Below are 56644 nucleotides of genomic sequence, written 5' to 3'. Positions count from 1 at the left end.
CCCGGGCAGGCATCGGCTGGAGCGAGAGCGACGAGAAGACACGGGACAAGCTCTACGAGCAGATCCACTCCACGGTATTGCGCATTCTCAATGAATTTGACGGCGACGTGACGCTGTTCGAGAAACTCGGCGACGAGTTCGACCAGTTCCTGGCACGGGAGAACCGTAAGGCCAGCCTGGTGGAACAGCGCACCCGGGAGTCCGAGCGTGGCCGCATCAAGTCCCAGAAGGCCCAGGAAACCGTCGACCAGCTCCTCAACGAGAAACTGGCCCGCCACCGGGTGCCGGAGTCCATCCGCGACATCCTGTTCAATGGCTGGAGCCGGGTCATGTTCCTGGCCTACCTGCGCAACGACGTGGAGCATCGCTGGAATCAGGCGGTTCGGGTGGTGGACGACCTGATCTGGTGTCTGCATCCGCACCTGGAGGATGAGGAGCGGGATCAGTGGGTGCGGGTGGTTCCGGGCCTGCTCAAGGCCCTGCGGGCCGGGCTGGAGGAGGTTTCCTACAACAGCACCAAGCTGGACGACATGATGTCGGACCTCAAGCACGAGCTGACCGAGGCCTTCCGAGCTCACGCCCTGGCCGAAGCCCGGGATAGCCAGCCGGAGCCCGAGCCGGAGCCCGAGATCCCGACCGTCCAGCAGACCGCCATCGAGCGCCAGCAGGAGCTGGAGGACGCCGCCATCGCCGAGTACGTCACCCAGGTGGACAGCATCGAAATCGGCCACTGGGTCGAGTTCAAGCTGGTCAACGGTACCACCTTCCGCTGCAAGCTCTCCGCGGTCATTGAAGAGGCCGACTGCTTTGTCTTCGTGAACCGCATGGGCCTGAAGGTGATCGAGAAAACCCGCACCGAACTGGCTCACGAGATGCGCCGCGGCCGACTCACCACCCTCGAGCAGGGCGCCCTCATTGACCGGGCCCTGGACGCCGTCATGGGTAGCTTGCGGCGCAAGAGCGCTTAGGCCGGGCGCTATCGATCGCTCCATGGGTCCACCCGCAAAGGCCGGCAGCCACTATGGCCTGCCGGCAGCCTATCGCATCCTGCTGGCGCTCTCGCTGGCACTCTTCCTGCACTCGCTGCTGGGCGCCGCTCTTGCCCTGCACCTGCCTCAGTTGCAGACCCCTGAGCCGGCGCGCGTGGAACTGACCCTGGTGGCGGCCGGCGACCCGCATCCCACGACCAGCACGGCCAGCACCCCGCTCCGCGCTTCACGCCCTTCCGACCCGCCGGAAGCGACACCGTTAGCGCGCAAAGAGCCCGTCGCCGGGGCCGGCCAACCCCTGGCGCCGACGCCCCAGGCGCAGCCTGAAAAAGCACCGCGACGGCAACCGGACCAGCAGCCCGCCCCGAGCCAGTCCGCCAGCGCCGCAAGTGAGCAACGCCAGCAGGGCCGGAGTTCGCCTTTCGATGGGCCGGACACCGCCAGGACCAGCCAACTGGCCACCAAAAGCAGCAAGCAGGAACCCGATTACCGGCAGGCGCTGGCCCGCCGCATTTCGGCACAGATGGGTCAGCAGAGGGTAAGGCTGCCGGGAGCACCAGCGCGTGAGGCGCTCAAGCCGGTGGAGCTGGAACTGGAGCTGATGGGGAACGGCGCCCTGGTGAACGCCCGGGTTATCCGCAGCTCCGGTTTCGTCGACCTGGACCGGTCGGCCTTGCGGGCCGCGCTGCGGGCAAGCCCCTATCCGGAGCCGCCCGCGTCACAGCGATCCGGCGCCTTGCGCTACCGGATCGAATTCCATCTGGAGTCGGCGCCGCCCGGTTGAGGGCGGCGCACCCGCAGTCTGCGATCAGGCCTCGGCCTTGCTGGCCGCGCCCTTCACCAGTTCGGCCAGCTCGCCGGACTCGGACAGCTCCAGGACGATGTCACAGCCGCCAACCAGCTCGCCGTTGACGTAAAGCTGCGGGTAGGTGGGCCAGTTGGAGTAGACCTTCAGACCCTCGCGAAGCTCCTGGTTGTCCAGGATGTTCACGTAGGCGAAACGCTCGCCACAGGCCATCAGGGCCTGCACGGTCTTGGCGGAAAAGCCGCACTGCGGCGCCTGGGGCGATCCCTTCATGTAGATGATCACCGGGTTCTCTTCCAGCTGGCTCTTGATGGTTTCGTTGATATCCATGGATCTGTCACCTCTGAATCGTAAGATTAGAAAGTGGCTCTGGCCGTGTTGCACCCGGCAGTTGCACTTTTCTGGCTGACCTGCGTCATTGCGTCCATTGTACACACCGCGACAAAGCGGCTCCAAGTGCCCAGCGTCCGATTGCCCCGCCGTGCACCGCAAAACTCTCCCGCAGCGCCCGGCAGGGCTGGCGGCGTTGTCTTCGTAAGGGTTAACCGCTAGACTTGTGCACTTGCCTGAAATACGGGCCTTCCGAAACGTTCCCGTCACGCTTCTCGCCGGTGCGGTCCTCCGCAGCCCGGCCTATTGTCGTTTCCGGAATGCACGGTACCACGGGGATCTGTCATGGCGGACCAACCGCTGCTCAACACCTATGGACGACTGCCCATCGTGTTCGATCACGGGCAGGGCCCCTGGCTGTTCGACACCCAAGGCCATCGGTATTTCGACACCTTCTCCGGTATCGCGGTCTGTGGCCTGGGCCACTCCCACCCGGCGGTCACCGAGGCCATTAGCGCCCAGTCCACCAAGCTGATGCACTGCTCCAACCTGTTCCACACCTCCATCCAGCACGAACTGGCGCAGCAGTTGTGCACCCTGGCCGGCATGGACGGTGTGTTTCTGGCCAATTCCGGTGCCGAGGCGAACGAAGCCGCCATCAAGCTGGCCCGCCTCTACGGCCACAACCGCGGCATCGAATCGCCCACCATCGTGGTGATGGAGCGCTCGTTTCACGGCCGCACCCTGGCCACCCTCACCGCCACCGGCAACGCCAGGGTCCAGGCCGGTTTCGAGCCGCTGGTGAGCGGCTTCCGGCGGGTGCCGTTCAACGACATCGCGGCTCTGCAAAGCCTGGCGGACTCCGACCCCAGCATTGCCGCGGTGCTGCTGGAACCGGTCCAGGGCGAGGGCGGCATGACCCTGGCCGACCGGCAGTGGCTGCATGACGTCCGCGCGCTGTGTGACCGCCAGGGCTGGCTGATGATGCTGGACGAAGTGCAGACCGGCAACGGTCGCACCGGCCAGCTGTTTGCCTGCCAGCACTACGGCGTTCTGCCCGACGTCATCACCACCGCCAAGGGTCTGGGCAACGGCTTTCCGATCGGTGCCTGCCTGGCCCGGGGCAAGGCCGCACAGGTGTTCCAGCCCGGCCACCACGGCTCAACCTTTGGCGGCAACGCCCTGGCCTGTGCCGCCGCCCTGGCGGTCCTGCAGACACTGCAAAGGGACAAGCTGATGGCCCGGGCGACGGAGCTGGGGGCGCGCATCCTCGACGAGCTGCGGGCGGCCTTCGCCGGTGCCGAGTACGTTCGCGAGGTGCGGGGCCTGGGGCTGATGATCGGTATCGAGATGCGCACGCCCTGCCCCGAACTTGTGCCCCTGGCCAAGGCCCGGGGTCTGCTGCTGAACGTCACATCCGAGTGTGTGATCCGGCTGCTACCGCCGCTCACCCTCACCGATGACGAGGCCCGCTACATGGTGGACCGGATCATCCAGACCATAAAACTCTACGCCGGCGACGACCGTCAGCGACCCAGAACCGCACCTCCTCCCGGCGGGCGCGGCATCACCCGGCACTGAGCCGCCGCCGGAACCCATTCCATGCCAGCCAGACCGATGAATTCACTAAGGGCAACGCCATGCCAGTAAGACACTTCCTGACCCTCAACGACCTTTCCCTGGAAGAGCTGGACGCGCTCCTGGATCACGCCAGCAAGCTCAAGCGCAGCCTGCGGGCCGGCGAGGTCCGGGACAGCCTCAAGAACCGGGTCCTGGCGATGATTTTCGAGAAGTCCTCGACCCGCACCCGGGTGTCCTTCGAGGCCGGCATGACCCAGCTCGGCGGCGCCGCCCTGTTTCTGTCGCCGCGGGACACCCAGCTTGGCCGCGGCGAGCCCATCGAGGACTCCGGCCGGGTGATCTCCAGCATGGCGGACGCGGTCATGATCCGCACCTTCGACCACCAGACCGTCACCCGCTTCGCCTCGGTCTCCAAGGCACCGGTGATCAACGCCCTCACCGACGACTACCACCCCTGCCAGTTGCTGGCGGACATGCAGACCTACCGGGAACACCGGGGCAACATCAAGGGTGCCACCGTGACCTGGGTGGGCGACGGCAACAACATGTGCAACTCCTACATCAACGCTGCACAGCAGTTCGATTTCCAGCTCCGCATCGCCTGCCCGCCCGGTTACGAGCCCAGGGCGGACCTGCTGGCCGAGGCCGGTGACCGGGTGCAGGTGATTTACGACCCCATGGAGGCCGCCCGGGGCTCGAACCTGCTGGTGACCGACGTCTGGGCCTCCATGGGACAGGAAGACGAGCAGGCCGCCCGAGCCAGGACGTTTGCCAGCTACCAGGTCAACCCTGCACTGATGGGTGTGGCCGCCAAGGGCGCTCTGTTCATGCACTGCCTGCCGGCCCATCGCGGCGAGGAAATCTCACACGACATGCTGGAGCATCCGGGTTCGGTGGTGTGGGAGGAGGCGGAGAACCGTCTGCACGCCCAGAAGGCGCTGCTGGAGTTCCTGATCCTCGGCAGACTGGACTGAATGCCATGGCTGTCCCGGCCTGGCCGGGATGGCTGTTTGGACTGAACAGCCTCTCGGTCAGTTAGGGCGATACCGGCGGTGACTGCGGAGTCTAATTGCCAGGCATAAAAAAAGGGCCGGAAACTCCGGCCCTCAAATGACGAATGAAACAAGGAAAGTTCGTAAGAACTACAACCTCAAAAGTCATCCCTTACGACTGCCAGTATTGCCCGGCCGCCGGACGGCGTCAGTGGTGGTTGTGTAGTCCGTTTGTTACATCCCGTTAGCCGGCGTGGCCTGGTTCACAAATCCAGCTCATCCGGTTTGCGGCGTGGCCAGACCAGGCTGAAGCGGGCGCCGCCGAGATCGTCACTGCGGTTCACAAAGGCCTGGCCCCCGTGCCAGTAGAGAATCCGCCGCACGATGGACAGGCCCAGGCCATAGCCCCCTGATGTCCGGGTGCGGCTGTCGTCCAGGCGGGCAAAGGCGGTGAAGACTTTCTCCCAGTCCTGCTCCGGGATTCCGGGGCCATCATCCTCCACGTCGATGCGGCAGGTCTGCTCATCCAGGTGACAGCTCACCCGCACCCGGCTGGCGGCATAGCGGGCCGCGTTGCCCACCAGGTTCTGCACCGCCCGGTGAAGGTAGCGGGGTTCCACGTCCGCGTGGGCCCAGCGCTCTGACGCCTCCGGGATCTCCGGCTCGATGGTCACTTTCGTGTGGATCAGCCGCTGCTCGTCCACCACCTGGCGCACGATCTCCGTCACCGACCGGTCCTGCAGGGAGAACACCGGCCCGCCCTGCTCCAGCCGGGCGTAAGTGAGGATCTCATCGATCAGCTCATCCAGCTCCTGGATATCGCCATCGATCCCTTCCAGCTGCTTTTGCAGGGTCTCGGCATCGTCACAGTCCTCGATCATCTGGACCCCGAACCGGATACGGGCAACCGGCGTGCGCAACTCATGGGAGACCGCGTGGATCATCTCGCTCTGCACGCCCACCAGGCGCTGGATATGCTCCGCCATGCTGTTGAAGGCCACCGCCAGCCGGGACACCATGGTGCGGTCCGAGGTTTCCACGCGGGCGTCCATCTCGCCCCGGGCAATGCGCACCGCCACCGACTCCACCGCCCGCAGGTTGTGGTGTACGCCACGAAGCAGCAGCATCAGCGCCACCGCCAGGACCACGCCAATGACCAGCAGCAGAAGCGCCGTCATCGGCCAGGCCCAAGGATCGAAATCCGCCGGCATCCGCAACTGCACCAGGCTGCCGTCGGAGAGCCGCAGCAACACCCGGGCCGGGCCGGAGTGGTCCGGCCGGTAGTAGGCCAGCTCGCGCTCAAGCACCCGGTCCAGCACCGCCGTCTCCGGCAGGTTGGCGGCATCCTCGATGGCGGTGATGCTGCCGCCCAGGGAGCCGGCCAGGCTGGCCATGGCGGCGTCCCGCTCCGCCGGCAGGACGGCATTGAGGTGATTCAGGACCAGCAGGCCGGTGGCCTCGGACACTTCCCTGTAGAGGTCACGAAATCGCATGGACAGGATCCGGTCCTCGCCGTCATGGCGCAGCACCCGCAGGCCCAGGCTGGTGTGCTGTGCCACAACATGGCCATAGGCCAGGCGCTCAAGGGTCACCGGTGACAGGGTCAGTGTGGCCGGGTCGTGGCTCTGGAAGTCATAGATGGGCGCCAACCAGTGGTAGCGGGCGGCAGGGTCCGGAACCGTGGCCAGCCACTGCATCAGGGGCGCCGGAAAGCGTTCCTGCCAGGCCTGCAGGCGCACACTGTTGACGCCCTGAAACAGCAGCACGCAGAGCAGGCCCACCAGCAGTGCCAGACCGGCCAGACGGGCGTAGAGCTTCAGGAAGAATTTCAGGGGCATACGGCCCACCCTGGGAACCGGCATCCGCCGCTGGCGGATGCCCTGTGCTGGAGATCAGGCTTCCTTGACGAACAGATAGCCCTTGCTGCGGACCGTCTTGATGCGCCGGGGGTGAACCGGGTCGTCACCAATCTTGGGACGGATGCGGGAGACCCGGACGTCAATCGAGCGGTCCTGGCCGTCGTACTCGATGCCCCGCAAGGCGGTAAAGATTTCCTCCCGGCTGAGGACCCGGCCGGCACTGCTGGCCAGCAGCCAAAGCAGGTCGAATTCGGCGCTGGTGAGGTCGATGCTTTCATCATTGAGCCAGGCTTCCCGCATGGCCCGGTCCACCACCAGGTCGTTGAATTGCAGGCGTACCGGCTCTTCCTTGCTCTGGGGCTCATCGCTGCCGGTGGAGCCTTCACTGACCCGACGCAGCAGGGCCCGTATCCGCGCCAGCAGCACCCGGGGCTTGACCGGCTTGCCGACATAGTCGTCGGCGCCCATTTCCAGCCCCAGTACCTGGTCAAGATCGTCGGTCCGGGCAGTGAGCATGATGATGGGGCCGGAGTAGAAAGGCCTCACCCGGCGGCAGATGGACAGGCCGTCCTCGCCGGGCAGCATCAGGTCCAGCACCACGAGATCCGGCTGCTCCTGCCGGATTCGCTCGACCGCGTTGCCGCCGTGGGATTCCAGGGAGACCGTGAGACCGTTGCTCTCCAGGTACTCCCGCGTCAAGTCTGCCAACCTCTCGTCGTCCTCGACGATGAGAATACGCCAACCCTCGTTTGTCTGTTCCACGCCGTCCATCTCTGCTTTTGTTTTTCCGTTACGGGGGACCGCGTCGCGGGATTCCGCCCGACCCTTTGGTTTGACCGGGCCCTGCGTATCCGGCTGACCCGGTCTGACTGATTCTCAGCATAGTGACTGAAGCGCCTGATAATAAAGCCCTTGTATTGGACAATACAGACAACTTCCGGTAACAGCAATTATACATGCAGTTGAGAAAAATACAGGGAGTCACAAGATAGTTACACGATGTGACGCGGTCAGCGACACATCGATTGAAGCTGGCAGACGTTGTCATCCCCCCGTCACGGCTTCTTCATTCCGATGTCATACCCGGTTCATAGGCTGGTCCACAAATGGACACAAAGAGACCAAGCCATGACTGCCCAGACTGCCCGCGCTGCCCGCCCTGCCCGTCGGCTCACCACCCTGATCAGCCGTGACCCGGCCCACATCGAAGCCGCCCAGCGTCTGCGCTACGAGGTGTTTTCCAGGGAATACCAGTCCGATCTGGGGGGCGAGGTGCCCGGCCTGGACGCCGACCGTTTCGATGCCTTCTGTGACCACCTGCTGGTCACCGACAACCACACCGGCGAACTGGTGGCCACCACCCGGGTGCTGCACCAGAGTCGCATCGGCGAAGCCGGCGGCTTCTATTCAGAGGGCGAGTTCAACCTAGACAACCTGCGCCAACTGCCCGGCCAGGTAGCCGAGCTGGGCCGCACCTGCGTCCACCCGGACTACCGCAACGGCGCCACCATCAGCCTGCTGTGGGCGACGGTGGCCGAATACCTGATGTCACGGCAGGTGGATTACCTGATCGGCTGTGCCAGCATCGGCATGTCGGATGGCGGGCTCAAGGCCTGGCGTATCACCCAGCACCTGCAGCGGACCTACCTGACCGACCCGGCGCTGCGGGTCACGCCGCACCGGGCCCTGCCCCACCTCACCGATGCGGTCAGTGATGACCGGCAGGTGGAAGTGCCGGCGCTGATCCGGGCCTACATGCGTCTCGGCGCCAGGGTCTGCGGCGCGCCCTGCTGGGATCCGGACTTCCGCTGTGCCGACCTGCTTGTGATGCTGGACGTCAAGCAGCTGGCCGGCCGTTACAGCCGCCATTTCATGCGCCAGCAACAGCAGGCCTGAACATGGCGACCCTCCGGCTTGTGACTCGCCTTTGCCTGTTCGCGCTAGTGCTGATGGCCACCTCGCTGGTGGCCTGCTGGGTCACCCTGCGGGAAAAACTCGCCGGTGGCCCCATCGACCGGACGCCTTACGCCCGGGTCTGCTTTAGCGCCGCCACCCGCAGCCTGGGGCTCAAAATCCGCTGTCATGGCGAGCTGGCCCGTGAGCCGGTGCTGTTTGTCAGCAACCACGTGTCCTGGTCCGATATACCGGTGCTGGGTGGCATTGCGCCGCTGCGCTTCCTGTCCAAGGCGGAGGTGGCCCGCTGGCCACTGATCGGCTGGCTGGCCGGGCACGCCGGCACCCTGTTCATCCAGCGTGGCGGCGGCCGGGCCGCCCAGACCCGGGAAGAGATCACCCGCACCCTTGCCGCGGGCCAGTCGGTACTGGTATTTCCGGAAGGCACTACCACCGACGGCCGCCAGGTTCTGCCGTTTCATGGCCGGCTGCTGCCGGCGGCCGCGGCGGCGGGGGTGGCGATCCAGCCCATCAGCATCGGCTACCTGCGGGACGGCGGGCCCGACCCGATGGCGCCGTTCATCGGCGACGATGCTTTCGAGTCGCACCTGTTGCGGCTGTTGCGCCGGCCGGCGGCGGAGGTGACGGTGGTGCTGCATGATCCGGTCACATTGACGGCGGATGACGACATCGCGGCCCTGGCCCGCCAGTTGCACGACACCGTGGCGGCGGGCCTGACCAGCTGTTACAGCGGCGTACCGGCGGCGACTTCGTCGTCGGTGGCTTCCCTGACCTGAAGGATCTCCAGGTCAAAATACAGGGTGAAGCCCGCCAGGGGGTGATTGGCGTCCACCTTGACCAGGTTGCCGTCGATGGCCACCACCTTGACCACCTGGGCCTCCTCGCCGGTGTTGGTCTGGAATTTCATGCCCACCTGGAGATTGTCGACGCCCTCGAAGGCAGACCTGGGCACCTTGCGTACGAACTCGGGGTTGTGCTCGCCGTAGGCCATTTCCGGCGGCACCGTCACCTCCAGACAGTCCCCCGGACCCCGGCCCTTCACCGCCTCCTGGATGCCACGGATGACGTTCGAGGCACCCTCGATGAACGTCAGCGGCTCACCCCCCTCGGAGGTATCGATCACCTCGCCCATGCGGTTCTTGAGGCGGTAGTGGACGGTATAGACGGCTGGTCGCTGCATTAGCTGGAAGAACTCCCTGAACTGGATGGCTCGCCGATGCGCTGCAGGCCGTGAATCAGCAGGCGCTGGTCCAGGCGCTCCCGAATGCCTTCGGGCCGCTCCAGGTCCATGCGCTTGAGGTAGGGCTGCAGGTCCGGATGGTCAGTGTCGGCACGCAGGGCGTGCCAGAGTGTGCGCAGTTTACCACGGCGGGTGGCGGTTGCCGCCTTGAGCCCCTTGAGGGCCCGCCCCAGCACCAGTTCCTCGTCGGTGAAGGCACAGCCGAGGGGGAAGGTGGGAAAATGCTCCCTGCCCACCTGCTCGAGGGCCTGCTCGATGCGCTCCGGGGTGTTCTGCCGCCAGCTCTCCGGCAGCTGGAAATCCCTGGGGACCTTGCCGGCCTTCTGGGCCTGCTTCAGCAGGCCGGGCTGGAAGCGGGCATCGGCGATCCGGATCAGTGCCAGATAGACATCCTCGTCGGAGCGGCCCCGCAGATCGGCGATGCCGTATTCGGTCACCACGATATCCCGAAGGTGACGGGGAATGGTGCAGTGCCCATAGCTGAACACGATGTTGGAGACGGTGTCGCCGCCGGACTGGCGGGTGCTGCGCAACGTCAGGATGGAACGGGCACCGGGCAGCTCATGGGCCATGGCCACGAAGTTGTACTGGCCGCCAACGCCGCTGACCACCCGGCCATCCTCCAGGCCGTCGGAAACGGCAGCACCGTTGAGGGTATGCATCATGGCGGAGTTGATGAAGCGGCTGTGGCTGCGCTGGACGGTCTTCAGGCGCTGGTTGCCGAATCGGTGGTCGTACAGGTGGTTGATGAAGTTGACGCTGGTCATGCAGATGCGGGCACGGTCCTCTGCGGACAGCTCCCGCAGTTGCTGGTAGAACTTGGCCGGCCCCAGGTAGAAGCCGCCGTGCATCACCACGCCGCCCTGCAGGCGATCCCCCAGTGCCAGGGCGGCCAGGGCCTCCCGCGCCTGCGGGTCTTCAAGGTCCGGATCCAGGGTCTGCTCCGACACCACCAGCCGGCCACCGCGGAAACTGACGCCCGGCCGCAGGATGCCGAAGCGCTTGAGCCAGGTGATGTCCCGGGCCCGCAGGGGCGAATGGATCAGTTCCCGGTCCCAGAGGGCATCCAGGGTTTCAAGGCTGATGCCGGGCCCCACCAGGCCCTCGTTCACCAGTTCCTGCAGGCCGGCGTGGCTGAACACCTCCCGGGTAAGCACGCCAGCCTCCATCAGCGCAATGAAGCCGTCCACCATCATCTCGCTGCAGCCGTACAGGCCCCGTTCGAAGGGTTCCGTACCGCCCCACTCCCTGGTGACCGGAAAACGGTCCGCCACGTCCAGCTCGTCGAACAGGGCGCGCCAGGTGCTGTTGTGCTTGTGGCGCAGCACCGCGCTGTGAACCACCGCCACCCCCAGCGAGCCGATGCCCACCTGCAGGGTGCCGGCATCCTTCAGCAGGGTGCTGGCGTAGAAGCCGATCAGATGATCCGGCGTGCTGACCGGGGTCTGGGGCACTGGAAACAGGGGGTAGTCGGTGGACCGCCGGTCCATGAGGATGTCGAGGCTGGCGGCGGGCACCTCGGCATCGTGACCGAAGAACGGCAGGTTGGCGCTGGTCTCACCCACCACGGCTACCGGCGTGCCCTGCTCCCGGGCCCGCTGCAGTTCCAGCATCAGGTCAAGGGACAGGTCCGGGTTGCAGCTCAGGCTCAGGGTCTCGCCATCGTCGGACGGCGCCACCAGCTGCGCCACCACGTTCACCCCGAGCGCCATCAGGTCACGCACCGCGTGGGTGTAGTTGGTGCAGACGTAATTCTGCTGCTGCGGCCGGTGGTTGAGGAAGCTGCCGGCGCGGAAGAAGAACTCCGATACCCGGACGTTCTCGGGCAGTTTCCCGGCCTGCACGTCGGCGGCGTATTCCAGGGTGGGGATGTCCCCGAACAGGCGCTCGGCAAAGGGACCCATGAATCGCCTTTCCAGTGACGACTTGCCCTTGGGCGCCAGCGGCGAAATGGCGGTCACGATGTGCAGTTTCAGCGACGGATCCTTGCAGGCCCGCCGGTAGATGGCGTTCGCCAGGTGGATCGGCTTGCCCAGCCCCAGGGGCAGGCCCAGTACGATATCCTTGCCCACACGCTCGATGATCGCGTCCACGCAGGCATCCGCGTCCGCCAGTCTGACTGGGGCTTGTTCCATAGCCGTTCCTCTCTTTGCAGGTCTTCATCGGTTTCGGGCGGCCGTAAGCGGCTGATCGAGCCGGGCTTCCGCTGCCGGAAACGAGCACTGATGCCGGGAATGATCACACGAGCGGCAGCGCCAGACAAACGCAGAGAGACACTTGAATGGTCAGGACGACCGGGGTGGGCAATGACGGGAGATCAGAAGTTCCAGCGCAGGTTCAGGCAGGCGCCATTCTCGATCAGGGCAATACCGTGGTCGGGCCGGGCGGCTTCATAGGCATAGTGACGGCCGTCGTCCCGGTTGCGGCTGAAACGCCAGCTCAGGAGGCGGGAACCCAGGGTGGTGAGGGCATCTTCCTCTTCGGTGCTGTCGAAATCACCGGACATGCGATCCTGGAGTTCGGTCAGCTCTTCCGGGTACAGTTCGGCCGCAATCGCAGGGCGTTCGTTGGCCTCGGCACGCACCACGAAAGCCACCAGATTGAGAGCGAGAAGCACCAGAAAAATGCGAATAATCATGACGGACCTGACCTGTTTCCAACGCCGGGAATGATAAAGATGTCTAGATACAAAGTCTAATGATGAGGGGCCATTGAACCGTGATTTCCCGCACATTCAATTCGCTTTTTTGTCACCCGGATGATCATTTTTTGTCAAGTTTCCGGCGCGAAATGTTACCGCGTGTAACCGGCCCCGCCCGGGGCCGGTCAGCAGGCCTTCAGGGGCAGGGATAGGTGTGTCTGGTGTGCACCGCTTCAATGGCGTCCAGCACATCATCCGCCAGCTGAACGGCCTCGGATGACAGGTTTTCATCCAACTGGGCCAGGCTGGTGGCACCAATGATGTTGCTGGTCAGGAAGGGCCGGCTGTTGATATAGGCGAGGGCCATCTGGGTCAGCGACAGGCCGTGTTCCCGGGCCAGATTGGCGTAGGCCCGGGTGGCCGCCTCCCCCTGTTCGGTGGTGTAGCGGCTGAACCGTGTGTAGCGGCTGAGGCGCGCCCCTTCCGGGCGCCGGCCGCCCAGGTATTTGCCGGTCAGCATACCGAAGGCCAGTGGCGAGTAGGCCAGCAGTCCCACCTGCTCCCGGTGGGCAAATTCGGCGCCGGCCAGCTCGAAGGTGCGATTGAGCAGGTTATAGGGATTCTGGATGCTCACCACCCGGGGCAAGCCCTGCTGCTCCGCCAGCTTCAGGTACCGGGCCACACCCCAGGGCGTTTCGTTGGACAGGCCGATCTGCCGCACCTTGCCCTCATCCACCAGTTCACCCAGGGCCGCCAAGGTCTCCTCGATGGGCGTCGCCTGTTCGTCCGGATTGTGCTGGTAGCCCAGCTTGCCGAAGAAGTTGGTGCTGCGCTCCGGCCAGTGCACCTGGTAGAGATCGATGTAGTCGGTCTGCAGCCGCTTCAGGCTCTGCTCACAGGCGGCGCGGATGTGGTCGCGGGTCAGGCGCGGGCCGCCGCGCAGGTAGGTCAGGCCATTACCCGGGCCGGCCACCTTGGTGGCAATCACCAGGTCGTCCCGGCGGCCGCGGCGGGCCAGCCAGTTGCCCAGGTATTGCTCGGTCAGGCCCTGGGTTTCGGCACGGGGCGGTACCGGGTACATCTCGGCGGCATCGATGAAATTGACACCAGCCGCGGTGGCCCGGTCAAGCTGCTCAAAGGCCTCCTGTTCGCTGTTCTGCTCGCCCCAGGTCATGGTGCCCAGGCAGATCAGACTGACGTCGATATCGGTATTACCCAGCTTGCGCCTCTGCATAACCTCTCCTGATGTGAAGTGATAACCCTGACGATTGGACACTAGCATTACGGTGATCCGCAACGGACGGACTCTCCCGCCCCTGCCCTTCAAGAGATTGTCACAGGACAGTCGTCTGGCTGTCACAACCGGTTTCCATAGTGGAACAGGTCAAAGCCGGTGGGCCGCCTGCGGGCTTTCAGCCGCCGGAACCGGATCCATCCAGTACGGGAACAGTCATGTCCGACGTCACAGCCAACCAGAACGGACGCCATATTGCCCTGGTGAGCGAGACCTTCCTGCCAGAGGTCAACGGCGTGACCAACACCCTCAAGCACCTGTGCCTGGGCCTGATGAAACAGGGCCACCGGGTGACAGTGGTGCGGCCGCGCCAGGCCCGGGAGACGACGGGGGCGATGCTGGCCGCGGCGGGCGAAGCCCTGTTCAGCGCCGAGGTACTGGTACCGGGTGCGCCCCTGCCGGGCTATCCGGAACTGCGCTTCGGGCTCTGTCGCAGCGCCACGCTTGCGAGGCTCTGGTCCGGCCAGCGCCCGGACGCGGTGTACATCGCCACCCAGGGGCCGCTGGGGATCGCGGCGGCCTCCGCCGCCGGCCGCCTCGGCATTCCGGTCAGCTCCGGCTTCCACACCAACTTCCACAGCTACAGCCACTACTACGGCGCCGGCTTCCTGGCCGGGCTGCTGTGCCGATACGGCCGCTGGTTCCACAACCGCACCGACCTCACCCTGGTACCCACCCGCCGCATGCAACGTCAGGTCCGGAGCATGGGCATCGAGGCCTGCTCGGTATGGAGCCGCGGCGTGGACTGCCAGCGCTTCGCCCCCCACAAGCGGGACAACGAGCTGCGCCGACAGTGGGGGCTGGGCCCCGGCGACCGGGCCATCGTCTATGTCGGCCGGCTGGCGGCGGAGAAGAACCTGCAGATGGCGGTGGCCTGTTACGAGCGCATCCGCCAGCTCCACCACCGGGCCCGCTTCATCCTGGTGGGGGACGGTCCGCTGCGGGAACGCCTGGCGGCAAGACACCCGGACTATATCTTCTGCGGAATGCAGCAGGGCGAGGCCCTGGCCCGTCACTATGCCTCCGGCGACCTCTTCCTGTTTCCCAGCAAGACCGACACCTTCGGCAACGTGGTGACCGAGGCCATGGCCAGTGGTCTGGCGGTGGTGGCCTACGACGATGCCGCCGCCGGTGAACACCTGCGCCACGAGGAAAACGGAATGGTGGCGGCACTGGACGACGACGACGGCTTTGTCACCAGCGCCCTCAAACTGCTGGACCAGCCCACCCTGCTGGCCCGGGTGCGCAGCCAGGCCCGCCTTGACGCCCTCGACCTGCAATGGTCGGTGCTGGTGGAGCAATTCGCCAACCTGATTCTCAGCGTCCAGCCAAAGGAACACAGCCATGCGGTCAAGCAAAGCCTCCCGATTCTTTGAGCTGGTGGACCAGCGCGAATTCGCGCTCTGCCAGTCCATCAACAGCAGCCTGAGGTTCCGGCCGGTGCAGGGCTACTTCAAGGTGGTGAGCCGGCTGGGTGACGGCTGGTTCTGGTATGCCCTGATCCTCGCCATGCCGGTGCTGCGGCCCGCTGACGGCCTGGCCCTGGCGCTGCTGATGGTGGCCAATGGCCTGGTCTGCACCCTGGCCTACAAGTACCTGAAAAGCCGGCTGGTGCGGGAGCGCCCGTTCATTTCCTTTCCCTCCATCAACTGCGGCACACCGCCCCTGGACCGCTACAGCTTCCCTTCCGGCCACACCCTCCATGCGGTCTGCTTCACCACGGTGGTGGGCCTGATGGCACCCTCACTGCTGCTGCCGCTGCTGCCCTTCACCCTGAGTGTGGCAGCGTCGCGGGTTGTGCTGGGACTGCACTATCCCTCCGATGTGGCGGCGGGGGCGGTCATCGGCGGCGGCCTTGGCGCGCTGGCGGTGAGCTGGCTGGCGGCCGACTTCCTGGTGATGTTCGGGGCGGCCTGATGTGGTTCAGTCGAACAGCCGCAGCTGGGTCACCGGCGCCTCGTCATTGCGGAACCTGACGCCAAGACCCAGCAGCCGAACCGGCCGGGCAGGATCGGTCATCAGCTCGGCCAGCAGCGGCGCAAAGTCCTCCTCCGTCGGCTCGATGATCCGTTCACGCACCCGCTCCAAGGTGTGGGTGGAAAAATCGCTGTAGCGGATCTTCACGAACAGCTTATGGATGGGTTTGCGGCCGGCCTTGCGGCTCAACCGGCGACCGAGGTCCTCCACCAAGGCCGGAATCACGCTGTCGCAGGCGGCCTTGTCCGGCAGGTCCTGGGAGAAGGTACGCTCGACGCTGACGGACTTGGCGATGCGGGTGACGCTAACCCGGCGGTTGTCCTCACCATGGGCCATCTCGTACAGCCGCACGCCCTGGCGGCCGAAGCGCTCCACCAGCTGCTCGGGCCGGCACTGGCGGATGTCGCCGCAGGTGATCAGGCCCATGGCGTGCAGTTTGGCGGCGGTGACCTGACCGACGCCGTGGAGCTTCTCCACCGGCAGGGTCTTGACGAAGTCCGCGACATCCTCCGGCCGGATCACGAACAGACCGTCCGGTTTGTTCCAGTCGCTGGCAATCTTGGCCAGGAACTTGTTGGGGGCGACGCCGGCAGACACGGTGATACCGACCTCCTCCCGGACCCGCTTGCGCAGATACTCCGCCATCAGGGTGGCGCTGCCCCGGTGGCTGTCCACCTCGCTGACATCCAGGAAGGCCTCGTCCAGCGACAGCGGCTCCACCTGGTCGGTGAGTTCCCGGAAGATCGCCATTACCTGCTGTGACACCGCCTTGTAGCGGGCCATGTCCACCGGCACGGTCACCAGGCCCGGGCAGCGCCGGCGGGCCTCGGCGCCGGGCATGGCGGAGCGCACGCCGAATTCCCGGGCCCGGTAGTTGCAGGTGGTCACCACGCCACGGCCGCCCTCGCCGCCCACCGCCAGCGGCACGTCACGCAGGGAGGGGTCGTCACGCATCTCGACGGCGGCGTAGAAGCAGTCACAGTCGAGGTGGATGATTTTGCGCTGGGTCATGGCTGGCCGCTGCTATGGCAAGAGTCTGTACATATGTACAGCCTTGTATCTTACGGTAACATGCCGAGAATGTCAGGGTTGCTTTCAACCAGAGGCCAGCGCCCATGTCACAGCAGATCCCCGACCCGACCCAGACCGAAATCGAGGCCGCGGCCTTCCGCCGGCTCGTCAGCCACCTGCAGAAACACACGGAAGTGCAGAACCTGGACCTGATGAACCTGGCCGGCTTCTGTCGCAACTGCCTGTCCAAGTGGTACCGGGCCGAAGCCGCCGAGCGGGGCTTCGAGATCAGTGATCCGGAAGCCCGCGAGCGCATCTACGGCATGCCCTACGAAGAGTGGAAGTCCCGTTACCAGACCGGTGACAAGCAGCCCCACAAGGATGATGGCGGACAGGCGTCATGATCCTGGCCCGGGCCATGCAGATCCACCTGGCCTCCCTGAACGCCGGTCACGCCGACTTCGAGGATTCCCTGGCGCTGGTGGAACGCTATTTCGACTATACACCGGCGGCCTTTTACAACGGTCCGCTGCGCAACGAGGCCGGCCAGAACGAGGGCTCCTGCAAGCTGTTCGCCCTGGCCCAGCACTGCAACCTGTCCGAGGTGGACACCCTGGCCTGCTTCGGTCGGCATTACCGCCAGGTGCTGGACGAGCCCACCGGCAGCAGCCATGGTAATATCCGCCAGTTCATGGGCACAGGCTGGTCCGGCATCCGCTTCGAGACACTGCCCCTGCGCCCCAGGCCAACCGAGTCGGCCGAACCCGTCCAGCAAGAGACCCCATAATGAGCGAGACCGCCGCCACCGACGCCGAACAGAGTTTCCAGCTCAAGGGCGCCACCGTCGCCATGACGGCGCTGGAACTGCATTACTTCGACGCCCGGGCCTTCGAGGCCAACCTGGAGGACAAGATCCGCCAGGCGCCGGGCTTTTTTCGGGACATCCCGCTGATCATCAGCCTGGAGAAGTACCAGGGCGCGGCCAACGAACTGGACTTCTTCCAGATGATCGGGGTCTGCCGCCGCCACAACATCCACGTGGTGGGGGTACGGGGCGGCAACGACGATCACCGGCGGCTGGCGCGCAACGCCTCCCTGGCCCTGCTGCCCGCCAGCACCAGCCGCGAACGCCCGGCTCCGGATACCGCACAGGTGGTGGATGACAAAACCGTAACCAGCGACAGCGCCGAGCCGGCCAGCACCGCCGGCACTGGCCCCGCCCCTGCCCGCATCGTCACCCAGCCGGTGCGCTCCGGCCAGCAGGTGTACGCGCCGGACGGCGACCTGGTGGTGCTGGCGCCGGTGCAGGCCGGTGCCGAGGTACTGGCGGCCGGCAACATCCACGTCTACGGCCCCCTGCGGGGCCGCGCCCTGGCCGGCGTGCACGGTCTGGAATCGGCGCGGGTGTTCTGCCAGTCGCTGGAGGCGGAGCTTGTGTCTATCGCCGGACACTATAAAATCTCGGAGGATCTTCAGGACCAGGGCTGGAAGTCGGCGGTCCAGATCCAGCTAAGGGACGACCTGCTGGTGGTGACACCCCTGGACAAGGCCTGAAACCTCCCCACATTCGAATACAGCAAACAGGACTGCAACCTTGGCTAAAATCATTGTCGTTACCTCAGGTAAGGGTGGCGTAGGCAAGACCACCACCAGCGCCTCCATCAGTACCGGTCTGGCCCGCCGCGGCCACAAGACGGTCGTGATCGACTTCGACGTGGGCCTGCGCAACCTGGACCTCATCATGAACTGTGAGCGTCGGGTCGTGTACGACTTCGTCAACGTGATCCAGGGCGAGGCCAGCCTGAACCAGGCACTGATCCGCGACAAGCGCGTGGACACCCTCTACATCCTGCCGGCCTCCCAGACCCGGGAGAAGGAAGCCCTGACCAAGGAGGGCGTCGAGAAAGTCATTACCGAACTGTCCAAGACCTTCGAATACATCGTCTGTGACTCCCCGGCCGGCATCGAGCACGGCGCCCTGATGGCGCTCTACTACGCCGACGAAGCCGTGGTGGTGACCAACCCCGAGGTGTCCTCGGTGCGGGACTCGGACCGCATCCTGGGCATCCTGCAGAGCAAGTCACGGCGCGCCGAGCGGGGCGAGGAGCCGGTCAAGGAGCACCTGCTGCTGACCCGCTACAACCCGGTCCGGGTGGACAAGGGCGAGATGCTGTCGGTGGGCGACGTGGAGGAAATCCTGGCCATCCCGCTGCTGGGCGTGATCCCCGAATCCCAGGTGGTGCTCAACGCCTCCAACCAGGGCACCCCGGTGATCCTGGAAGACGACAGCGATGCCGGCCAGGCCTACGAGGATGCGGTCGCGCGGTTACTGGGAGAGGAGCGGGAACACCGTTTCATGACCGCGCAGAAAAAGGGATTCTTCTCACGCATGTTCAAGGGGTGACGACGGATGAGTTTCTTCGACTATTTCAAGGCCAAGAAAAACACCTCCGCCTCGGTGGCCAAGGAGCGCCTGCAGATCATCGTGGCCCACGAGCGCGGCAAGCGTGACCAGCCCGATTACCTGCCCCAGTTGCAGCAGGAGCTGCTGGCGGTCATCCGCAAGTATGTCCAGATCGACGACGACATGGTCCAGGTGGAACTGGACCGCAACGAGAACTGCTCGGTGCTGGAGCTGAACGTCACCCTGCCGGAGTAATCCGGGGTCCTTCATGCGCCGGTCGGCTGGCAACGCCGGCCGGTCATATCGGGCCAAACCCCGTGTCCGCCCGAGCAAACCTCCACCCAGTTCACAAACCGCCCCGGCATCGATCCAGGCCACTCCGGCACCATGCTAGACTGCGGTTCCATCCGGTTGAATCGCCGCCAGGGCTGTTGCCTTTTCTGGAGCTTTTTTCATGCCAAGCCGTCTTGTTCATGCCGTCGCCGGCAGCCTGCTGCTGATTGCCGGCTGGTGCCAGGCCGAGGTCCTGCCCGCCGAAAACGCCGACTGGCAGCTTCAGAAAGAAGTCGACGATATCCGCATCTACACCATCGACCAGGACGATTCGCCGTTTCGTGCCTTCAAGGCCGAAGCCCTGCTGGATGTGCCCCTCAGCAACGTCATGGCGGTGATGCTGGACCCCACCTCCTGCCTGGAGTGGGTCCATGGCTGCTCCGAGTCCCGGGCCTTCGGCGCCGGTGATTTTGCCGACCGCTACGCCTACTCGGTCAATGACATGCCCTGGCCGGTCTCGGACCGGGACTATGTCATCCGTATCCGCACCCAGGGCAACGAGGCCAACGGCGAAGTGGTGATGAACCTCAACGCGGTGCCGGCCCGGCAGCCGGAACAGGACGGCCTGGTGCGGGTGGACCGCTCCGACACCCTGTACCGGTTTGAGCCGGTGGGCGACAAGACCCGCATGATCTGGCTCCAGCACACCGACCCCAACGGCGCCCTGCCGGGTTGGCTGGTGAATTCACTGCTGGTGGACATCCCCCTCAAATCCATGCAGCAACTGGAGCGGGTCGCCGCCAGCCCCCGCTACGACCACCACGAGCTGGTCTACGACGAGCAGGGAAATCTGGTGGACGTGCGGCAAATCCCGCAAACGGGTGATGACGAAAACAACGGGAAACGCTAAGCTCAGGGTACTAGGAGCAATCCAATCAGGACCCAACCGCATGACCGTTCTCGCTTACGAGATCATGACGCCCAGCGTCAAAGCCGTGCCGCAGTCTTGGACCATGGAACGGCTGGCTCGCTTCCTCACCGACAACGAAATCACCGGCAGCCCGGTCACCGATGACAACGGCGAGATCGTCGGCATCGCCACCCTGAAAGACATCACCGAATTCCGCTGGTCCTCCAGCCGGGACCAGGAGCAGCAGGCCGATCTGACCCCGGAAGAACAGCAGGAAGCCCGCCGCCTGCGCATGGCCATCTTCGAGGAGATGGGCAAGGTGCCGGTGGAGGTGCGGGACATCATGACCCCGATCGTCCTGTGCGTGGACGAGCAGACCACCGTCAAGCACATCGCCGATGTGATGATGAAGGAGCACCTGCACCGGATCTTCGTCACACGGGACAAGAAAATCACCGGCATCATCACCACCTACGACATGCTCAAGCTGATTTCAGACAAGGCCCTGACCCAACGCTGTGCCAGCGACTGACGTCCCCGGCACCTCGTTCATGCACCACCCAGCCGCCTGCCAGAGAGGTATCGCGCCTTATGCCAAGAGCACCGCAAGCTCGGAAAAAAATGTACGTCCTCGACACCAACGTGCTCATCCACGACCCCAACGCCCTCCTGAACTTTGAAGAACACGACGTCATCATCCCCATGACCGTGCTGGAAGAACTGGACAGCCTGAAGTCCGGCAAGCAGGCCGTGGCCGCCGACTGCCGCCAGGCCATCCGCACCATCGACCGCCTGCTGGGGGACGCCAGTCCCAAGGAGATCGAGCGGGGCGTACCCATCGTGCGGGCCGCCAAGGCCGAGCCCCTGGGGGCGCTGTCGATCCTGATGAGCACCGAGCACAACAGCGATCATGCCCTGCCCGAACACCTCAACGACAACAAGATCATCAACAACCTGGCAGCCCTGCAGGCCCGGCACAAGTCCCGCGACATCATCCTGGTGAGCAAGGACATCAACATGCGCCTGAAGGCCCGGGGTTTTGGCGTCGAGGCCCAGGATTACCACACCGACCAGCTGGTGGACGACATCGACCTGCTGCCCAAGGGCTACAAGGAGTTCCCCAATTCCTTCTGGGACAACATTGCCAAGGTGGAAACCGTCCAGCGCGAAGGCGTCACCGAACACATCCTCAAGCGCGAGGGGGAACTGGCGGGGCTGCACATCAATGAGTTCGTGATCGACCAGCAGGGTTTCGTGGGCAAGGTGGTGGACATCGAGGGCGACCGCCTGGTCTTGCAGGACCTGCACCAGGAGGACCTGATGAACGAGGAGGTCTGGGGCCTGGTACCACGGGACATATACCAGTCCCTGGCGCTCAACCTGCTGCTGGACCCGGACGTGCACCTGGTGAACCTGACCGGTTCCGCCGGCTCCGGCAAGACCATCCTGGCGCTGGCGGCCTGCATCGAGATGACCGTGGCCAGCAAGCAGTACAAGCGTATCATCGCCACCCGCAGCACCCAGGGCCTGGACGAGGACATCGGCTTTCTGCCCGGCACCGAGGCGGAGAAGATGGAACCCTGGCTGGGGGCCATCGTGGACAACCTGGAGGCCCTGCACGAGGACGACGAGAACATGACTGCCAGCGTCGACTACATCCTCAGCAAGGTGCCGCTGCACTTCAAGTCGCTGAACTACATCCGGGGCCGCAGCTTCCAGCACAGCCTGATCATCATCGATGAGTCCCAGAACCTGACACCGCACCAGATCAAGACCATCATCACCCGCGCCGGTAACGGCTCCAAGGTTATTTGCCTGGGTAACCTGGCGCAGATAGACACCCCCTACCTGAGCGGTCTCAGCTCCGGCCTGACCTACATGACCGAGCGCTTCAAGGGCTTCCGCCACGGCGGCCATATCCACCTGCAGGGCGTTCCCCGCTCGGCGCTGGCGGAATTTGCCGAAGCCAACCTCTGACCTGCTACCCGGGAGCACCGGCCGGTGCTCCCGACTTCCCGCCTGATCTCAGACCCGGAACTGGCCGGCGGCGTGGCGCAGCTCCGACACCGCGGTGCCGATACCCTGACTGGAATTGTCCGAGCGCTGGATCGCCGCCACCGTCGCCTCCGCGGAGCGGGCCATGTCCATCACGTTGGCGCTGATCTGGTGGGCCTGGGTACTCTGCTCCTCGGCCGCGGCCGAAATGGTAACAGCGCGGCCCTGGAGTTCACCCAGCAGACCACTGATCTGCTCGATGTGCTCGTCGGCGGCGTGAAACTGGCGGGTGCATTCCGCCACCCGGCCGGAGGCCTGCTCGATGCTGGCCACCGCCTTGCGGCTGCCGGCCTGGAGGCGGTCGATGATGTCCCGGATCTCGGTGGTGGAGTGCTGGGTCTTGCGGGCCAGGTTGCGGACCTCGTCCGCCACCACCGCAAAGCCGCGACCACTCTCACCGGCCCGGGCCGCCTCGATGGCGGCGTTCAGTGCCAGCAGGTTGGTCTGGTCGGCAATGGTGCCGATCACCGACAGCACCGAGCCGATCTCCTCGCTCTGCCGATCCAGCTCCGCCACCACCGTCGCGGCCGCCTTCACCTCCGCCACCATGGCATCCAGTTCGGTCCGGGCCTGGCGTGAGATGTTGGCGGTGGCGTCGCTCTCGGCGTTGATGTCCTGCACCGAGCTGGCCACCTGCTGGATGTTCTCCGCCACTTCCTGGATGCTGCCGGAAATCTCGCTGACGGTGGTGGAAACCTGGTCGATCTCCGCCTGCTGACGGTGCACCACCTGCACCGCCTCACTGCTGGCCTGGCGCTGCTCGCTGGCGGCCCGCTCGGCGGTGCCGGCGGCGCTGTTGACCTGGCTCACCACGGCCTGGGTGCGGGCGATGAACTGGTTGATGCCATCCGCCATGCGGGTCAGCTCGTTGCGCCCGCCCAGCTCCACCCGCTTGCGCAGGTCGGCGTCGCCCTCGGCGATGCGCCAGATGGCGGCGTCCAGCCGGTTGATGCGTACCAGAACGCCGGCGCCCAGAATCAGGGCAACCAGCACCAGCAGCACCAGATTGGAGCCGATGGAGAAGCTCGACAGGGTGGCGGACAGCGACGCCGCCTGCTCACCGATCCGGGCCACCGTGGCCTGGATCTCGGCGCCGGTGCTGGCCTCGATTTCCGCCAGACGGGCCTGCAACTGCTGGCTGACGTCGGCGGTCTGGCGCTCGAGGGTGTCGCTGACCGCCGCGGCGCTGGCCGCCACCGTGGCGTCGAACTGGGCTTCCAGCTGCTGCATGTCCTCGGCGATGGCCTGGGTGGAAAGGCCCAGCTTGAGCTGGCCAATGGCCGAGCCCTGGGGTGCGATATCGGCGGTGATGATCACCACATTGGGGTCGCGAGTGGCGGCGTCCAGGACCTTGCCTACGGCACCACGGCCCTCGCCGGCGGCCATCAGCGCCTTGACCCGGGGGTCGGTGCGGTCCACGTAGCGGGTCAGGCGCTCGCCATACTGATCGAAATAGGCGGCGAACAGAACCGACTCCCGGGCATCCACCAGCTCCACCAGGCCGGTGAGCTTGGGGGTGTCGCGATCCCAGATCAGCGGTGCCGCCACCGCGGCCATGGCATCCGCCAGGCCCTGGGCCTCCGCGATCACCGCCTGACGCAGGTTGTCGGCAATCTGGGCCTGGCGCTCATCCAGCTGCTCCTCCAGCTGCCGGGTCAACTCCCGCGACGCCTCCTGCTGCATGGCCTGCAGGCGCTGATCGACGCTGGCGCTGGCCTGGCTGAACTCCTGGCTGACCCGCTCGCGGCCGGCCTCCAGTGAGCTTTCCACCGAACCCGCCAGCGACCTTACCTCACCGCCGATCAGCCACTGACTGACCAGCAGCTGGACCAGGGCCACCAGCAGCAGCACCACAAATACGGGGCGCAGCAGGCGGCTGCGCAACAGGTTCTGGAAAAACGTCAGATTCATGGCGGTCCCTGAGTCAAGTGGGGGCGGCTGCCCCGGCCATAGCGGGTTTCTGGAACAAGTATGAACCTGCGCCAAGCAGGATTCGCACCATGGATGTCCTACATTTGTGCACTTTTGTTGACTTTTGTGTCCGTGCGTTCTGGCCCGGCGGCCAAAGTCGGTACAGATGTACCGGTTTACTGTGACCGCAACCCCTAAAGGGATATGACAACAACGACAAGAGGTCCGCCCCATGAATCTGTTGAAAGTCCTGGCCTGCGCCGGCACTGGCCTTATCCTGACCGCCTGCGGTGGTGGTGGCAGCGGCACCGGCAGCGCCACTGACAACCTGGCAACACCGGAAGCACGCGACCCCCGGCAGCCCACCGAAGCCGTCACACCCCGGCAGGTCAGCCGCCCCCTGCCCGCGAGCCAGGCCGGACTGCCCGCGGCTTCGTGCCAGTCCGGCACCGACCTCAGTGGCGGGCGCAGCTACCGGGTCGCCATGCCCTCCCGCGTGGACGGCGCCGCCATCGTATTCCAGGTGTTCGAGCCCACCACCTTCGACTGCCAGACCGGCCACCCGCTGATCCTCCAGGGCCACGGCTTCTCCGGCTCCCGCAGCACCGAGGCCGGCAGCGACCCGCTGGCACCCATCGAGCCGCTGGTGGACGCCGGCTACACGGTGATCAGTATCGACCAGCGTGGCCATGGCGAGAGTGGCGGCACCATCCGCGTCATGGATCCGGATTTCGAGGGCGAGGATCTGGTGCAAATCGTTGACTGGGCCGAAAACCACCTGGACTACCTGGCCTACCGGCAGGACAACCTGCTGCTGGGTGCGGTGGGCGGCAGCTACGGCGGCGGCTTCCAGTACCTGCTGTACAACGTGGACCCGGACCAGCGCCTGGATGCCATGGTGCCCCAGATCACCTGGCACGACCTGACCTACAGCCTCAACCCCGGCGACGTCACCAAGAACTACTGGCTGCTGGCCCTGTCCGCCATGGGCGACGCCCAGACCGGCTTCAGCATGGACCCCTTCCTGCGCAGCTCCCTGCTCAACGGCATTGCCGAGAACCGCTTCCCGGCGCCGGCCCTGGACTTCCTGCACTACCACAGCCCCAGCTACTTCTCCGACAACGAGCGCGGCCTGGCACTGCTGGACAGCGGCAACACCACCGAATACATCCTCGACCCCATCACCGGCCAGGTGCCGGTCACCAGCGACGGCCGCTACATTATCAAGACCCCCATGGCCGAGCCCTACCCGGTGGATGTACTGATGTTCCAGGGCATGCGGGACAACCTCTTCCCGTTCAACGAGGCCTATGAGAACTACCTCACCATGAAGCAGGCCGGCGGCGACGTGCGCCTGCTGACCTATCCCTTCGGCCATCACTATCTGTCGCCGAGCGTGGGCCTGATCCAGGAGTCGATCCAGAGCGGTGGGTTCTACGCCGAAGCCCTGCCCCAGTTCCAGGACCAGGGCCTGGCGACACTGTCGAGCTGCGGCGACATCGAGCTGGTGCGGGCCACCCTGGCCTGGTTCAACGACAAGCTGCTGGGGCGCGGCGACGCCGACAACGTCATCACCAGCGGCCAGCAGGTATGCTACACCCTGACCCCGGGTGACTCGGTGAACGCACCGGCGGTCACCGTCGGCGGCCAGGCCTTCCCGATCCAGGGGCCCAGTGTTCTGGGTATTGAAGCGCCGGTCACCGTGCTGGCGGGCGCCAACCCCGTGCCTACCCTGGTGCCGCTGACCACGATCAGCGACGACGCCGTCATCGCCGGCATCCCCACCGCGGACATGACCCTGAGTTTTGGCAGCGAGCTGCTGGACAGCCAGTGCCTGGAAAGCGCCGACCCGCTGCTGGGCCTGGGTACCTGCGACGCCATCCTGTTTGCCGGGGTTGGCGTGATCAAGTCGGGCCTGGGCATACCGGAGCTGATCGATGAGCAGGTCCATCCGATCCGCGGCCTGGGCCGCCACCAGATCCAGTTGACCGGCATCGCCGAGCGGCTACAGCCCGGCGATCAGCTGGTGCTGATGCTCTACGGCCAGCACCCCACCTTCGTGGGCGCCTTCTCGCGGGATCTCACCAGCTTTGTGGTGCAGGCCAGCGGCGAGGTAAAACTGCCGCTGCTGAGCGCCGATGGGCAGAGTGCGCTGGCGGCAAACCAGCCTTGAGACAGAAGGAAGACAGCCCAGGGGGCGGTGGTTACCGCCCCTGCAAGGTCGCCACCAGCCGGCGGCGGCCGGCCTGGTCGCGGTGTTCGCACAGATAGAGGCCCTGCCAGGTGCCCAGGGCCAGGCGGCCGCCGGACACCGGGATGGTCAGGGACGAGCCCACCAGCACGCTCTTGATGTGGGCCGGCATGTCGTCGGGGCCTTCGGTGGTGTGTTCATAGTGGGGTTCGTTTTCCGGCACCATCACGTTGAAGTGCCGCTCCAGATCACCGCGCACATCCGGATCGGCGTTCTCGTTGATGGCCAGGGAGGCGGAGGTGTGCTGGATGAACAGGTGCAACAGGCCCACCTGGCATCCGCTCAGGTCCGGGACCTGACGCAGCACCTCGTCGGTGATCAGATGAAAGCCCCGATCACGGGCCCGCAACTCGATGGTGGTCTGTTCCCAGATCATCGCCTGCTCCCTCCTTGCCGCGCCCGGTCTATTTCTGCTGCTCGTCCCAGGGATGGACGGGCATCACCGCCTCGCCGTTGGTGTCCGGTTCGATGGAGGAGCGGAAGTAGTCCATGACCTTCTCCGCCTCCGCCAGCTCGTCGAAACGGGCGATGTGGTAGATGGCTTCGCCCTCGTTCACCAGCGGCAGGTTGTTCATGCCCACCACGATACCCGAGAAGGGCGTGGTGATGGCGGTCTCGGTTTCACCGAAAGGATCCGCCACCACCGCCAGTTTCTGGCCCTTGCGCACGCGCTGGCCGAGGCGGGCAATGGGCCGCATGATGCCGTCGATGTCGGCCCGGACCCAGCTGGAGCTGGCCGCCACTTCCGAACGCTTGCGGGGCTTGGAGCGGCCGGCCTTGACCGGCAGCATCTCCAGCGTCCGCATCACCCGGTTGACCCCGCGCACGCCGCTGGAGATCACCACATCGTCAAAGCGCAGGGCTTCGCCGCCCTCGAAGGTGATGACCGGGATACCCTTGGAATCAGCATACTCCCGCAGGGTGCCCTCCCGCAGGCTGGCATTGAGGATGATGGGGGCACCGAAGGCCTCGGCGATCAGCGCGGTTTCCGGATTCCGCAGCTCGGCCCGGATCTGGGGCAGATTGAAGCGATGGATGGCGCCGGTGTGCAGATCGATGATGTGAGTGACGTTCTCCATGATCTGGGTGCGGAACAGGTAAGCGATCCGCCCGCCCAGGGTTCCGGTCTCCGAACCGGGGAAGCAGCGGTTGAGATCGCGCCGGTCCGGCAGGTAGCGGGTGCGGTGGATGAAACCGAACACGTTCACGATGGGTACTGCGATCAGAGTACCGCGAAGATGCCGCAGGGAAGCGTTTCGCAGCACCCGGCGGATGATTTCCACCCCATTGATCTCGTCGCCATGCAGGGCGGCACATACCAGCAGTACCGGGCCCTCGCGGCGGCCGTGCACCACTTCCACCGGAATGTGCAGCGGCGTGTGGGTATAGAGTTTGGCCACCGGCATTTCCACGGTCTGGCGGGTGCCCGGTTTGATCTCAGTACCGGCGATGAAGAACGAAGCCCTGGCCATGTCAGCCTCTCCCTTTGGTTCGGGTTTTCCAGGGCGCCTGATTGCGCTCTGTCCAGTCAATGATCATGCCGGCGATGTTCTTGCCGGTCGCCGCTTCGATGCCCTCTAGGCCCGGTGAGGAGTTCACCTCCATGACCAGCGGCCCCCGGCTCGAGCGCAGCAGGTCCACGCCGGCCACATTCAGGCCCATGGCCTTGGCCGAGGCGATGGCGGTGCGCCGCTCCTCGGGCGTGATACGGATCAGCGATGCGGTACCGCCCCGGTGCAGGTTGGAACGGAACTCACCCTCGGCGGCCTGGCGCTTCATGGCGGCAATGACCTTGTCGCCGATCACGAAACAGCGGATATCGGCACCGCCGGCTTCCTTGATGTATTCCTGCACCAGGATGTCGGCCTGCAGGCCCATGAAGGCCTCGATCACGCTTTCGGCGGCCTTGCGGGTCTCCGCCAGCACCACGCCGATGCCCTGGGTCCCCTGCAGCAGCTTGATCACCACCGGGGCGCCGCCCACCATCTTGATCAAGTCCGGCACGTTGTCCGGCTTGTTGGCGAAACCGGTCACCGGCATGCCGACACCCTTGCGGGACAGCAGCTGCAGCGAGCGAAGCTTGTCCCGGGCACGGGTGATGGCCACCGACTCGTTGACCGGAAAGCAGCCCATCATCTCGAACTGGCGCAGAACCGCGGTGCCGTAAAAAGTGACCGAAGCGCCGATGCGGGGAATGACCACGTCGAAGTCGTCCAGGGTCTCGCCGTGGTAATGAATCTGGGGGTTGGCGGAGGTGATGTTCATGTAGCAATGCAGGGCATCGATGACGCGCACCTCGTGGCCCTTGTTCAGCCCCTCTTCCACCAGGCGACGGGTGGAGTAGAGGGATTTGTTGCGCGACAGCACAGCAATTTTCATGTCTTGGTCCTTACAGCCGGTTCGCCGGCAAGATAGGAAGCTTCGGGCAGGACGACACTGCGGCCCGCCATGGCGGTGCGTCCTATCAACATCCGGAACCGCATGGAATCGCGGTTGGTCAGGGTCATTTCCACCGGCCACTGGGTGTCACCCACCAGCAGACCGGTCTGTATCACCAGGCGCATCTCCCGGTGACCACCGGAATCGGACACCATGCGCTCATCGATCACCGCCGCATCGCACTCGATCACCGTGTGCAAGTCGTGCTGGATCGGATGCACCCAGAACCGGACGCGGCGTTCGCCGTCCTGCTCGTAGGGCTCCATCCGGAAGGTGTGCAGGCAGGAGGTGCGGGCGCCTGTGTCCACCTTGGCCTTAATTCGGTCGATACCCAGCTCGGGCAGCGCCACCCATTCCCGCCAGCCCAGGGCCACCTTGCCCGAAAGGTCCACGGTTGGCTGCGAAATGGAATCATCCGGTTGTGGTGCCATCGGCTTCTCCGGTCCTTAAGGGTGTCATGGGGCGCATCGGTAGCCGCTGCAAGAGCGTGCCGCCGGTGCCGGCGTGATCCGTCTGGGGCCGGACATGGGGTCCGGAAAGGCGACTTTATATAGAGCGAGCCCGGCCCTGCTCAATACGCACTATTGCGCATTAAGCCCTTGAAGATAAACAGCTCCTTGGCGAATCACTATAATCCAAACGGGCCCCGGCCGCGAATACTCAGCAACACGCATTCCGTCTGTCAGCCAAGGACAATCCCATGACCCAACTGGTGTGGTTCCGTAACGACCTGCGTACGGCCGACAACGCCGCCCTCACCGCCGCCTGCAAGCAGGGTGGTCCGGTTCGGGCCTGCTTCATCGTCACGCCCGGCCAGTGGCGGGAACACGACTGGTCGCCGGCGCGGCTGCGCTTTGTGGTGGATCATCTCAACAGCCTCAGCCGGTTCCTGGCCGAGCTGGGCATCGCCACCGACATCCTGGACGCCGATCGCTTCAGCGACAGTCTGCCCCTGCTGCGGGATCTTTGCCGGCAGCACGGGGTGCGTCAGATCCACTTCAATGAGGAATTCGGGGTCAACGAGCGGCGGCGGGACCGACAGGTGCGGGACGGCCTGGCGGACGATGGCATCAAGGTCAACAAGTACCGGGACCAGACCGTGGCGCCTGCCGGCAGCATTCTCACCCAGCAGGACGAGCCCTATTCGGTGTTCACGCCCTTTTCCCGAAGCTGGCGCCAGTGGGCCGACGAGCACCAGCCCGGCCTTTACCCCGTGCCGACGCCGGTAGCGGATGCGGTCAGGCCCGTGGAGCTGGCCACCACCCTGGCCGGTTATGATGAGGCCCCCGAGCCACTGGTGCCGGTGGGTGAAAAAGCCGCGCAGCAGCGGCTGGAGCATTTTCTCGACGAAGACGCCGCAGACTATAAAAAGCTGCGTGATTTTCCCGCCGTAAAGGCCACCAGCCGGCTGTCTCCCTATCTGGCCAATGGCGTGCTGTCCGGCCGGCAGTGCTGGCTGGCGGTGAACCAGCGCATGCAGGCCGGTGGCAGCAGCGAGGGGCTGTTCACCTGGCTGACGGAAATCGCCTGGCGGGATTTTTACATCAACATCCTTTACCACTACCCGCGGGTCAGCATGCACCGGGCCTTCAAGCCGGAAACCGAAGCGCTGGAATGGAACCAGCCGGGCGAGAACTTTGAAGCCTGGAAGGCGGGCCAGACCGGTGTGCCCATCGTCGACGCCGCCATGCGCCAGCTCAACCAGACCGGCTGGATGCACAACCGCCTGCGGATGGTAACGGCCATGTTCCTGACCAAGAACCTGTTCGTGGACTGGCGCCTGGGCGAGGCCTACTTCATGTCGAAACTGGTGGACGGCTTTCTGGCTTCCAACAACGGCGGCTGGCAGTGGAGCGCCTCCACCGGCACCGATGCGGCGCCCTACTTCCGGGTCTTCAACCCGGCCACCCAGAGCGAACGCTTCGACCCCAAGGGCGAGTTTATCCGCCGCTACGTGCCGGAGCTGGAGAGCCTGGACGCCAAGCGCATCCACCAGCCCTGGACCGGCGGCGTCATTCCCAAGGGCTATCCACGCCCCATTGTCGACCTCAAGGACAGCCGCAAGGCCGCCATCGAGAAATTCCAGGCGCTGAAGAAGGATTAGCCCGGCTGGCCACAGACCGGACAGCCCGGGTCCCGGGCCAGCCCCATTTCCCGCCACTCCATGCGCCAGGCGTCCAGCAGCAAGAGCCGCCCGGTCAGCGGCCGGCCCACGCCGGCCAGCAGCTTGATGGCCTCCATGGCTTGGGCGGCACCGATCATGCCCACCAGCGGCCCCATCACGCCGGCCTCGGAGCAGGTCAGCTCCTCATCGCCCTGGTCCGGGTACAGGCACTGATAGCAGGGCGATTCCGGTGCGCGCGGGTCGAACACCGCCAACTGGCCCTCGGCGCGGATGGCAGCGCCGGAGACCAGCGGTACCCGGGCCTCGACACAGGCCCGGTTGATGGCAAAGCGGGTGGCAAAGTTGTCGGTGCAATCCAGCACCAGGTCGACGCCGGCCACCGCTGCCACCAGGGCGTCACCGGCCAGGCGCTGGCTGATGACCACCGCCTCGATCAGGGGGTTGATGGCCAGCACCCGCTGTGCCAGGGCGGCAGCCTTGCCGGCCCCCACCTGTTGGTCGTCGAAGGCGATCTGGCGCTGGAGGTTGGGTACCTCCACTTGGTCGTCATCGGCAAGGGTCAGGTGCCCGACCCCGGCTGAACCCAGGTACAGGGCCGCCGGGCAACCCAGCCCACCGGCGCCGATGATCAACACCCGCGCCGACTTGAGCCTGGCCTGGCCGGCCACATCGAAGCCGGGCAGCAGAAGTTGGCGGCTGTAGCGCAGGAGTTCATCGTCGGTCAGCATGTCTTTTCCTCTATAGACTCTGGCGGCCAAGGGTGTAACGCTCATTGCCGCCGTAATCCTCGCCGCTGGCCACCGCTACGAAACCGGCACCGGCGAACAGGGCGCGCACCGCAGCGGCCTGGTCGTAGCCGTGCTCCACCATCAGCCAGCCGCCGGCGGCCAGCCATTGAGGCGCTTCGGCGATGATCAGTCGCAGGTCGTCCAGGCCGTCCGTGCCGGCCACCAGCGCACTGCGGGGCTCGAACCGCACATCCCCCTCAGCCAGGTGACGGTCGCCCTCGGCAATGTAGGGCGGATTGGCCAGGATCAGGTCGAACTGTTGCGCCGGCAGGGCCTCGAACCAGTGGCTCGCCAGAACCGTCACCGGCAGCCCCAGCGAGCGGGCGTTGGCCCGGGCCAGGGCCACCGCGCCGGGCGCCGCGTCAGACGCCACCACCCGCCAGCCGGGGCGTTCACTGGCCAGTGCCAGGGCGATGGCCCCGGTGCCGGTGCCAAGATCCAGCACCTTCGCGGTTACCGGCAGGGGCAGCGCCAGCGCCGCTTCCACCAGGCACTCCGTATCCGGCCGGGGAATCAGGGTCGTGTCGTTTACCTGCAGGCTCAGCGACCAGAACGACTGGCTGCCGAGGATATGGGCGACCGGCCGGCCGGCCTTGCGCTGCGCCACACAGGCGTCGAACCGTGACCGCTGGGCGTCGCTGACCGCGCGTTCCGGCCAGGCCCGCTGGCTGGTGCGGCTCCAGCCGGTCACATGTTCCATCAGCAGTTCGGCATCCAGCCGCGGGGACTCGCCACCAATCTCCCGAGCCGCCTGGCGGACCAGAGCCTCACAGGTCAGCGAAGACTCACTCATCCGCCAGGCTGGCCAGCATTTCGGCCTGATGTTCCTGCTGCAGGGGCTGCAGCACCGGGTCCAGATCGCCGGCGATCACTTCGTCCAGCTTGTAGAGGGTCAGGTTGATGCGGTGATCGGTGACCCGGCCCTGGGGAAAATTATAGGTGCGGATGCGCTCGGAGCGGTCGCCGCTGCCCACCAGGCTCTTGCGGGTGGCGGCCTGGCTCTTGGCGGCTTTCTCCGCTTCGGCGTTCGCCAGCCGGGCCTGCAGGAAACTCATCGCCTTGGCCCGGTTCTTGTGCTGGGAGCGCTCTTCCTGGCACTCCACCACGATACCGGTGGGCAGGTGGGTGATGCGGATCGCCGAGTCGGTCTTGTTGACGTGCTGGCCACCGGCGCCCGACGCCCGGAAAGTATCCACCCGCAGGTCCGATTTGTTGATTTCGATGGCTTCCGCCTCGTCCGCCTCCGGCATCACCGCCACGGTACAGGCGGAGGTATGGATGCGGCCCTGGGATTCGGTCTCCGGCACCCGCTGCACCCGGTGGGCGCCGGACTCGAACTTGAGCGCGCCGTAGACACCGGCACCGGCGACCCGGCTGATGATCTCCTTGTAGCCGCCATGCTCGCCGAGACTTTCGCTGAGCACTTCCACCTGCCAGCGCCGCCGCTCGGCATAGCGCAGGTACATACGGAACAGGTCGCCGGCAAAAATCGCGGCCTCGTCGCCACCGGTACCGGCGCGGATCTCGAGGAACACGTTCTTGCTGTCGTTGGGGTCCCGGGGCATCATCAGGCGCTGGAGTTCCTCCGCCAGGTCCTCGCTGCGGCGTTCGGCGGCTTCGATCTCCTCCTCGGCCATGGCCCGCATCTCCGGGTCACCGTCACGAGCCAGCTCCCCGGCCTCCGCAAGGTCGGCCCGGGCCTGGCGCCAGTGTCGGTAGCACTGCATCACCGGCTCGATTTCGGCAAATTCCTTGGACAACTCCCGGAAGCGCTCCTGATCGGCGATCACGCCGGGGTCACTCAACAGGGCACTGACTTCCTCGAACCGGTCATAGAGCCGTTCGAGCCGGTTCTGCAGGGATGCTTTCATAGATCTTCCGAGGTGGGGGACGGGGTGGTGTCTTCCTGGATCTCAAGCTGGTGCAGTTCCCGCAGCCAGTTGGTCACTTCCACCCGGCCCTCGGCGGTGGCCTTGCGGACCTGGACCGAGGGTTCGTGCAGCAGTTTGTTGGTGAGGCCGCGCGCCAGGCTGCGCAGCAGGGTCTCGGGGTCGCCCCCGTTGCGGAGTGCCCGCAGCGCCTTTTCGGTTTCGGCGTCCCGCAGCAGCTCGGCGCGCTGGCGGAACTGCTTGAGGGTGGCCACCGCATCCAGCGCCCGCAGCTGGGACAGGAAATCCTGCGCGCCGGCGGTGATCAGGTTCTCCGCCTCGCGGGCCGCGCCCTCCCGGGAGCGCACGTTTTCCTCGATGACCTGGCGCAGGTCGTCCACCGTGTACAGGTAGACGTCGTCCAGCTTGGCCACTTCCGGCTCGATGTCCCGCGGCACGGCGATATCCACCATGAAGTAGGGCCGGTGCTTGCGCTTTTTCAGCGCCCGCTCCACCGCGCCCTTGCCCAGAATCGGCAGCGGGCTGGCGGTGGAGGAAATCACGATGTCCACATCCTTCAGCACCGCCGGTATCTCCGACAGCAGGATGCCACGGCCGCCATGCTCCTCGGCCAGGGCCTGGGCCCGCTCCAGGGTGCGGTTGGCCACCAGGAAATCCCGCACGCCGGCATCGGCCAGGTGCCGGGCCACCAGCTCAATGGTCTTGCCGGCACCAATCAGAAGGGCGCGGTTGCGGGACATGTCGGAAAAGATGTGATGGGCCATGTTGACCGCGGCATAGGCCACCGAGACCGGGTTTTCGCCAATGGCGGTCTCGGTACGCACCCGCTTGGCCACCGAGAAACTCTGCTCGAACAGCCGCGACAGGAAGGTGCCGCTGGCGCCGTGTTCCCGGGCCAGGGCGTAGGCGTCCTTGAGCTGGCCGAGGATCTGGGGCTCACCCAGAACCATGGAGTCCAGGCCGGCGGCCACCCGCATCATGTGGCGCACTGCTTCGGTGTCGCGGTAGATGTAGAGGGCGTTTTCCAGGTCCGCCGGTGCCAGGCCGTGAAAGCCGGACAGCCACCGCAAGACGGCGGCGGCGCAGTCGTCGTCGCCGGCCAGGTAGAGTTCGGTACGGTTGCAGGTGGAGAGAATGGCAGCTTCGCTGGCGCCGGAAGCCAGCCGCAACTCGGCAAACGCCTCACTCATGCGCTCGGGCGTAAACGCCACCCGCTCCCGCAGCTCCACAGGCGCGGTACGGTGATTGATGCCAAGGGTGAGCAACGCCATAGGAGGTTGAAGCCGCCTTCTGCCAGTTGATGGCCCTGCCGACGCCGCCACGAACAGCGATACGACCACAGGGACCTTTCATTTTACCGATGGCATCGGCCGGGTGCCACCCAAACCCTGCCAGGTTGCGGAAAATACCGGTAATTACGGGGCTCCGGCCCGGACAGATTGGGCAAGGTCAGAAGCTTATGCCATCATAGGCTCCGGTGTTGGAGCGCAGCCCCGCCAGCCACGTCGTTCAATCACTTCGGGATGTCACATGCAGAGAATCGCCTTGTTGTTCACCAGCGTTTTTGCACTGGCCCTGGTCGGCTGTGCTGGCCTCTCGGGCGGCCCCGGCACCCCGGAGTCAGGGGACGAAGCCACCGACACCAAGGCTGTCGCGCCCACGGCCACAGCCGACGCAACCCCGGAAGTGGCTTACGCCGACTTCAAGCCCGAAACCCTCTACCTTCTGTTGGCGGCGGAAATTGCCGCCCAGCGCGGCCGCTACGACGTTACCCTGGTGAACTACCTGGAGGCCGCCAAGCAGAGCCGGGATACCGGCGTCACCCGCCGGGCCATGCGCATTGCCCAGTCCCTCAACGCCGACAACGCCCAGCGCCAGCTGGCCGAACTCTGGCTGGACATGGACCCGCAAAGCCTGGAGGCCCTGCGGGTCTCCGCCATCCAGGACGTCAAGCAGAACAACCTGGAGGCGGCCCTGCAGCACATGGAGCAGATCCTCGACCTGGGCGGCGATGCCGACTTTGACAGCCTCGCCGCCATGGCCGCCAACCTGCCGGTGGCGGAGCAGCAGGAGCTGCTCAAGCTCTACCAGGCCCTGGCCGAGCGCCACCCGGAGAACCGCGAGATCCAGTACAGCATTGCCCTGCTGCAGAAAGTGACCGGCAATTACCAGGCCGCCCTGGATGTCCTGAAGCCCCTGCTGGAAGAAGCCCCCGAGTTCCAGCCCGCACTGGTACTCAAGGGTGACCTGCTTTACCAGACCGGTCAGAAAGAGGCCGCCCTGGACCACCTGCTGCGCAACACCCGCCGCTACCCCGACAACCGCCAGATGGGCACCCTCTACGGTCGCATGCTGATCAGCGAGGGCGAGCTGCAGGCTGCCCAGGACGAATTCGCCCGCCTGATCCGCCGTTTTCCGGAAGTACCCGGCCTGCGCCTCTCCCATGCCCTGGTGGCCCTGGAGAACGGGGACATCGAGGTGGCCCGGGAAGATCTGGTGCGCCTGATCGAACAGGGTCACCACACCAACGAGGCCCACTACTACCTGGGCCGGATCGCCGACGAGGCCGGCAATGTGGAACGGGCCATCGGCTACTACGAGCAGGTCAACGAAGGCACCCACTTTTTCCCGGCGCTGTCCCGGCTGAGCCTGCTCAAGGCCCAGAACGGGCAACTTGAGGAAGCCCGGGAAAAACTGCAGACCCTGCGGCAGAATAACCCGGACAAGGCGGAGACCTTCTGGCTGCTGGAAATCAACCTGCTGCTGGACACCGAACAGGAAGAGCTGGCGCTGGAGGCGGTCAACCAGGCCCTGGCCAGCTACCCCGACAATGTCCGCATTCTCTACGCCCGCGCCATGCTGTACGACAGCCGCGGCCATTTCGAGGGCGCCGAGCGGGACCTGCGCCGCATTCTTGAGATCGAGCCGGACAACGCCGTCGCCCTGAATGCACTGGGCTATATCCTGACCTCCCACACCGAGCGGCTGGCCGAAGCCCGCGACCTGATTGAACGGGCACTGGCACTGGACCCGGACAACCCCGCCATTCTCGACAGCATGGGCTGGGTCCTGTTCCAGCAGGGCGAAACCAAAGCCGCGCTGGACTATCTGCGCCGGGCCTACGAGGCCTTCCCCGACCCGGAAGTGGCGGCCCACCTGGGCGAGGCGCTCTGGGTCAGCGGCCAGCAGGAGCAGGCCAGGGTGGTCTGGCGGCAGGGCCTGGACGCCAATCCGGGCGACGAACTGATCACCGAGACCATCGAACGCCTGGGCGCGGAGGTCCAGCAGTGAGAAGCACCACCCTTGTTGCCCTTCTCGCCGCCACCCTGCTGGCCGCGGGCTGCGCCACACCACCGCCGCCCGTTGTTGACGGCCTGACAAGCCAGCCCCCGGCGGACTGGAGCCAACGCCAGCAGGCCCTCAGCGAATTCCGGCACTGGCAGTTGCAGGGCAAACTGGCAGTGCGCCAGGCCGAAGACAGCGGTTCGGCGGTGATCAACCGCTGGACCCAGCATCGGGAGCAGTATCAGCTCTCACTCTCCTCCGCATTCCTCGGCCTGGGTCATACCGAGCTGAGCGGCCAGCCCGGCTACCTGGAACTGACCCTGCCGGACGGCGAGACCTACCGCTCCACCGATCCGGACGCCCTGATGGAGGCCGCCACCGGCTGGCAACTGCCGCTGGCCAGCCTGAGCTGGTGGATACGCGGTCTGCCGGCCCCCGCCGGGAATTTCGAACTGCTGTTCGACGACACCGGTACCCTGGCGGTCATCCGTCAGGACGGTTGGGAGATACGCTATGACCGCTGGCAGGACTTCCTCACCGACCGGCCCCGGCTGCCGGCACGGATCACCGCCACCAAGGCCGACAAGCGCGTGCGGGTGGTGGTCACTGACTGGCAGAGCCTCATGGGCCAGCGCTGAGTAACGCCCATGCTGACCCTGCCCTCCCCTGCCAAACTCAACCTGTTTCTGCACATCAACGGCCGCCGCCCCGACGGCTACCATGAGCTGCAGACGCTGTTCCAGTTCCTCGACTACGGCGATGACATCGGCTTCCGCCTGCGGGAGGACGACCAGCTGGTGCTCTCACCCACGCTGCCCGGGGTCGCCGACGACGACAACCTCATCCTGCGTGCGGCGCGACTGCTGCGGGCCAGGGCCGGAAGTGCGGTTGCCGGTGTCGACCTGAGCCTCAGCAAACGCCTGCCCATGGGCGGCGGCCTGGGGGGCGGCAGCTCCAATGCCGCCACCACGCTGCTGGGCCTGAACCACCTCTGGGGCCTGAATCTGGGCATCGACGAACTCACGGAGATGGGGCTCAGCCTGGGCGCCGACGTGCCGGTATTCGTGCGCGGTTTTGCGGCCTGGGGCGAGGGTGTGGGCGAGCGGCTGACCCCGGCCCGGCCCGCCGAGGACTGGTATCTGGTTCTAAAACCGGCCTGCGATATAAACACCGGGCTTATTTTTTCTCAGCAAGGGTTGACAAGAAACACCCCTAGAATCAAAATAGCGCCCGCTTTTGAGGGAGACGCCTCGAGGTACCGAAATGACTGCGAGGATGTAGTTTGTGAACTGTATCCGGAGGTTAGAGAGAGCCTGGAATGGCTTGCACAATTCGGACCTGCAAGATTAACCGGGACCGGGGCTTGCATATTTGGACGTTTCCCAACAGAATCCAAAGCCCAAAAAGTTTGGGCAAGCAAACCTTCCGGCATTGACGGGTTCGTAGCTAGAGGGGTGAATCTTTCACCACTACACCAAAAGCTGACAGAGCTGTCATGATGCCAAAAGAGCACGATACTGGGGTGTCGCCAAGTGGTAAGGCAACGGGTTTTGATCCCGTCATGCGGAGGTTCGAATCCTCCCACCCCAGCCACCTTTCTCCCGCTTCTTCTGAATCCAACACTGACATTGAGAAGGATGCCTTCGTGTCCAAGCTGATGATTTTTGCCGGTAACGCCCACCCGGAACTGGCCAAGAATATCGCCCAGAAACTCCACATCCCCATGGGTCAGGCCACCGTTGGCAAATTCAGCGATGGCGAAACCACCGTCGAGATCAACGAGAACGTTCGCGGCCACGATGTGTTCATCATCCAGCCCACCTGTTATCCCACCAACGATAACCTGATGGAGCTGATCGTGATGGCCGACGCCCTGCGCCGCGCCTCCGCCACCCGGATTACCGCCGTTATCCCCTACTATGGCTACGCCCGCCAGGACCGCCGTGTGCGCTCCACCCGGGTGGCCATCAGTGCCAAGGTGGTGGCGGACATGATCTCCAGCATCGGCGTTGACCGGGTGCTGACGGTGGATCTCCACGCCGACCAGATCCAGGGCTTCTTCGACATCCCGGTGGACAACATCTACGCCACCCCGGTGATGCTGGAAGACATCGAGAAGCAGCGTTTCGAGAATTTCATTGTGGTTTCCCCGGACGTTGGCGGTGTGGTTCGCGCCCGCGCCGTGGCCAAGCGCCTGGATGACGCCGACCTGGCCATCATCGACAAGCGCCGCCCCAAGGCCAACGTATCCCAGGTCATGCACATCATCGGTGATGTCCGTAACAAGACCTGTATCCTGGTGGACGACATCGTCGATACCGCCGGCACCCTGTGCAAGGCCGCCAATGCCCTGAAAGAGCACGGCGCCTCCCGGGTCGTGGCCTACATCACCCACCCGGTGCTGTCAGGCCCCGCCGTCGACAACATCAACGCCTCCGAGCTGGACGAGCTGGTGGTCTGCGACACCATTCCACTGGGTGACAAAGCCGCCAATTGTGATAGAATCCGCCCCCTCGGAATGGCCGGGCTGCTGGCTGAGTCGATCCGTCGGGTCAGCAACGAAGAATCCATCAGCGCGATGTTCGAGTAGGCAGACCGCCACCCAAGCATTCAGACACGGAGCCTTTTCAGGCTCCTTGTTTGTTTAACAGGCCGGAAACCAACGCTTTTTTCTCCGGCACACTAAAAGACCCACCCGTTGTAAACCTTGGTCGCGAGGCCTTCGGGTGTAAATGAGGTAGCTATCATGGCCCAGGAATTTGTAATCGAAGCATTCCCTCGGGGCGAACAGGGCAGAGGTGCGAGCCGCCGCCTGCGTCGCGAGGAACGTAAAATCCCCGCCATCGTCTATGGCGGAAACAAAGAGCCCCAGACCATTTCCATCTGGCACAACGAGCTGAAGAAAGCCCTGGAAAACGAAGCCTTCTTCTCTCATATCCTGACCCTGGAACTGGACGGCAAGAAAGAAAGCGTGATCCTGAAGGATCTGCAGCGTCACCCCTACAAGCCGCTGCTGACTCACGCCGACTTCCTGCGTGTGGACAAGGATCACGAGATCCACGTCAATGTGCCGCTGCACTTCATCAACGAAGACAAAGCACCGGCCATCAAGCTGCAGGGCGGCGTTTCCCTGCACCAGATGAACGAAGTGGAAATCATCTGTCTGCCCCAGGACCTGCCGGAATTCATCGAAGTGGACATGGCCACCGTCGAGATGGACCAGGTGGTTCACCTGAGCGACCTGGTACTGCCGAAAGGCGTTCGTGTTGCCGCCCTGCTGCAGGGTGAGGATCACGACCAGCCGGTGGTTGCCATCCACAAGCCCCGCGGTGCCAAGACCGATGAGGCCGAGGAAGGCGAAGGCGAGGAAGGCGAAGACAAGGAGTAATCACTCCGGGGGCGACGGCGCATGGCACAGCAGATCGTCATGGTGGTGGGCCTGGGTAATCCAGGCAGCGACTATGAAAGCACCCGCCATAACGCCGGCGCCATGTTCGTCGAGGCCCTGGCCCGCCACGCGGGCCAGGCGCTCCGCCCGGACAAGAAATACCATGGGCTCTATGCCCGTGTTCACTGGCAGGGCCTGGACCTGCACCTGCTCAACCCCACCACCTTCATGAACCGCAGCGGCCTGGCCATCAAGGCGCTGGCGGATTTCTACAAGATTGCCCCCGACCAGATCCTGATCGCCCACGATGAACTCGACCTGCCCCCCGGCACCGCCAAGCTCAAGCACGGCGGCGGACACGGCGGCCACAACGGCCTGCGGGATGCCATCGCGCACCTGGGCAGCAACCAGTTCTACCGCTTGCGGCTGGGCATTGGCCACCCCGGCGACAGCCGCCAGGTGACCAACTACGTGCTGGGCCGGATGGGCAAACGCGAAACCGAGGACCTGGAGGCGGTCTGCCACCAGGCCATCCGGGTACTGCCGGACGCCGCCAGCGGCAATCTGGCCCGCGCCATGAACGCATTGCACACTTTTCGACCGGATCCCGCCTGATCCGTTCGCACCACGACCGGCTCGCCGGTATAATTCCGCATCTTTACCGTTCGCATTCAGCAGAGGCATTCCATGGGTTTTAACTGCGGCATCGTCGGCCTTCCCAACGTCGGCAAATCCACCCTGTTCAACGCACTGACCAAGGCCGGCATTGGCGCCGAGAACTTCCCGTTCTGCACCATCGAGCCCAACGCCGGTGTGGTGGCCATGCCCGACCCGCGTCTCAACAAGCTGGCCGAGATCGTCAAACCCGAGCGGGTGGTGCCCACCACCATGGAATTCGTCGACATTGCCGGCCTGGTGGCCGGCGCCTCCAAGGGCGAAGGCCTGGGCAACCAGTTCCTGGCCAACATCCGCCAGACTGACGCCATTGCCCACGTGGTGCGCTGCTTCGAGGACGGCAACGTCATCCACGTCGCCAACAAGGTGGACCCGGCTTCCGACATCGAAGTGATCAACACCGAGCTGGCCCTGGCCGACCTGGACACCGTGGAGAAGGGCATCAAGCGGGTCCAGCGGATTGCCAAGGGCGGCGACAAGCACGCCAAGACCCAGCTGGACATGTTCGAGAAACTGCTGCCGGTGCTCAACGAGGGCCAGCCGGTGCGCAGCATGAAGCTGGACAAGGACCAGATGGCGCTGGTGCGGGAGCTCTGCCTGCTGACCGTCAAGCCCACCATGTACATCGCCAACGTCAACGAGGACGGCTTCGAGAACAACCCCCACCTGGACAAGGTGCGGGAAATCGCCGCCAACGAGAATGCCGTGGTGGTGCCCATCTGCAACAAGATGGAAGCCGAGATCTCCGAGCTCGAAGACGACGAGAAGTCCATCTTCCTGGAGGAGATGGGCATGGAAGAGCCCGGCCTGGACCGGGTCATCCGCGCCGGCTACAAGCTCCTGGGCCTGCAGACCTACTTCACCGCCGGCCCCAAGGAAGTCCGCGCCTGGACCGTCAAGATCGGCGCCACCGCACCCCAGGCCGCCGGCGTCATCCACACCGACTTCGAGCGCGGCTTCATCCGGGCCGAAGTGGTGAGCTACGAGGATTTCGTCAAATACAACGGCGAACAGGGCGCCAAGGACGCCGGCAAATGGCGCCTGGAAGGCAAGGACTACATCGTCCAGGACGGCGACGTTATCCACTTCCGCTTCAACGTCTGATTATTTCACCGGATTTGGCCCGGATCACCCGCCGGGCCTTGACACACTCACCCGAAATACTGAAAATACGCGCCTCGTTTGGGGCGCATCTGCCCGAAGCGTTTTGGCAAGGTAGCTCAGTTGGTTAGAGCACAGCACTCATAATGCTGGGGTCGGCGGTTCGACTCCGCCCCTTGCTACCAGTATTAATAAAGCCCGGCTCGCAAGAGTCGGGCTTTTTTAATACCTGAAAGGTAGGAGGCGAACCGACGAAGGCGGTGCGACCGGAGCACGCCCCGCGTGCGGAGGAACGTCGGAGCGAAGCGACGACGGCCCGAAGGGTGAGGGCCAAGGGCCCGAATACTCCGCCCCTTGCTACCAGTATTACAAAAGGGTCCTCGCGCGAGCGTGGACCCTTTTTTAATACTGGCAAACAAAGAGTCGAACCGACGAAGGCGGTGCGACCCAACCAATCCCGCCCTTCAGCATTTTCCCGCTTATGGCATACTGCTTTTCTCCTCGCACAATGCCATTGCGGCCCTGCCGGGGCTGCACTCATATAAGGAAGCAAGAAGATGAAACTGGAAACCCTGGCCCTGCACGCCGGCTTCAGTGGCGACCCCACCACCCACGCGGCCACGACCCCCATCTACCAGACCACCTCCTACACCTTCGACGACACCCAGCACGGGGCCGATCTGTTCGATCTGAAGGTGGAAGGCAATATCTACACCCGCATCATGAACCCCACCAATGCGGTGCTTGAAGAACGCATGGCGCAGCTTGAAGGTGGTATCGGCGCGTTGGCGGTGGCGTCGGGTATGGCAGCCATCACCTATGCCCTGCAAACCATCTGCCGGGTGGGCAGCAACATTGTCAGCACCGGCCAGCTCTACGGCGGCACCTACAACCTGTTTGCCCACTCCCTGCCCAACCAGGGCATCGACTGCAAGATGGTAGGGCACGACGATTTCGATGCGGTGGAAAAAGCCATCGATGACAACACCCGCGCACTCTTCTGCGAGTCCATCGGCAACCCCGCCGGCAACGTGGTGGACATCCAGCGCTGGGCCGAGATCGCCCACCGCCACGGCATTCCGCTGATCGTCGACAATACCGTGGCCACCCCCTTCCTGTGCCGGCCCTTCGAGCACGGCGCCGACATCGTGGTGCACTCGCTGACCAAATACATCGGCGGCCACGGCACCACCGTGGCGGGCGTGGTGGTGGATTCCGGCAAGTTCGACTGGGCTGCCAACAAAAGCCGGTTCCCGATGCTGAACGAGCCGGATCCGTCCTACCACGGCGTGGTCTACACCGAGGCCCTGGGCGCCGCCGCCTTTATCGGCCGCTGCCGGGTGGTACCGCTGCGCAACACCGGGGCGGCGCTGTCGCCGTTCAACGCCTTCCTGATCATGCAGGGGCTGGAAACCCTGGGCCTGCGCATGGAGCGTCACTGCAGCAATGCCGAGAAAGTGGCCGAGTACCTGGCCAAGCACCCCAAGGTGACCTGGGTGAACTACGCCACCCTGGCGGACAGCCCCTACCGGGAAACCTGCCAGAAAATCTGCGGTGGCCGCGCCTCCGGCATTCTCAGCTTCGGCATCGAGGGTGGCCGCGATGCCGGTGCCCGCTTCATCGATGCGCTGAAGCTGATCTACCGCTTGGTGAACATCGGCGACGCCAAGTCCCTGGCCTGCCACCCCGCCAGCACCACCCACCGCCAGCTCAACCCGGAGGAGCTGCGCAGCGCCGGCGTGAGCGAGGACCTGGTACGGCTGTCCATTGGCCTCGAGCACGTGGACGACATCCTGGCGGATGTGGACCAGGCGCTGGCGATCGCCTGCCCATAACCCCGCTCCCCGGGGCGGGAAATACCGGCCCGGCTACGACAAAAGTCGTGGCCGGCGCTGTCGTTGATTCCCCCTATGTGCCTTGTAGTCGGGGGTGGCCGCCATTACCCTTGTAGTATTCCGATTCTGCTATCCAAGGGCCCCGTTGCCATGAGCGACACCAGTAAACCCCGCATTGCCAGTGGCTCCAAGTTCCGCAGCGAACACGGTTTCTCAGCCATCAAGAACGGCCAGAAGAAATCCAGCAACGCCGACATCCCGGTCAGCCGCAAACCCAGCTGGCTTCGGGCCCGTATGCCCGGCGGCGAACGCTTCGAGGCGGTCAAGCGCAACGTCCAGGATCACAAGCTCAGCACCGTGTGCCAGGAATCCCACTGTCCCAACATTGGCGAGTGCTGGAACAACGGCACCGCCACCATCATGGTCATGGGCTCGGTCTGCACCCGGGCCTGTCGCTTCTGCGCGGTGGATACCGGCAACCCCAAGGGCTGGCTGGACCACGACGAGCCCGAGAACACCGCCAAGTCGGTGGAGCTGATGGGCCTGCGCTACATCGTGCTGACCTCTGTCGACCGGGACGATCTGGACGACGGTGGTGCCGCCCACTACGCCGCCTGTGTCGCCGCCATCAAGCGCCGCACCCCCGAAGTTGCGGTGGAGGCCCTGACCCCGGATTTCGATGCGGTTATGGAACACGTGGAGCGGGTAGTGGATTCCGGTCTCGACGTCTTCGCCCAGAACGTGGAAACTGTGGAGCGCCTGACCCGCCGCGTGCGGGATCCCCGCGCCGGTTACGACAAGACCCTGAGCGTGCTCGCCCATGCCAAGCGCTACCGTCCGGATGTGCTCACCAAGACCAGCCTGATGCTGGGTCTCGGCGAGACGGAGGAGGAAATTCTTGCCACCATGGACGACCTGCGCGCCATCGGTGTGGACATCCTGACCCTGGGGCAGTACCTGCGCCCCACCCCCAACCATCTGCCCGTGGAGCGCTACGTCACCCCGGAGGAGTTCAACCGTTACCGGGAGATTGGCCTGGAGAAAGGCTTCATGGAAGTGCCCTCCGGCCCCATGGTGCGCTCCAGCTACCGCGCTGACCGGGTGTTCGAGAAGAACAACCTGGGCCTGGCGGTACCTGCAGTGCCCCCGGCCAGCACCGCCAACCAGATTCCGGTGAAAGTACTGGACTGACCCCCCGGCCAAGGCCTCCCTTGCGGCGCGATCTGTGGCAGACTGCACACTGATTTTTTTCTGCAGGTGTGCCTTCTATGAGTTCCGTTGCATCGCTTTATCGCCGGGTCGTTCTTGATTACCCGGCGTTGATTCTGATCGGCTTTGCCCTGCTGCTGATTCTTGCCAGCCTGCGCCTGGACCAGTTCCGCCTGGACGCCTCCGCCGAATCCCTGGTGCTGGAGGACGACAAGGCGCTGGAGCAGTACCGCATGGTCAACCGGCGGTTCACCACCTCCGATGATTTCCTGGTGGTCACCTATACCCCGTCCAGCGAGTTGTTCAGCCAGCAGGCCATAGACACCTTACGTTCACTGCGAGACGACCTGGCAGCGCTCGAGGCGGTCGGCTCCACCAACAGCATCCTCAACGTGCCACTGCTGCAGGATCCGGAACTGACCCTGGAGAACGTGGAATCGAAGATCCGCACCCTGGACAGTCACGATGTGGCCTTGGATACCGCCCGGGAAGCCCTGCTCAACAACCCCCTCTACCCCAACCTGCTGATCGGCGAGAACGGCCAGACCACCGCCATCCAGGTCAACCTGCCCACCCCGGAGCGCTACTTCGACCTGCTGCAGCGCCGCAACGAGCTGCGGGACATGGCCGATGCCGGCAGCCTGGACCAGGACCAGCAGGCCGAACTGGCCCGGGTCAGCCAGGCGTTCATCGACCTCAAGGAAAAGCTGGTGGAACGCCAGGACCAGACCATCGCGGAGGTTCGCGCCATCCTGGACAACTACCGCGACAGCGCCGAAATCCACCTGGGCGGGGTGCCGATGATTGTCGCCGACATGATCAACTTCATCGAGAGCGACCTGTCCACCTTCGGCATCGGTGTGCTGCTGTTCATGATCCTGGTGCTGGCGGTGATTTTCCGCCAGTGGCAATGGGTGGTGGTGCCGCTGCTTTGCTGCTTTTTCACGGTGTGGCTGGTAACCGGCTACCTGAGCTGGATCGACTGGCCGGTGACGGTGATCTCGTCCAACTACGTGTCGCTGCTGCTGATCATGACACTGTCGCTGACCATTCACCTGATCGTGCGCTACCGGGAATTCCAGCATGAGAAGCCCGACGCCTCGGCCCGGGAGCTGATGGCGGATACGGTCCGCACCATGGTCAAGCCCTGCTTCTACATGGCGGTGACCACCATCGTGGCGTTCGGCTCGCTGACCTTCAGCGGCATCCGTCCAGTGATCGATTTCGGCTGGATGATGACCCTCGGCCTGGCGCTGGCGTTCATCATCGCCTTCGTGGTCTTCCCCGCCCTGCTGGTGCTGGTGCCGCCACCGGCCAGCAACCTGCCCGCCGACGAGGGTCGGGCCTTTACCCGCCGCTTCGCCGATTTCACCGAGCGCTTCGGCACCACGGTGCTGGTGGCCAGCGGTGTACTGGCGGTGCTCTGTGTGGTGGGCATCAGCCGGCTGTCGGTGGAAAACAGCTTCATCGACTACTTCAAGGAAGACACCGAGATCTACCAGGGCATGGTCACCATAGACCGCAAGCTGGGCGGCACCTCACCGCTGGATGTTGTGATCACAGACGAGCCGCCGCCCGAGGACGCCGGGGGTGATCCCTTCGCCAGTGGCTGCGACCCCTTCCTGGAAGACTGCGAGGGCGGCGACGAGTACCGGGATACCTGGTTCACACCGGCCAAGATCGAGCGCCTGGAGCAGGTCCACGATTACCTGGACAGCCTGTCGGCGACCGGCAAGACACTGTCCATAGTCACCACGGTCCGGCTGCTGGAGCAGATCAACCAGGGCCAGCCCCTGAACGCGGTACAGCTGGCGTTCGTACCGGCGGCGCTGCCGGACCAGCTGGACGAGATCCTGCTCAGCCCCTACATCGCCGAGGAGCACGACCAGGCCAGGTTCAGCCTGCGGCTGATCGACTCCTTGCCGGAGCTGAACCGGGACGAGCTGCTGGAGCGCATCCACAACCACCTCACCGGGGAGCTGGGCTACCCGGAGGACCGTGTCATGCTGACCGGCATGACGGTGATGTACAACAACATGCTGCAGAGCCTGTTCGACTCCCAGATCAAGACGCTGGGGCTGGTGTTCCTGGCCATCGCTGTCATGTTCCTGATCCTGTTCCGGTCCCTCAAGCTGGCGCTGATCGGTATTGCACCCAACCTGCTGGCGGCCGGCAGCGTACTGGGTCTCATGGGCTGGCTGGCCATACCGCTGGACCTGATGACCATCACGGTGGCGGCCATCACCGTGGGTATTGCGGTGGATGACACCATTCACTACATCCACCGCTTCCGGGTGGAGTTCCAGCGCGACGGTGACTACCTGGCCACCATGCACCGCTGCCACCAGAGCATTGGCCGGGCCATGTTCTACACCTCGCTGACCATCATCCTGGGCTTTTCGATCCTGGTGCTGTCCAACTTCATCCCCACCATCTACTTCGGCCTGTTCACCGGCTTTGCCATGCTGGTGGCGCTGCTGGGCGCCCTCACCCTGTTGCCCAGGCTGATCTTGCTGATCAGGCCGTTCGGGCCGGATCGCAGCAGGCAACAGGCCACCTGATCATCACCAACCAGGCACAAAAAAGCCGCCCCTCGGGGCGGCTTCTTTATTCAGCCATAAGCGGCGTCTTACTGGCCGGGCTGCTGCATGCCCTGCTGCATCCGCTGCTGCTGTTGCATCTGCTGCATCTGCTCCTGCATCTGCTTCATGCGCTGGTTGAGCTTTTCCCGCTGCTCATCGGTGAACACTTCGTCCACTTTGGCCTGCATCAGGGTGGACAGGGCCGAAATCTCACCGGTCAGATCCCCCAGCTCCTCGGCCTCTTCGCGAATCGCCTCTTCGTCGTAGTTCGGCTTGATCTGGGCCTGGAGCTGCTGCTGCAGCTGCTGGGCTTCCACCTGCAGGGCCTGGATCTTGGTCTGCATCTCATCCAGGATGCCGCGGATTTCTTTCTCCTGCTCCGGGCTCAGTCCCACAATCTGTGACAGTCGATCCACCTGGTCACCCTGCTGGCCACCGGCCTGCTGGGCCACCACCGGCATGCTCAGGCCGAGGGAAATAAGCGTGATGCCTAGAATCTTGCTGAGCTTCATAGATTTCTCCGTCGTGTAGGTCGTGTCTCATCGTCTTGATGCTACACCGTAAAACAAACCCGGGCGGGATTTCATCCCGGTACGCCCGATTTTCCTACACACACGCCAGGGGTTTCCGCCACAGCCCGCTCCATAGGCCAGCGCACGGCTATGTGAAAATTTATTCATTAGTGGCCATAATGGCGCCAAATCCGGCCCCGTCCGACTTTCGAGCCGGCAGGAACCTCCTTCTCAGATACAGCGGAGTACCCCCCATGGCGATCAACTGGTTTCCCGGGCACATGCACAAGGCCCGCAAGGAGATCAAAAAGGTCATGCCCCAGATGGACCTGATCATCGAGGTCCTCGACGCCCGTATTCCGTTCAGCAGCGAGAATCCGCTGGTGCCTGCCCTGCGCCAGAACACCCCGGTGATCAAGGTGCTCAACAAGCGCGACCTGGCGGACCCGGCGGTCACCGCCCAGTGGCAGGCCAGCCTGGAAAGGGACAAGGGCGTGCGGGCCATCACCCTGGACCACCAGCATCGCGACGAGGCCATGGCCATTCTCAAACTGGCCCGGGAGATGACCGCCCACCGCAACCTGGAGCGCAGCGCCCTGCGGGTGATGATCCTGGGTATCCCCAATGTGGGCAAATCCACCCTGATCAACACCCTGGCCGGTCGCACCATTGCCAAAACCGGCAACGAACCGGCGGTGACCCGTGCCCAGCAGATCATCAAACTGCCGGACAATGTCCTGCTCTACGACACCCCGGGCTTTCTCTGGCCCAAGCTGTCGCCGGAGGCCTGCGGTTACCGGTTGGCGGTGACCGGGGCCATCCGCGCCGCGGTGATCGAGTTCGATGACGTCGCCCTGTTTGCCGCCGAGTACCTGCTGCAGGCCTATCCGGAAGCACTCAGGGACCGCTATGACCTGGACCCGCTGCCGGCGGACGGCCTGGGTGTTATGGACGCCATTGCGGCGCGGCGCAATTTCTACGGCCGAGGTGGCGTGCCCGACCTTCACAAGGTGGCGGAGGTGCTGCTGAACGAATTGCGGGCAGGCAAACTCGGCCGCATCAGCCTGGAGACACCGGCGATGGTGGCCCGCGAGGCTCAGCAGGCCCTGGCGGGCTCGCCGCAGGCCTGACCCCCGCAACGAGAGACCTGGAACCAGCCGGTACTGACGTACTGGGAAGGCAAGGCGTCAAACATTGCCCGGGCCGTGCGCACCAGATGGGGCTGGTCATAGAAGCCCGCCTCCACTGCCAGCTGGGACAGGGTCTTGCCCGGCTGCCAGTGGGCCAGGGCACGGGCGATCTTGAGGTGCAGAAGGAAACGCTGCAGCGACACCCCGGTCTGCTGCCGAAACAGGTGACTGAGCCGCGACGGTGACAGGGTCACCTGTGCCGCCAGGTCGGCCACCACCAGCTGCTCAGGCAGGGTGCGGCGCAACCGGTCAGCCACCGCCAGCACCCGGGGATCGAGCCGTTCCGGCGCCACACCCGCCTGTGCCACAAGGCTCGCCAGATACGACCCCATGGCGGTGCAGCCAGCTCCTTGGCCGGGGGGCAGCAGCGCCGGCGGCAGCTCCAGGTCGACACTGGGCCGCTCGGCCAGGCGCGCACGCAGGCCCAGCCAGGCCGGTGAATCCGGGTCCAGTTGGGCAATCCAGAGTTCGCTGTCGCCCGGGGCCAGGGCCTGGGGGACATCGGGCGCCACCAGCGCGGCCCGGGTTTGTCGCCACTGTCCGTTCACCTCAAGACCAAAGGCAGCGCCGTAGCTGATCAGCACCGAGGCGCTGATGTGCCGGTGAGGACGGTTTGGCAGGAAGTCTCCGCAGGCGACAAACGCCTGCGGCCAGAGGTAGATATGGCCCCGGGGACCGGGGCTCGGGGAGGACTGTTCGGTCATGGGCAATGGTCGGGTTCCACCGGGTTTCCCGGAGCATACCCCACAACCACCGCGTTCGCCGACCCTTAGTGGGCCTCACCCTTGCGGTTGGACAGGGCGTGGCGCATTGGCAGACCCAGCTTGGCCGCCAGCTCCACACTGACGAAAACCGGTCCGATCAGCAGGAACACCAGGTCTTCCACGAATGACGGCTTCTTGCCCTCCACCTTGTGGCCCCAGACCTGTAACGCCCAGGCCAGCACCCAGGTCACCAGGCTCGTCCAGAACAGCGACAGGCCCGAGGCCGCCACCGCCTGAACCGCCCACAGAGAAAGGGCAAACCAGACCGTCATCAGCGCGAACACGCCGATGGACAGCCTGAGGTACACCAGTCCCGCCAGCACACCCACCAGGGTGGCACCGTTGACCCACTCGGCGGCACCGCCGCTGAGCCCCAGCCAGGCGCCAAGGGGTATCAGCCATAGCAGGCCGAGGGTGGACACCACGATGGCCGGCACACAGACGATGTGTACCCACTGGTTGGTCGGGTTGCGGTGGCTTTGGCCGTAATCGGCCAGAAACTGTGACAGTGAACGCATGGGGATCTCCTTTTTTGCAGCAGTCTAGCCGGGCGCCCTCCCCAGGGCTTGTACGCAACGGCTATGCGCTCTGTCGAGCGTTTGCCTGGCCCTTTCAGCCACCCCTTGCGCCCGCCCCTTACCAAGGTCAAATATCACCCGGGCGCCAAAACCCCTACACTGGCTGCACTGAATCATCACGCACTCTGTTGCTCCCGCTGCCCTGCGGCGGTGCCGGGCACAGACCAGCAAGGAGTTTTCTATGAGACGGGTTGTCGTAACCGGAATGGGGATCGTGTCCTGCCTTGGCAATACCACCGATGAGGTGCTGGCCAGCCTGAAAGCGGGCAAGTCCGGCATTCGTTTCAACGAAACCTACCGTGACATGGGGTTCCGCAGCCAGGTCTCCGGCTCGGTGGACGTGGACACCTCAGTGATCGACCGCAAGCTGCGCCGTTTCATGGGCCAGTCCGCCATGTACAGCTTCCTGTCCATGCAGCAGGCCATCGAGGCCGCCGGCCTGACCGAAGACATGATCTCCAACGATCGCACCGGCCTGATCGCCGGTTCCGGTGGCGCCTCCTGCGCCAGCCAGGTGGAGGCGATTGACCTGATGCGGGACAAAGGCGTCAAGCGCATCGGGCCCTACATGGTGCCGCGGATCATGACCAGCACCGTGTCGGCCTGCCTGGCCACCGCCTTCCACATCCGTGGCGTCAACTACTCCATGTCCTCGGCCTGCGCCACCAGCGCCCACTGCATCGGCCACGCCGCCGAGCAGATCCAGGCCGGCAAGCAGGACATCGTATTCGCCGGCGGCGGCGAAGAGGAGGACTGGAGCCTGACCATGCTGTTCGACGCCATGGGCGCCCTGTCCACCAAGTACAACGACGCGCCCCACACCGCGTCCCGACCCTTCGACAGCGGCCGCGACGGTTTCGTGATCGCCGGCGGCGGCGGAATGGTGGTGCTGGAGGAACTGGAGCACGCCCGCAAGCGCGGCGCCCGTATCATTGCCGAGCTCACCGGCTATGGTGCCACCTCCGACGGCCACGACATGGTGGCTCCATCCGGCGAGGGTGCCATGCGGTGCATGAAGCAGGCCATGGCGACGGTCAAGGGCCCCATCGACTACATCAATGCCCACGGCACCAGCACCCCGGTGGGCGACGTGGCGGAGATGGGCGCGGTGAAGGAAGTCTTCGGTGACCATGTGCCGGCCATTTCCTCCACCAAGTCGCTGTCCGGCCATTCCCTGGGGGCGGCCGGCGTCCAGGAGGCCATCTATTCGCTGCTGATGCTGCAGAACGGCTTCATCAGTGGCACCGCCAACCTGCACTCCACCGACGCCAAGATCCCCACCGACATGCCCATTGTCGGGCCGGAGGCCAAAACCGCGCACCTGGAAACGGTGATGTCCAACAGCTTCGGCTTCGGTGGCACCAACGCCTCGCTGGTGTTCCAGAAGCTGGCCTGATCGACCTGTCTCGGCTGATTCGTATGCCGGCGCTCTTGGCAGCGCCGGCAAAGCGCTTTAATGTATACGCTTGACATGTATCACTCCGAGCCGAATCCCGCCATGGCACAATCGATTCCCGCCGCACAGGCCACTGGCCTGAAGGCCTCCTGCCACCAGTGCAGCCTCAGTAAACTCTGCCTGCCCATTGCCGTGGGCGATGCCGACATGAATCGGCTCGAGGATATTATCCAGCAGGGCCGGTCGTTCAGCCGCGGCGAGGCCATATTCCGGCAGAGCGAGTCCGCGCGCTCCTGTTTCGCGGTGCGTAGCGGGGCGGTCAAAACCACCATTCTCAACGCCAGTGGCGAAGAGCAGGTCAGCGGCTTCTTCCTGCCCGGCGAGATGATCGGCCTGGACAGCATCAGCGCCGGCACCTATGCCTGCACGGCCTATGCCCTGGAGCGCACCAGCGTCTGTGAGCTGCCGATCGATCACCTGGAAGAGCTTGCCCGCAAGCTCCCCACCCTGCAGCATCACTTCTTCTCGTTGATGAGTTCGGAGATACAGAGCAGCCAGCAGCACGCCATGCTGCTGAGCAAGAACACCGCCGAAGAGCGGATTGCGGCGCTGCTGCTGTCGCTGTCGTCCCGTTTCGAGCGGCGCCGGCTGTCCTCCACCCGCTTCAACCTGCCCATGGCCCGCAACGACATCGCCAACTTTCTTGGCCTGGCGGTGGAAACCGTCAGCCGGGTGATGACGCGCTTCCAGAGCCAGGGCCTGATCCAGGCCAAGGGGCGGGAGGTGGAACTGCTGGATATGGACTCACTGCAGGAAGTGGCGCTGACCTTCGCCCGCTGCCGGGGGTAACTAGCCGGTCACTTCATCGCCGATGGCAAGCTTGTCATCGTCCCTGACCATGGCGTACTCGTCTTCCAGACTGTTGCGCCATGGCAGCTGTTTGATGCCGAAGGTGTTGCGGATCTTGATACAGCCCATGGTGGCGTTCTCCGGTTCCAGGGCCGCCCAGGCCGGCACCTCATCCACCACCCGCAGGTCGTCGTTGCCACCGGACAGGGCCAGCAGGGCCAGCCCGAGATCGTACTGTGACACTTCCTCCGCCCCGGCGTACTGGTAGGTACCCCAGACCTCGGCACCGCAGTCCAGCTGCAGGATAACCGCCGTCATGACCCGGGCCAGATCCCGGAACGCCACCGGCTGGCCGCGATGGCGGCTGGACAGCGCCAGTGTGCGCTGCTCGCCCCCCAGACGCTGGATCTTGCTGATGAACCGACCCAGGCTCCAGCCGGTACGCAGAATGATGTGGTGCGGCAACAGGGTCCGGATCGCCTGCTCGCACTCCCACTGCCAGTTACCCAACTGACTGAACGGATGGCCGGGGTTGGAGGTGATGTAGGCGCTTTGCTTACGGCCGTCGAAGACGTAGGCGGTGGAGAGCTGCAGCAGTGCCATGTTCCGCTCCCTGGCGTGCTCGGCCAGCGCCAGGGGAATCGAGAAGGCCGCCTGGTGGGTGATCTCCGGGTCCTGTTCCGCCGCTTCCGGGTCCGCCAGCCAGAGTGCGTTGACAATCAGGTCAGTGTCGTCCGGTATCCACTGCGCCAGTGCCGACAGGTCGACCTTTTCGGGCTCACTGATCAACAGGGGACTGAGCTGCACCGCACTCTGCCTGAGGCGTTCCAGCAGGATATGGCCCAGGGGGCCGTAGTCATGGACAACGAGAACATTCACCGAGGTCGATCGCTCCTGGTTTCAACGGGTCCGGGGCCAATGGCTGAGATTGCCGCCAGACCCTATTTGTATCACTTATCTGACGCTTACGCATTTACATTGCAGCCAATGGTCGTGCAGAGGGCCCGATTACAATGACAGCACAGTGACAGGGAATTCCGCCCTGCCGGCAAAACCACAACCAAAGGACTTGCCATGCTCAAACAACACAGTCACATAGTCGCCCCCATACCGGACGAGCTCAAGAGCCGGGCCCTTTACACCGTCAACGAACTCAGGGAGCGCGGTACCGCCGACAAGGATGCCATCGACAAGCTCTACAACCTGATCGTCGAGCTGACCGAGGCCGGCCTGGATTTCTTCTTCCTGGAGCCGCTCAGGCGCCTGCGGGCCGGCAACATGATGATGAGCATGGCCAGGATGGGTATCGGCAGCATGCTGAAGGGCAGCAAGATGGTGATTCACAAGGTACTCAAGAAACTGGACGACCGCAGCCTGGCCAACATCCTCGACTTTATCGAGGAAATCATCTGCGAACCCGAGCCCCGCGCCGAAGCCGCCTGAAACCCGCTAATTCCGATAGATCCGGGGCACCCGTACGGTGACCCCGGTCAGCAGCTCGTAGCCGATGGTGCCCGCCGAGGCGGCCACTTCATCCACGCTCACCTGCCCGCCCCAGAGCTCAACCCTGTCCCCCACCCGGGCGTCGGGCACCGCGCTCAGATCCAGTGCCAGCATGTCCATGGAGACCCGGCCAATCAGCCGCACCCGCCGGCCATTGACCGCCGCCGGGGTTCCGGTGCCGGCATGGCGGGGGTAACCGTCGCCATAACCGATGGCAACGATGCCCATGGGGGTCGATTGCTCCGCCACCCAGGTGGCGCCGTAGCCGACGCTGTCACCGGGCTGCAGAGTGCGCACCGCGATCAGTTCCGACTCCAGCGTCATCACCGGCTTGAGCCCCAGCTCGGCAGCACTGGCTGCCAGCATGGGGGTGGCGCCGTAGAGCATGATGCCGGGCCGGGTCCAGTGGAACAGCGGCTGGCCAGGGCGGAAATGCGCCGCCGAATTGGCCAGACTCAGGGCCAGCCCGGGGTAGTCCGCAGCCGCCTGCTGCAGACGCCGGGTCTGGACCTGGGTGAAGTCGTCGTCGAGATCGTCGGAGCAGGCAAAGTGTGTCATCAGGCCGCGGACCTCGACACCTTGATGCCGGGCCTGTGCCAGGCACGCTGGCAGCTCGGCCGGAGGGAAGCCGAGCCGGTTCATGCCGGTGTTGAGCTTGATCCAGATCCTGGGCCGGGCGCCTGACTGCGCCAGCCAGGCCAACTGCTCGGCGTTATGGAGCACCGGCTCGAAGCCCTGCCCCGCGCAGATTCCCAGGTCCTCGGCGGTGTGCACGCCTTCCAGCAGCACCACCGGCTGGCTGAGCCCGGCCTGACGAATGCTCAGGGCCTCCTCGATGCAGGCCACCGCGAAACAGGGGGCCAGCTCCGCCAGCGCACCGGCGACCCGGGCAATACCGTGGCCATAGCCGTCGGCCTTGACCACCGCCATGCTCTGGCCCGGGGCGGCCCGCTCACAGGCCAGGCGGTAATTGTGCTGCAGCGCCGACAGGTCCACCAGGGCGCGGGTCGGACGCGGCATCAGTAGTCTCCGCCGTAATCGCCGAGGGCCAGGTCCTCGAACTTGGTGAACTTGCCGATGAACGCCAGCCGCACCGTACCGATGGGACCGTTACGCTGCTTGCCGATGATGATCTCGGCAATGCCCTTGTCCTGGGTGTCCTCGTTGTAGACCTCGTCCCGGTAGACGAACATGATGACGTCGGCATCCTGCTCGATGGCGCCGGACTCCCGCAGGTCTGAGTTCACCGGGCGTTTGTTGGGCCGCTGCTCAAGACTCCGGTTGAGCTGGGACAGGGCCACCACCGGGCAGCTCAGCTCCTTGGCCAGGCCTTTCAGCGAGCGCGAGATCTCGGAGATCTCCGCGGTCCGGCCCTCGTTGCTGCCGGGCACCCGCATCAGCTGAAGGTAGTCGGCCATGATCAGCCCCAGGCGACCGTTGTTCTCCCGGGCGATGCGCCGGGCCCGGGAGCGCATTTCAGTGGGGCTCAGGCCGGGGGTGTCATCGATATACAGCGGCTTGTCCTTGAGCAGACTCACCGCGGAGGTCAGCCGTGGCCAGTCGTCCTCCTCCAGGCGGCCGCTGCGCATCCGGGTCTGGTCGATCCGGCCCAGGGAGGACAGCATCCGCATCACGATGGCGTCCGCCGGCATCTCCATACTGAACACCAGAATGGGCTCGCCGGAGCTGAGCAGGGCGTTCTCGACGATGTTCATGGCAAAGGTGGTCTTACCCATGGAGGGCCGCCCCGCCACGATGATCAGGTCGGCAGGCTGCATGCCGGATGTCCAGTCGTCCAGATCCTTGAAGCCGGTGGTCAGGCCGGTGATGCGATCGCCGGACTCGAACAGCTCCTCGATCCGGCTCAGGGCCTTGGTCAGGATGGGGTTGATGGCCTGCGGGCCCGAGCCGGCCTTGGTGCGGGACTCGGCAATGCGGAACACGTTGCGCTCGGCCTCGTCCAGCAGCTCGTCGCTGGTACGGCCCTGGGGATTGAAGGCGGAATCGGCGATGTTGCCGGACACCTCCACCAGCTGGCGCATCACCGAACGCTCCCGGACGATCTGGGCATAAGCCTTGATGTTGGCCGCGCCCGGGGT

At 64.9% G+C, this 56644-nt stretch carries 55 protein-coding genes and 2 tRNA genes (1 of these 57 cut by a window edge); 34 read left to right on the top strand and 23 right to left on the bottom strand.

All coding sequences use genetic code 11. The annotated features are described in order from the left end of the window. A protein-coding gene (locus tag R3280_RS02780) for a DUF1631 domain-containing protein (RefSeq protein WP_318997055.1) crosses the window boundary here: on the top strand, positions 1-968 show its 3' portion. It extends 1249 nt beyond the left edge of the window; 968 of the gene's 2217 nt are visible here — the last part of the coding sequence; its start codon lies off the left edge, out of view; it ends in the stop codon at positions 966-968. A gap of 22 nt (positions 969-990) precedes the next feature. Further along, on the top strand, positions 991-1773 hold the full coding sequence (locus R3280_RS02775) for a TonB family protein (RefSeq protein ID WP_318997054.1): 783 nt from the start codon (positions 991-993) through the stop codon (positions 1771-1773). Positions 1774-1797: 24 nt separating this feature from the next. Here the strand turns inward: R3280_RS02775 and grxD are convergent, their stop codons facing one another. Further along, positions 1798-2124, bottom strand: coding sequence for a Grx4 family monothiol glutaredoxin (gene grxD, locus R3280_RS02770; protein ID WP_318997053.1), 327 nt, complete (start codon positions 2122-2124; stop codon positions 1798-1800). A 345-nt stretch (positions 2125-2469) separates the two neighbouring features. Between grxD and R3280_RS02765 the strand changes: the two genes are divergently transcribed. Further along, positions 2470-3705 carry an aspartate aminotransferase family protein gene (locus R3280_RS02765; RefSeq protein WP_318997052.1) on the top strand — a complete coding sequence of 412 codons (1236 nt, stop codon included), beginning with the start codon at positions 2470-2472 and terminating at the stop codon, positions 3703-3705. Between the two features lie 59 nt (positions 3706-3764). Then, positions 3765-4679 carry an ornithine carbamoyltransferase gene (argF, locus tag R3280_RS02760; RefSeq protein ID WP_318997051.1) on the top strand — a complete coding sequence of 305 codons (915 nt, stop codon included), beginning with the start codon at positions 3765-3767 and terminating at the stop codon, positions 4677-4679. A gap of 281 nt (positions 4680-4960) precedes the next feature. On the opposite strand, the gene R3280_RS02755 is transcribed toward argF, so the two are convergent. Next, positions 4961-6535, bottom strand: a complete 1575-nt coding sequence (locus tag R3280_RS02755) for an ATP-binding protein (RefSeq protein ID WP_318997050.1) — start codon at positions 6533-6535, stop codon at positions 4961-4963. A 54-nt stretch (positions 6536-6589) separates the two neighbouring features. Further along, positions 6590-7327, bottom strand: coding sequence for a response regulator (locus tag R3280_RS02750; RefSeq protein WP_318997049.1), 738 nt, complete (start codon positions 7325-7327; stop codon positions 6590-6592). A gap of 357 nt (positions 7328-7684) precedes the next feature. Here R3280_RS02750 and R3280_RS02745 point away from each other — a divergent pair, with 357 nt between their 5' ends. Beyond that, a complete protein-coding gene (locus R3280_RS02745) occupies positions 7685-8452 on the top strand; it encodes a GNAT family N-acetyltransferase (protein WP_318997048.1) in 768 nt (255 codons plus the stop codon). A 2-nt stretch (positions 8453-8454) separates the two neighbouring features. Continuing rightward, the gene (locus tag R3280_RS02740) at positions 8455-9246 is read left to right on the top strand and encodes a lysophospholipid acyltransferase family protein (protein WP_318997047.1); all 792 of its coding nucleotides are present in this window, start codon (positions 8455-8457) and stop codon (positions 9244-9246) included. Here R3280_RS02740 and R3280_RS02735 read toward each other — a convergent pair. From R3280_RS02735 to R3280_RS02720, 4 genes are all read right to left on the bottom strand, one after another. Then, positions 9195-9650, bottom strand: a complete 456-nt coding sequence (locus R3280_RS02735; RefSeq protein WP_318997046.1) for a peptidylprolyl isomerase — start codon at positions 9648-9650, stop codon at positions 9195-9197. The two genes, R3280_RS02740 and R3280_RS02735, sit on opposite strands and share 52 nt — an antisense overlap. Next, positions 9650-11845 carry an acetyl-CoA hydrolase/transferase C-terminal domain-containing protein gene (locus R3280_RS02730; RefSeq protein WP_318997045.1) on the bottom strand — a complete coding sequence of 732 codons (2196 nt, stop codon included), beginning with the start codon at positions 11843-11845 and terminating at the stop codon, positions 9650-9652. Before R3280_RS02730 ends, R3280_RS02735 begins: the two co-directional genes overlap by 1 nt. Positions 11846-12027: 182 nt before the next feature. Next, positions 12028-12348, bottom strand: a complete 321-nt coding sequence (locus R3280_RS02725; RefSeq protein WP_318997044.1) for a hypothetical protein — start codon at positions 12346-12348, stop codon at positions 12028-12030. 199 nt (positions 12349-12547) lie between these two features. Continuing rightward, complete coding sequence (locus R3280_RS02720; RefSeq protein ID WP_318997043.1) at positions 12548-13585, bottom strand: NADP(H)-dependent aldo-keto reductase; 1038 nt, start codon at positions 13583-13585, stop codon at positions 12548-12550. A 218-nt stretch (positions 13586-13803) separates the two neighbouring features. Here R3280_RS02720 and R3280_RS02715 point away from each other — a divergent pair, with 218 nt between their 5' ends. Beyond that, positions 13804-15021 carry a glycosyltransferase family 1 protein gene (locus tag R3280_RS02715; RefSeq protein ID WP_318997042.1) on the top strand — a complete coding sequence of 406 codons (1218 nt, stop codon included), beginning with the start codon at positions 13804-13806 and terminating at the stop codon, positions 15019-15021. Continuing rightward, a complete protein-coding gene (locus tag R3280_RS02710) occupies positions 14990-15562 on the top strand; it encodes a phosphatase PAP2 family protein (protein ID WP_318997041.1) in 573 nt (190 codons plus the stop codon). The genes R3280_RS02715 and R3280_RS02710 overlap by 32 nt, the downstream gene beginning before the upstream one ends. Before the next feature lie 6 nt (positions 15563-15568). Here R3280_RS02710 and dinB read toward each other — a convergent pair whose 3' ends face one another. Then, the gene (gene dinB / locus R3280_RS02705; RefSeq protein ID WP_318997040.1) at positions 15569-16633 is read right to left on the bottom strand and encodes a DNA polymerase IV; all 1065 of its coding nucleotides are present in this window, start codon (positions 16631-16633) and stop codon (positions 15569-15571) included. A gap of 104 nt (positions 16634-16737) precedes the next feature. On the opposite strand from dinB, the gene R3280_RS02700 reads away from it, so the two are divergent. The 8 genes from R3280_RS02700 to R3280_RS02665 all read left to right on the top strand — a co-directional run bounded on the left by R3280_RS02700 (position 16738) and on the right by R3280_RS02665 (position 22197). After that, positions 16738-17037, top strand: a complete 300-nt coding sequence (locus tag R3280_RS02700) for a DUF1244 domain-containing protein (RefSeq protein ID WP_318997039.1) — start codon at positions 16738-16740, stop codon at positions 17035-17037. Beyond that, complete coding sequence (locus R3280_RS02695) at positions 17034-17420, top strand: HopJ type III effector protein (RefSeq protein WP_318997038.1); 387 nt, start codon at positions 17034-17036, stop codon at positions 17418-17420. Before R3280_RS02700 ends, R3280_RS02695 begins: the two co-directional genes overlap by 4 nt. Then, a complete protein-coding gene (gene minC / locus R3280_RS02690) occupies positions 17420-18187 on the top strand; it encodes a septum site-determining protein MinC (protein WP_318997037.1) in 768 nt (255 codons plus the stop codon). The genes R3280_RS02695 and minC overlap by 1 nt, the downstream gene beginning before the upstream one ends. A 40-nt stretch (positions 18188-18227) precedes the next feature. Then, the gene (gene minD, locus R3280_RS02685) at positions 18228-19037 is read left to right on the top strand and encodes a septum site-determining protein MinD (RefSeq protein ID WP_318997036.1); all 810 of its coding nucleotides are present in this window, start codon (positions 18228-18230) and stop codon (positions 19035-19037) included. A gap of 6 nt (positions 19038-19043) precedes the next feature. Continuing rightward, positions 19044-19292, top strand: a complete 249-nt coding sequence (minE, locus tag R3280_RS02680; protein WP_318997035.1) for a cell division topological specificity factor MinE — start codon at positions 19044-19046, stop codon at positions 19290-19292. Between the two features lie 199 nt (positions 19293-19491). Beyond that, positions 19492-20220, top strand: coding sequence for an START domain-containing protein (locus R3280_RS02675; protein WP_318997034.1), 729 nt, complete (start codon positions 19492-19494; stop codon positions 20218-20220). A 40-nt stretch (positions 20221-20260) separates the two neighbouring features. Next, positions 20261-20752 carry an HPP family protein gene (locus tag R3280_RS02670; RefSeq protein ID WP_318997033.1) on the top strand — a complete coding sequence of 164 codons (492 nt, stop codon included), beginning with the start codon at positions 20261-20263 and terminating at the stop codon, positions 20750-20752. 89 nt (positions 20753-20841) lie between these two features. Further along, positions 20842-22197: a PhoH family protein gene (locus R3280_RS02665; protein WP_318997032.1), complete on the top strand. Its 1356-nt coding sequence runs from the start codon at positions 20842-20844 to the stop codon at positions 22195-22197. Between the two features lie 48 nt (positions 22198-22245). Here R3280_RS02665 and R3280_RS02660 read toward each other — a convergent pair whose 3' ends face one another. Further along, complete coding sequence (locus R3280_RS02660; RefSeq protein WP_318997031.1) at positions 22246-24186, bottom strand: HAMP domain-containing methyl-accepting chemotaxis protein; 1941 nt, start codon at positions 24184-24186, stop codon at positions 22246-22248. A 232-nt stretch (positions 24187-24418) separates the two neighbouring features. On the opposite strand from R3280_RS02660, the gene R3280_RS02655 reads away from it, so the two are divergent. After that, the gene (locus R3280_RS02655; RefSeq protein ID WP_318997030.1) at positions 24419-26359 is read left to right on the top strand and encodes an alpha/beta fold hydrolase; all 1941 of its coding nucleotides are present in this window, start codon (positions 24419-24421) and stop codon (positions 26357-26359) included. 31 nt (positions 26360-26390) lie between these two features. Here R3280_RS02655 and R3280_RS02650 read toward each other — a convergent pair whose 3' ends face one another. The 4 genes from R3280_RS02650 to R3280_RS02635 are packed head-to-tail and all read right to left on the bottom strand — an operon-like array spanning position 26391 to position 29307. Next, a complete protein-coding gene (locus R3280_RS02650) occupies positions 26391-26810 on the bottom strand; it encodes a secondary thiamine-phosphate synthase enzyme YjbQ (protein ID WP_318997060.1) in 420 nt (139 codons plus the stop codon). 31 nt (positions 26811-26841) lie between these two features. Continuing rightward, on the bottom strand, positions 26842-27909 hold the full coding sequence (locus R3280_RS02645; protein ID WP_318997029.1) for a M14 family metallopeptidase: 1068 nt from the start codon (positions 27907-27909) through the stop codon (positions 26842-26844). 1 nt (position 27910) lies between these two features. Then, positions 27911-28816: a 30S ribosomal protein S6--L-glutamate ligase gene (rimK, locus tag R3280_RS02640; RefSeq protein ID WP_318997028.1), complete on the bottom strand. Its 906-nt coding sequence runs from the start codon at positions 28814-28816 to the stop codon at positions 27911-27913. Beyond that, entirely contained in the window at positions 28813-29307 is a 495-nt protein-coding gene (locus tag R3280_RS02635; protein WP_318997027.1) for an ATP-dependent zinc protease, read from the bottom strand. The genes rimK and R3280_RS02635 overlap by 4 nt, the downstream gene beginning before the upstream one ends. A gap of 269 nt (positions 29308-29576) precedes the next feature. On the opposite strand from R3280_RS02635, the gene phrB reads away from it, so the two are divergent. After that, positions 29577-30980 (top strand): deoxyribodipyrimidine photo-lyase, encoded by a 1404-nt coding sequence (gene phrB, locus R3280_RS02630; protein ID WP_318997026.1) that lies wholly within the window; start codon positions 29577-29579, stop codon positions 30978-30980. On the opposite strand, the gene R3280_RS02625 is transcribed toward phrB, so the two are convergent. The 4 genes from R3280_RS02625 to hemA are packed head-to-tail and all read right to left on the bottom strand — an operon-like array spanning position 30977 to position 34949. Then, positions 30977-31729 (bottom strand): molybdopterin-synthase adenylyltransferase MoeB, encoded by a 753-nt coding sequence (locus tag R3280_RS02625; protein ID WP_318997025.1) that lies wholly within the window; start codon positions 31727-31729, stop codon positions 30977-30979. The two genes, phrB and R3280_RS02625, sit on opposite strands and share 4 nt — an antisense overlap. Positions 31730-31739: 10 nt before the next feature. After that, on the bottom strand, positions 31740-32567 hold the full coding sequence (gene prmC, locus R3280_RS02620) for a peptide chain release factor N(5)-glutamine methyltransferase (protein ID WP_413468733.1): 828 nt from the start codon (positions 32565-32567) through the stop codon (positions 31740-31742). A 7-nt stretch (positions 32568-32574) separates the two neighbouring features. Next, entirely contained in the window at positions 32575-33660 is a 1086-nt protein-coding gene (gene prfA / locus R3280_RS02615; RefSeq protein WP_318997023.1) for a peptide chain release factor 1, read from the bottom strand. After that, positions 33657-34949: a glutamyl-tRNA reductase gene (hemA, locus tag R3280_RS02610; RefSeq protein ID WP_318997022.1), complete on the bottom strand. Its 1293-nt coding sequence runs from the start codon at positions 34947-34949 to the stop codon at positions 33657-33659. Before hemA ends, prfA begins: the two co-directional genes overlap by 4 nt. A gap of 259 nt (positions 34950-35208) precedes the next feature. Here hemA and R3280_RS02605 point away from each other — a divergent pair, with 259 nt between their 5' ends. The 12 genes from R3280_RS02605 (at position 35209) to R3280_RS02550 (ending at position 47732) form a co-directional block, all read left to right on the top strand. Then, positions 35209-36969, top strand: coding sequence for a tetratricopeptide repeat protein (locus R3280_RS02605; RefSeq protein WP_318997021.1), 1761 nt, complete (start codon positions 35209-35211; stop codon positions 36967-36969). Beyond that, a complete protein-coding gene (gene lolB / locus R3280_RS02600; RefSeq protein ID WP_318997020.1) occupies positions 36966-37601 on the top strand; it encodes a lipoprotein insertase outer membrane protein LolB in 636 nt (211 codons plus the stop codon). The genes R3280_RS02605 and lolB overlap by 4 nt, the downstream gene beginning before the upstream one ends. A 9-nt stretch (positions 37602-37610) precedes the next feature. Continuing rightward, positions 37611-38462, top strand: a complete 852-nt coding sequence (ispE, locus tag R3280_RS02595) for a 4-(cytidine 5'-diphospho)-2-C-methyl-D-erythritol kinase (RefSeq protein WP_318997019.1) — start codon at positions 37611-37613, stop codon at positions 38460-38462. Between the two features lie 19 nt (positions 38463-38481). Continuing rightward, positions 38482-38556, top strand: a tRNA-Gln gene (locus R3280_RS02590). Between the two features lie 52 nt (positions 38557-38608). After that, positions 38609-39553 (top strand): ribose-phosphate diphosphokinase, encoded by a 945-nt coding sequence (locus R3280_RS02585; protein WP_318997018.1) that lies wholly within the window; start codon positions 38609-38611, stop codon positions 39551-39553. A gap of 156 nt (positions 39554-39709) precedes the next feature. Further along, complete coding sequence (locus R3280_RS02580; protein ID WP_318997017.1) at positions 39710-40351, top strand: 50S ribosomal protein L25/general stress protein Ctc; 642 nt, start codon at positions 39710-39712, stop codon at positions 40349-40351. 21 nt (positions 40352-40372) lie between these two features. After that, positions 40373-40966 carry an aminoacyl-tRNA hydrolase gene (pth, locus tag R3280_RS02575; protein ID WP_318997016.1) on the top strand — a complete coding sequence of 198 codons (594 nt, stop codon included), beginning with the start codon at positions 40373-40375 and terminating at the stop codon, positions 40964-40966. 72 nt (positions 40967-41038) lie between these two features. Further along, positions 41039-42130 carry a redox-regulated ATPase YchF gene (gene ychF, locus R3280_RS02570; protein ID WP_318997015.1) on the top strand — a complete coding sequence of 364 codons (1092 nt, stop codon included), beginning with the start codon at positions 41039-41041 and terminating at the stop codon, positions 42128-42130. 105 nt (positions 42131-42235) lie between these two features. After that, positions 42236-42312 (top strand) — tRNA-Met (locus tag R3280_RS02565). 372 nt (positions 42313-42684) lie between these two features. Further along, positions 42685-43962 carry an O-acetylhomoserine aminocarboxypropyltransferase/cysteine synthase family protein gene (locus tag R3280_RS02560; protein WP_318997014.1) on the top strand — a complete coding sequence of 426 codons (1278 nt, stop codon included), beginning with the start codon at positions 42685-42687 and terminating at the stop codon, positions 43960-43962. Positions 43963-44112: 150 nt separating this feature from the next. Then, on the top strand, positions 44113-45153 hold the full coding sequence (gene lipA / locus R3280_RS02555) for a lipoyl synthase (RefSeq protein WP_318997013.1): 1041 nt from the start codon (positions 44113-44115) through the stop codon (positions 45151-45153). Positions 45154-45230: 77 nt separating this feature from the next. After that, positions 45231-47732, top strand: coding sequence for an efflux RND transporter permease subunit (locus tag R3280_RS02550; protein WP_318997012.1), 2502 nt, complete (start codon positions 45231-45233; stop codon positions 47730-47732). A 68-nt stretch (positions 47733-47800) separates the two neighbouring features. Here R3280_RS02550 and R3280_RS02545 read toward each other — a convergent pair whose 3' ends face one another. Beyond that, complete coding sequence (locus R3280_RS02545; RefSeq protein ID WP_318997011.1) at positions 47801-48265, bottom strand: Spy/CpxP family protein refolding chaperone; 465 nt, start codon at positions 48263-48265, stop codon at positions 47801-47803. A 254-nt stretch (positions 48266-48519) separates the two neighbouring features. On the opposite strand from R3280_RS02545, the gene ylqF reads away from it, so the two are divergent. Next, positions 48520-49395 (top strand): ribosome biogenesis GTPase YlqF, encoded by an 876-nt coding sequence (gene ylqF / locus R3280_RS02540; RefSeq protein WP_318997010.1) that lies wholly within the window; start codon positions 48520-48522, stop codon positions 49393-49395. On the opposite strand, the gene R3280_RS02535 is transcribed toward ylqF, so the two are convergent. Then, the gene (locus R3280_RS02535; RefSeq protein ID WP_318997009.1) at positions 49362-50159 is read right to left on the bottom strand and encodes an AraC family transcriptional regulator; all 798 of its coding nucleotides are present in this window, start codon (positions 50157-50159) and stop codon (positions 49362-49364) included. The two genes, ylqF and R3280_RS02535, sit on opposite strands and share 34 nt — an antisense overlap. A gap of 65 nt (positions 50160-50224) precedes the next feature. Continuing rightward, positions 50225-50737, bottom strand: coding sequence for a DUF962 domain-containing protein (locus R3280_RS02530; RefSeq protein WP_318997008.1), 513 nt, complete (start codon positions 50735-50737; stop codon positions 50225-50227). A gap of 241 nt (positions 50738-50978) precedes the next feature. On the opposite strand from R3280_RS02530, the gene fabB reads away from it, so the two are divergent. Beyond that, entirely contained in the window at positions 50979-52193 is a 1215-nt protein-coding gene (gene fabB / locus R3280_RS02525) for a beta-ketoacyl-ACP synthase I (protein ID WP_318997007.1), read from the top strand. Positions 52194-52295: 102 nt separating this feature from the next. Further along, complete coding sequence (fnr, locus tag R3280_RS02520) at positions 52296-53042, top strand: fumarate/nitrate reduction transcriptional regulator Fnr (protein WP_318997006.1); 747 nt, start codon at positions 52296-52298, stop codon at positions 53040-53042. Here fnr and R3280_RS02515 read toward each other — a convergent pair whose 3' ends face one another. Then, entirely contained in the window at positions 53043-53921 is an 879-nt protein-coding gene (locus R3280_RS02515; RefSeq protein WP_318997005.1) for a sugar nucleotide-binding protein, read from the bottom strand. Between the two features lie 195 nt (positions 53922-54116). Between R3280_RS02515 and R3280_RS02510 the strand changes: the two genes are divergently transcribed. Beyond that, positions 54117-54485 (top strand): hypothetical protein, encoded by a 369-nt coding sequence (locus R3280_RS02510; RefSeq protein WP_318997004.1) that lies wholly within the window; start codon positions 54117-54119, stop codon positions 54483-54485. A 6-nt stretch (positions 54486-54491) separates the two neighbouring features. On the opposite strand, the gene alr is transcribed toward R3280_RS02510, so the two are convergent. After that, positions 54492-55565, bottom strand: a complete 1074-nt coding sequence (gene alr, locus R3280_RS02505) for an alanine racemase (RefSeq protein ID WP_318997003.1) — start codon at positions 55563-55565, stop codon at positions 54492-54494. Then, positions 55565-56644 (bottom strand): replicative DNA helicase (gene dnaB, locus R3280_RS02500; RefSeq protein WP_318997002.1); only part of this gene is annotated, 1080 nt, incomplete at its 5' end. The genes alr and dnaB, both read right to left, overlap by 1 nt.

Origin of the sequence: Marinobacter sp., from assembly GCF_033722195.1 — a bacterium.
Classification (GTDB): Bacteria; Pseudomonadota; Gammaproteobacteria; order Pseudomonadales; family Oleiphilaceae; genus Marinobacter.
This window is presented reverse-complemented; position numbering and strand designations above follow the sequence as displayed.

Coding starts and splice junctions, on each gene's coding strand:
- ispE (WP_318997019.1), top strand. CDS start 37,611: ATGCTGACCCTGCCCTCCCCTGCCAAACTCAACCTGTTTCTGCACATC.
- R3280_RS02675 (WP_318997034.1), top strand. CDS start 19,492: ATGCCAAGCCGTCTTGTTCATGCCGTCGCCGGCAGCCTGCTGCTGATT.
- R3280_RS02700 (WP_318997039.1), top strand. CDS start 16,738: ATGTCACAGCAGATCCCCGACCCGACCCAGACCGAAATCGAGGCCGCG.
- alr (WP_318997003.1), bottom strand. CDS start 55,565: ATGCCGCGTCCGACCCGCGCCCTGGTGGACCTGTCGGCGCTGCAGCAC.
- minE (WP_318997035.1), top strand. CDS start 19,044: ATGAGTTTCTTCGACTATTTCAAGGCCAAGAAAAACACCTCCGCCTCG.
- R3280_RS02715 (WP_318997042.1), top strand. CDS start 13,804: ATGTCCGACGTCACAGCCAACCAGAACGGACGCCATATTGCCCTGGTG.
- R3280_RS02605 (WP_318997021.1), top strand. CDS start 35,209: ATGCAGAGAATCGCCTTGTTGTTCACCAGCGTTTTTGCACTGGCCCTG.
- R3280_RS02655 (WP_318997030.1), top strand. CDS start 24,419: ATGAATCTGTTGAAAGTCCTGGCCTGCGCCGGCACTGGCCTTATCCTG.
- R3280_RS02625 (WP_318997025.1), bottom strand. CDS start 31,729: ATGCTGACCGACGATGAACTCCTGCGCTACAGCCGCCAACTTCTGCTG.
- pth (WP_318997016.1), top strand. CDS start 40,373: ATGGCACAGCAGATCGTCATGGTGGTGGGCCTGGGTAATCCAGGCAGC.
- R3280_RS02720 (WP_318997043.1), bottom strand. CDS start 13,585: ATGCAGAGGCGCAAGCTGGGTAATACCGATATCGACGTCAGTCTGATC.
- R3280_RS02530 (WP_318997008.1), bottom strand. CDS start 50,737: ATGCGTTCACTGTCACAGTTTCTGGCCGATTACGGCCAAAGCCACCGC.
- R3280_RS02740 (WP_318997047.1), top strand. CDS start 8,455: ATGGCGACCCTCCGGCTTGTGACTCGCCTTTGCCTGTTCGCGCTAGTG.
- R3280_RS02660 (WP_318997031.1), bottom strand. CDS start 24,186: ATGAATCTGACGTTTTTCCAGAACCTGTTGCGCAGCCGCCTGCTGCGC.
- R3280_RS02695 (WP_318997038.1), top strand. CDS start 17,034: ATGATCCTGGCCCGGGCCATGCAGATCCACCTGGCCTCCCTGAACGCC.
- argF (WP_318997051.1), top strand. CDS start 3,765: ATGCCAGTAAGACACTTCCTGACCCTCAACGACCTTTCCCTGGAAGAG.
- rimK (WP_318997028.1), bottom strand. CDS start 28,816: ATGAAAATTGCTGTGCTGTCGCGCAACAAATCCCTCTACTCCACCCGT.
- ychF (WP_318997015.1), top strand. CDS start 41,039: ATGGGTTTTAACTGCGGCATCGTCGGCCTTCCCAACGTCGGCAAATCC.
- R3280_RS02670 (WP_318997033.1), top strand. CDS start 20,261: ATGACCGTTCTCGCTTACGAGATCATGACGCCCAGCGTCAAAGCCGTG.
- fnr (WP_318997006.1), top strand. CDS start 52,296: ATGGCACAATCGATTCCCGCCGCACAGGCCACTGGCCTGAAGGCCTCC.
- R3280_RS02745 (WP_318997048.1), top strand. CDS start 7,685: ATGACTGCCCAGACTGCCCGCGCTGCCCGCCCTGCCCGTCGGCTCACC.
- prfA (WP_318997023.1), bottom strand. CDS start 33,660: ATGAAAGCATCCCTGCAGAACCGGCTCGAACGGCTCTATGACCGGTTC.
- R3280_RS02750 (WP_318997049.1), bottom strand. CDS start 7,327: ATGGACGGCGTGGAACAGACAAACGAGGGTTGGCGTATTCTCATCGTC.
- minC (WP_318997037.1), top strand. CDS start 17,420: ATGAGCGAGACCGCCGCCACCGACGCCGAACAGAGTTTCCAGCTCAAG.
- phrB (WP_318997026.1), top strand. CDS start 29,577: ATGACCCAACTGGTGTGGTTCCGTAACGACCTGCGTACGGCCGACAAC.
- R3280_RS02550 (WP_318997012.1), top strand. CDS start 45,231: ATGAGTTCCGTTGCATCGCTTTATCGCCGGGTCGTTCTTGATTACCCG.
- dinB (WP_318997040.1), bottom strand. CDS start 16,633: ATGACCCAGCGCAAAATCATCCACCTCGACTGTGACTGCTTCTACGCC.
- R3280_RS02645 (WP_318997029.1), bottom strand. CDS start 27,909: ATGGCCAGGGCTTCGTTCTTCATCGCCGGTACTGAGATCAAACCGGGC.
- R3280_RS02730 (WP_318997045.1), bottom strand. CDS start 11,845: ATGGAACAAGCCCCAGTCAGACTGGCGGACGCGGATGCCTGCGTGGAC.
- R3280_RS02510 (WP_318997004.1), top strand. CDS start 54,117: ATGCTCAAACAACACAGTCACATAGTCGCCCCCATACCGGACGAGCTC.
- R3280_RS02710 (WP_318997041.1), top strand. CDS start 14,990: ATGCGGTCAAGCAAAGCCTCCCGATTCTTTGAGCTGGTGGACCAGCGC.
- lipA (WP_318997013.1), top strand. CDS start 44,113: ATGAGCGACACCAGTAAACCCCGCATTGCCAGTGGCTCCAAGTTCCGC.
- grxD (WP_318997053.1), bottom strand. CDS start 2,124: ATGGATATCAACGAAACCATCAAGAGCCAGCTGGAAGAGAACCCGGTG.
- R3280_RS02580 (WP_318997017.1), top strand. CDS start 39,710: ATGGCCCAGGAATTTGTAATCGAAGCATTCCCTCGGGGCGAACAGGGC.
- R3280_RS02775 (WP_318997054.1), top strand. CDS start 991: ATGGGTCCACCCGCAAAGGCCGGCAGCCACTATGGCCTGCCGGCAGCC.
- R3280_RS02765 (WP_318997052.1), top strand. CDS start 2,470: ATGGCGGACCAACCGCTGCTCAACACCTATGGACGACTGCCCATCGTG.
- R3280_RS02545 (WP_318997011.1), bottom strand. CDS start 48,265: ATGAAGCTCAGCAAGATTCTAGGCATCACGCTTATTTCCCTCGGCCTG.
- R3280_RS02665 (WP_318997032.1), top strand. CDS start 20,842: ATGTACGTCCTCGACACCAACGTGCTCATCCACGACCCCAACGCCCTC.
- ylqF (WP_318997010.1), top strand. CDS start 48,520: ATGGCGATCAACTGGTTTCCCGGGCACATGCACAAGGCCCGCAAGGAG.
- R3280_RS02560 (WP_318997014.1), top strand. CDS start 42,685: ATGAAACTGGAAACCCTGGCCCTGCACGCCGGCTTCAGTGGCGACCCC.
- R3280_RS02725 (WP_318997044.1), bottom strand. CDS start 12,348: ATGATTATTCGCATTTTTCTGGTGCTTCTCGCTCTCAATCTGGTGGCT.
- R3280_RS02735 (WP_318997046.1), bottom strand. CDS start 9,650: ATGCAGCGACCAGCCGTCTATACCGTCCACTACCGCCTCAAGAACCGC.
- fabB (WP_318997007.1), top strand. CDS start 50,979: ATGAGACGGGTTGTCGTAACCGGAATGGGGATCGTGTCCTGCCTTGGC.
- R3280_RS02755 (WP_318997050.1), bottom strand. CDS start 6,535: ATGCCCCTGAAATTCTTCCTGAAGCTCTACGCCCGTCTGGCCGGTCTG.
- R3280_RS02635 (WP_318997027.1), bottom strand. CDS start 29,307: ATGGCACCACAACCGGATGATTCCATTTCGCAGCCAACCGTGGACCTT.
- hemA (WP_318997022.1), bottom strand. CDS start 34,949: ATGGCGTTGCTCACCCTTGGCATCAATCACCGTACCGCGCCTGTGGAG.
- R3280_RS02535 (WP_318997009.1), bottom strand. CDS start 50,159: ATGACCGAACAGTCCTCCCCGAGCCCCGGTCCCCGGGGCCATATCTAC.